Consider the following 56,731-nt stretch of genomic DNA (forward strand, 5'->3'; position numbering starts at 1 on the left):
GGCGTGGGAATGAACGGGCATATCGGCTTAAACGAGCCGGGCGTGCCGTTTGATGAGGATTATCTACAAACTCAACTGGATGACGTAACAATTAACGTCGCCAGCCATAAATACTTCTCCGGAGATGTCACCCTCACCGAGGGTATTACCGTCGGGCTGAATAAAATCATCAAGGCTGGAAAGGTGATTGTTATCATCAACCACGATGCGAAAAAAGATATTTATCAGGAGATTGTTAACGGCGATGCGCACCACACTCAGGTTCCTGCCATCTATATCAAGCAGTTCCCGCAGGTTAATTATTACGTGACAAAAAACCTTATAGGGTAAGCGGGCATGAGCATAACCTCTCTACTCGAACAAAAGATGTTGCCACTGGCCGAGAAAATCTCGTCAAACATCTACCTGACCGCACTAAAAAATGCGTTTATTGCCCTGATTCCCTTTTTGATTGTCGGTTCATTTTTCGTATTGTTAACCAACTTTCCTGTTAACGGCTATCACGAGTTTATGAGTTCGCTGTTAGGGGACGGCGTGCTGGATAAGCTCAATTACGGGATTAACGCCAGCTACGGATTAATGACGCTGCTGGTGATTATCACCTTCTCAAAGGAGTTAGTTGAAAAGCTTAATCTCAGCCAAAGTTCCGCTATTTTACCGGTGGCGATCTTCTTCTTAATGTCGCCTGGTCATATTACGACAGGATCGGGAGAAATCGTCGCCGATGCTTACGCGTTGCTCGACTTTAGCTCTGAATCGATGTTCTTAGGGATTATCGTCACTGTGGTCACCATCAAGGTGGTTCAGTTTCTGGAAAACAGGGCTTTTACCATCAAGATGCCTGCGAGTGTCCCGCCAGAGATTGCCAGGTCGTTTAAATCGCTGGTACCTATCTTCTTAGTGCTACTGTTCTGGATTATCGTCAAGGTGCTGTTTGAGAACACGCCTTTTGGTACGCCGGGGAAATTTATCAGCGTCATGCTGCAACAGCCGTTGCTGTATCTGGGGAATTCCCTCTTATCGCAACTGATTGCTGAGATGATGATCAGTTTCTTCTGGTTCTTTGGGATCCATGGCGACTCTATCATGACATCCGTAATGGGGCCTATCTGGCAAACGCTCAGTGCGCAGAACCTGGCGCAAACTCAGGCCGGGCTGGTAGCGACCAACATCATTACTCAGCAGTTCAGGGATGTCTATTTGATTGCCGGCGGTACGGGTTTTACCGGGGCACTGTTGATTAGCATCTTTATGGTTGCCAAAAGTACGCGATTAAAGCAGCTCTCACGGCTGGCGGCACCGGCGGCAATTTTTAACATTAATGAGCCGGTTATTTTTGGTTTGCCAATCGTGCTTAATCCGCTGATGCTTATCCCGTTTATCATTACCCCAATGGTGCTGTGTACGGTTACTTATGTGGTTATCGCATTCGGCTGGGTTCCCCCCACCTCTGGTATCTCCATTCCCTGGACAACGCCGATCTTTATTTCTGGTTTCCTCACCACCGGGATTTCAGGCATTGTTTTACAGGCCGTGAATCTGGTTATCGCCACCGCGATTTATACACCGTTCGTGAAGATTTTAGATAAGCAGTATCTGCATGAAGAGAGTCAGTCAGAGAACGCTATGGGCGAAATGCAGCCCCAGCAGTAAGAGCACAGAATCCAGGCCGGATGAAGTATTTACATCATCCGGCACTTTCTGCAGACGAAGAGATTAGATTTCGTTTTCCGCCAGTTCACGCAGATACTGGAAAATCTGACGTGCTGATTTCGGCGGCTTGTTGCCTTCTTGCTCTTTCTTCGCATTGCGAACCAGAGAACGAAGCTGCTGGCGATCGGCATTTGGCCACAGGTTCAGCACTTCCGCTACCGCATCATCACCTTCGGCGATCAGGCGATCGCGCAGTTGCTCAAGCTTGTGAAACAGTACAACCTGTTGGTTGTGACGGTTTTTCAGCTTGTCCAGCGCCTGACGGATAGGATCAACATCGCGCTGGCGCAACATTTTGCCAATCAGCTGCAGCTGGCGGCGGCGACCTTCCATCTTAATACGCTGGGCCAACTCAATCGCGGCACGTAAATCCGCGTCGAGCGGGATCTTATCCAGCGCGTTTTTCCCCAGTTTTACCAGTTCCACACCCAGGTGTTTTAACTCCTCGGCGTCACGTTTTATTTCACTTTTACTGACCCAGATAATTTCATCGTCTTCGTCTTCGATGTCATCACCGGGAACGTCGTCGAGCCAGTCTTCGGGCTGCTTAGTCATGTCAGGCTCCTTAAAAAAAGAGGCTAATGTTACCAGTTAAGATGCGCACTGAAAAACGGTTCTCTGTTAGACTTCAGAGAAACTCTCTCTACATTATGGCATTTGCGATGAAAGTAATCTCACAAGTTGAAGCGCAGCGTAAGATTCTGGAAGAAGCGGTCTCGACGGCACTGGAATTAGCGTCAGGTAAGTCGGATGGCGCGGAAGTCGCTGTGAGCAAGACCACGGGTATTAGCGTCAGCACCCGTTATGGTGAAGTGGAGAACGTAGAATTCAATAGCGATGGCGCGCTGGGGATTACGGTTTATCACCAAAACCGTAAGGGCAGCGCATCGTCCACTGATTTAAGCCCACAGGCGATTGCACGTACCGTGCAGGCCGCGCTGGATATTGCACGTTACACCTCACCGGACCCGTGCGCGGGCGTGGCAGATAAAGAACTGCTGGCCTTTGATGCGCCCGATTTGGATCTGTTCCACCCGGCGGAAGTGTCCCCTGACGAAGCTATTGAACTGGCAGCCCGCGCGGAACAGGCGGCGCTACAGGCCGATAAGCGTATCACCAATACCGAGGGTGGCAGTTTTAACAGCCACTATGGCATCAAAGTGTTTGGTAACAGTCACGGGATGCTGCAGGGCTACTGCTCTACGCGTCACTCTCTTTCCAGCTGCGTCATCGCGGAAGAAAATGGCGATATGGAGCGTGATTACGCCTACACCATTGGCCGGGCGATGGGCGATCTGCAAACGCCGGAATGGGTGGGGGCAGACTGTGCTCGCCGCACCTTATCTCGCCTCTCTCCGCGTAAACTTTCCACCATGAAAGCGCCGGTGATTTTTGCCAACGAAGTGGCGACTGGGCTGTTCGGACATCTGGTCGGCGCGATTGCCGGTGGTTCGGTGTACCGTAAATCCACCTTCCTGCTCGACTCGCTGGGCAAACAAATTCTGCCGGAATGGCTGACTATTGAAGAACATCCGCACCTGCTGAAAGGGCTGGCGTCGTCGCCGTTCGACAGCGAAGGCGTACGGACCGAACGCCGTGACATTATTAAAGACGGTGTGCTGACCCAATGGCTGCTGACCAACTATTCCGCACGTAAGCTGGGACTGAAGAGCACCGGTCATGCGGGCGGGATCCACAACTGGCGAATTCCAGGACAGGGTCTAAGCTTCGAGCAGTTGCTCAAAGAGATGGGCACAGGTCTTGTGGTTACCGAGCTGATGGGGCAGGGCGTAAGCGGCATTACCGGCGATTACTCGCGCGGCGCGGCGGGTTTTTGGGTCGAAAACGGCGAAATTCAGTATCCGGTGAGTGAAATTACCATCGCCGGGAACTTAAAAGAGATGTGGCGCAATATTGTGACCGTAGGCAACGATATTGAAACGCGCAGTAATATTCAGTGTGGTTCGGTATTGTTACCGGAGATGAAAATCGCCGGGCAATGATACTCGTTAAGGCGTTAATTTTTTAATAATAAAAAAGGAAGTGAGCAATGCGTAAACACCTGTTAGCGATCGTCGCGGCTTCAACGCTGGTTCTTGGTTCTTCTGCGTTTGCAGCCGATCTCGAAGATGACATGGGGATCCTCAACGACAACCTGAAGATCGTCGAAAAAACGGACAATGCGACTGAACTGAAAGACGCGTTGACCAAAATGCGTGCAGCCGCGCTGGATGCTCAAAAGGGAACGCCGCCGAAGCTGGAGAGCAAATCCCCGGACAGTGCGGAGATGAAAGATTTCCGCCACGGCTTTGACACGCTGATCGGTCAGATTGACGGCGCGCTTAAACTGGCGAACGAAGGTAAAGTCAAAGAGGCGAAAGCCGTTGCGGAAGACCTGAAAAAAACGCGCAACGAAAACCACAAGAAGTTCCGCTAATCTACTCTATCCGGCCTGCATAACCGTAGGCCGGATAAGACGCTGCGCCCCTGCATCCCATAAGTAAACGCTATCCCCATCACATTTTTTCATTTTTATCGTCCATTCATTGTTCGCATTTCCTTCCATTTTGCTGCTCACTCTTGCGATCTCAATCACATTCTTCCAGTGATTAATCGTGGTCCCGGCCCTTTTTGCGGCACAGATCACTATCACTGCGCCCCTTTCCACTTCGAAGTGGAAAACAACTCGCTACAAACTTTTAACCCCCACCGCTAAGTTAACCTCAGAGCCACTAGTGGGGTAAGACGAGTGAATAACGGAGCTGTAATGAATGACATGGGGGAATCGGTGGAACTGGCCGACCGCATGCTGGCGCAGGTGTATGCCTTGCTGCGTGAACGCCACATTATTCCCAACGCTGTACAGGAACAGATGCTGACGTCGCATGTTCGCGCCATGGCGCACCGCTCGGTAACGGGTGAACCCTTACCAGAAGTCGATGCCAGCTTGTTTGATGAAATTTCTGCCGAATCAATGGCGCTTGCCCGTGACGTGGTCGCTGAGTTTGGCAATCTTCCTGAGGAAGAGGCCTGGCTGCTGTCGGTGCACTTCGAAGTCGCGAAAGACAACCTTTAAGGAGCAAAAGATGGAACAGATTACCGTAGTGATTGGCGATCGTCTGGGTAAAGGCCAGAAAGTGGCGGCAGGCGTTGAGAAAGCGGGCGGCCGTGCGGTTGTGGTGCCGGGCGTTGCGGCAGATATGAAGCTGGGTGACGTGATGAAAGCGGAAAACGCCACCTTTGGTATCTCGTTTTGCGGCAGTGGCGGCGCGGGTGCGATTACCGCGCAGACCAAATACGGCTACAAGGCGAAATACGGCATGCGCTCGGTTGATGAAGGGGTCACTGCCATCAACGAAGGTTGCAACGTGCTGGGGTTCGGTTTTATGGACAAAGAAGAACTCGGTGAGCGCCTGGTACAGGCGTGGCAAAAGAAACACGGCGCTTAAGCATGAAAGAACAATTCACCACCACGGTGAGAGTCACTGGCAAGGGCGAGGCCAAAGCGCGCGCCTTTGCCGATGCCCTGAACCACGTTCAGGCTGCGGTGATGAAAGCGTCGCCGCATATCTTACTGCGTATTGAGCCACAGGATGTGCAGGTTGTTCAAGCGCGTGAATCGGTGCGCAAAGAGGCATTTTTATTCCTCTTTTTGCGCCGGGAAAGACGCACCTTCAGCGTGGAGCTGGACGTGACCGTCAACGTGACTGCCATCAATCTCGACAAGGTGGATTTCGTTACGCAACGCTGATTCTTTATTAAAAGGCATAATTATGTTCCTGATAATATTAATAAAATCGCTCATCATCGGCGGCCTGGTTGGCGTCGGTGTCGGCGCTGGGGCTGCACGCATGTTTCATGCGCCTACCACTCAAGGGATGGGCGCGTTTCGTACTCTGGGAGAACTGAATTCCTGCGAAGGGGATCCGGCTTCTCACTTCTCGTTCGGCCTGGGCTTCTTCTTTAACGCCTGGGCTTCCTCCGTTGCGGCGGGGGCGTTCACTCAGGACGTCGACCATCGCATCATCCCCAACTGGGGCGCTGCTGCGCTGATGGTTAAAAACCGCAACGTCGGTGAAACGCTGCACGATCCCAAGCGCATGGCGATTGCCTGCGGCGTTATCGGGATGATCGTCGTGACCTTCCTGAACCTCACGGCGTCATCCGTACCGGAAGCGTTGCAGGTGACTGCCGTCAAGGTGCTGGTGCCTGCGGCTAACCTGCTGGTTAACACCGTGATGCCGGTGATCTTCTGGCTGGCGGCGATCGATGCCGGTAAAAAATCAGGCTTCTGGGCCACCGTCTTTGGCGGCGCGGCGCAGCTGATTATGGGCAACGCCGTCCCGGGTCTGGTCCTTGGCATTCTGATCGGTAAAGGCGTGGAAGAGAGCGGCTGGAACCACGTCACTAAAGTGATGATGGTGGCTATCGTCGCGCTGTTTGTCCTGAGCGGCTTCTTCCGCGGCTTCGACATGAAGATGATCGAATCCTTCCATCTGACCGTGCCTAACTGGCTCGAACTGATCCACAACTCGCTCAGCGGCAAATAACGGAGGCCATCATGGAACAGAATAAAGGTTTTTGGTTCGCTGACTGGTCGTTCCCGATCTTCGTTGGCCTGCTCTCCTCTGGCGTATTTGCCGGAACGCACATGTACTACCTGTACGGTATTGGCGCATTTAACGAAGTCGCTTTTGTGGCGATGCTGAAGGCGGGAATGGACACCGGCTCCTACGGGGCGGTGGCGGCATTTGGTGCAAGCTTCCTGTTTGCCCGCATCATTGAAGGTTCGCTGGTGGGGATTCTGGATATTGGCGGGGCGATTCAGACCGGGGTCGGGTTAGGTGTTCCGGCGCTGCTGTTGGGCGCAGGTATTATCTTCCCGGTTGCCAACTTCGCAGCGTCGCTGGTCACCGGTCTGGTGATTGGTCTGGCGATTGGCTACATCATTATTCTGGCGCGTAAGTTCACCATCAATCAGAGCGACTCGACCTACGGTGCGGATGTCATGATGGGGGCCGGTAACGCCTCCGGCCGCTTCCTCGGACCATTGATTATCCTCAGCGCGATGACGGCTTCTATCCCTATCGGCATCGGTTCACTGGCGGGCGCGCTGCTGTTTTACCTGTGGCAGAAACCGATCACCGGCGGGGCGATCCTTGGGGCGATGATCCTCGGGTCCATCTTCCCGATTGCCATTAGCTAACTGTTGATTTGTAGGCCGGATGAGGCGGTTGCGCCGCCATCCGGCAAAGGAGAGAGCGATGTTTGATTTACTCCTGCACCGTGCGCGCCTCGTTGACGATACGGTGAGCGATATTGCGCTCAAAGACGGCAAAATTGCGGCGTTGGGCGACGTTGCTGGCCCGGCGCTGAAAACCATCGAACTGGGCGGCGAGTACTACGTCAGCGCAGGTTGGATTGATTCCCACGTTCACTGCTATCCGAAATCCCCGATTTATCACGACCAACCGGACAGCGTCGGTATAGCTACCGGCGTTACCACGGTGGTGGATGCGGGCAGTACCGGGGCGGATGATATCGATGATTTTTATACCCTGACCCGGGAAGCGACCACCGAAGTGTATGCGCTGCTGAATATCTCCCGCGTTGGGCTTATCGCCCAGAACGAGCTGGCTAATATGGTCAACATTGACGCCGATGCGGTGCGACAGGCGGTGAAGCGCCATCCTGATTTTATCGTCGGCCTGAAGGCGCGCATGAGCAGCAGCGTGGTCGGTGAAAACGGCATTACGCCGCTGGAGCGCGCCAAAACGATGCAAGCGCAGAACGGTGACCTGCCGCTGATGGTGCACATCGGCAACAATCCGCCAGATCTGGATGAGATCGCCGAACGCCTGACCGCGGGCGACATCATTACCCACTGCTACAACGGTAAGCCGAATCGCATTCTGACGCCGCAAGGCGAGCTGCGGGCGTCAGTGACGCGGGCGATTTCACGCGGTGTGCGTCTGGACGTTGGGCATGGCACCGCCAGCCTGAGCTTTGCGGTGGCAAAACGCGCTATCGGTCTGGGCATTTTGCCGCACACCATCAGCTCCGATATTTATTGTCGCAACCGTATCAGCGGCCCGGTGTATTCCCTGGCGAATGTGATGTCGAAATTTCTCGCCATTGGGATGTCGCTACCGCAGGTCATTGAGTGCGTTACTGCCAATGCCGCCGATGGTCTGCGCCTGAAACAGAAAGGGCGACTGCAGGTTGGTCTGGATGCCGATTTAACCCTCTTTACGCTTAAGCGCCAGCCAACCGTGCTGGTAGATGCAGAAAACGACAGCCTGCAGGCTGAACAACTGCTGGTGCCGCTTGCCGCAATACGTGCGGGCAAGGGCTATATGACCGAACAAGGGAGCGCGGAACATGCCTTCGATTTTTGAGAAATACAATTTAAAACAGGTGATTAACACCTCAGGCCGCATGACGGCGCTCGGCGTTTCTACGCCACGACCAGAAGTGGTTCAGGCCGCAATGGCGGGGATGAATCAATATTTTGAGATGAAAGACCTGGTCAATAAAACCGGTGACTACATCGCGAAATTGCTGGAGGTGGAAGGGGCAACCGTCGTCTCCTGCGCTTCGGCCGGAATCGCCCTGTCAGTGGCTGGAGTGCTGGTTAAGGACAGCGACTGGCTGCTGGAGAACCTGCACGTCGCGCCGATCGAGAACAACGAAATCGTGCTGCCCAGAGGCCACAACGTCAACTTTGGCGCTCCGGTTGGCACCATGGTGGCGCTCGGCGGCGGCAAGCTCGTGGAAGCGGGTTATGCCAACGAATGTTCCGCCACTCAGCTGGCGGCGGCCATTACGCCACGCACGGCGGCCATTCTGTATATCAAATCTCACCACTGCGTCCAGAAAAGTATGCTCAGCGTGGAACAGGCTGCGGTGGTGGCGCGTACGCATAATCTGCCGCTAATCGTGGATGCGGCAGCGGAAGAGGATTTGCAGTGCTACTACCGGGTTGGTGCGGATCTGGTGATTTATAGCGGTGCGAAAGCGATTGAAGGGCCAACCAGCGGCCTGGTGATTGGCAAAACCCAATACGTTGAGTGGGTGAAGCGCCAGACCGCGGGGATTGGCCGGGCGATGAAGGTGGGTAAAGAGGGGATTCTTGGCCTGACCTGCGCCATCGAACTGTATCTGAACGCGCAGAAAGAGAGCGGCGCGGAGATGGTCGAGAAAATGACGCCGTTCATTAATGCGTTAAACCAGCTTCACGGCGTAAGCGCCCGCGTGGTGTGGGACAGCGCAGGGCGCGACATCGCGCGCACGGAAATTAAGTTTGACGAAGCGGCAACCGGCATCGCCACAGGTGAACTGGTCGACGCGCTCAAGCAGGGAGAGTACGCGATTTACTTCCGTGGTTACAAAGCTAACGAAGGCATTATCGAAGCCGATGTGCGCAGCGTGGATCGCGCGCAACTGGAGATTGTGGCCCGTCGAATTGGTGAAGTGATTTCGCAGGAGAAAAAAGCATGAAACTGACCCCTAACTTTTATCGCGACCGCGTCTGCCTGAACGTGCTGGCGGGCTCCAAAGAAAATGCCCGGGATATTTACGCGGCGGCGGAAGGACACGTGCTGGTCGGTGTGTTGTCAAAAAATTACCCGGATGTCGCAAGTGCGGTTGCGGATATGCGTGAATACGCAGCGCTTATCGACAATGCCCTCTCCGTGGGGCTAGGGGCGGGCGATCCAAACCAGTCGGCGATGGTCAGTGAAATCTCCCGTCAGGTGCAGCCACAGCATGTTAATCAGGTCTTTACCGGCGTGGCGACCAGTCGCGCGCTGCTGGGTCAGCAGGAGACGGTGGTCAACGGTCTGGTCTCGCCAACCGGCACTCCGGGCAGGGTGAAAATCTCCACCGGTCCGCTGAGCAGCCAGACGCCGGACGGCATTGTGCCGGTAGAAACCGCGATTGCGTTGCTCAAAGACATGGGGGGGAGCTCGATTAAATACTTCCCAATGGGCGGCCTGAAGTGCCGTGAGGAGTACGTTGCAGTCGCCCAGGCCTGCGCCCGTCATGACTTCTGGCTGGAGCCAACTGGCGGTATCGATCTGGATAATTTCACTGAAATTTTGCAGATCGCCCTGGATGCCGGAGTGAGCAAAATCATTCCTCACATCTATAGTTCGATTATTGATAAGGTGAGTGGTAACACCCGACCGGACGACGTGCGCCAACTGATGGCGATGACCCGGGCCTGCGTAGGCTAACTGACTGATGAGGAAACTGACGTGCGATTCCCCAACCAACGTTTAGCGCAGCTGTTTGGCATGCTGCAAAACGAAGCGCTTCCACAGGACGAGCTGGCGCAGCGGTTGTCGGTTTCCACACGCACCGTACGGGCGGATATCACTGCGCTAAACGCGCTGCTCACCCAGTACGGCGCGCAGTTTGTCCTCAGCCGGGGTAACGGTTATCAACTCAAAATTGACGACCCGGCACGTTTTCATGCCCTGCAAACGCAGCGACCAGACGCGTTGCTGCGCATCCCGCGCACCAGCCAGGAGCGGGTGCACTGGCTGGTGGTTCGTTTTCTGACGTCGGCCTTTTCGCTGAAGCTGGAGGATTTGGCTGATGAATGGTTTATCAGCCGCGCGACGCTGCAAAACGATATGGCTGAGGTGCGCGAGCATCTGCAACGTTATCATCTGACGCTGGAAACGCGCCCCCGTCACGGTATGAAGCTGTTTGGCAGCGAGATGGCGATCCGCGCCTGTTTGACCGATCTGCTATGGACGCTGGCACAGCAGGATCCACAGCACCCGCTAGTGACGCAAGAGGCACTAAATGCCGGGATCCCTGAACAGCTACAACCTGTTTTGCAGGATATTTTTGCCCGTTTTCACATTCGCCTGACCGATGAGGGTGAGCTGTTTTTGCGGTTGTACTGCGCGGTGGCGGTACGGCGGATTAGCGAAGGGTATCCCCTCCCGGAGTTTGCCGCAGAAGAAGCCGAGCAATCGGTGTGCCTGGCCACGCGGGAAATCGCAGCGGTATTGCACCGACTGGCGGATAAACCGCTAACCGTTTCCGAAGAGAACTGGCTGCAGGTGCATATCGCCGCCCGCCAGGTACAAGAGATCGCCCCCAGCGCCATCAATGCGGATGATGACGAAGCGCTGGTCAATTACATCCTGCGGTTTATCAACAGCCAGTACAACTATAACTTGTTGAATGACAAACAGTTACATGCTGATCTGCTGACGCATATTAAGACGATGATCACCCGGGTGCGTTACCAGATAATGATCCCCAATCCGCTACTGGAAAATATTAAACAGCACTACCCGATGGCGTGGGACATGACGCTGGCCGCCGTCTCGGGATGGGGAAAATATACGCCGTACACCATCAGTGAAAATGAGATTGGCTTCCTTGTGCTGCATATTGGCGTCGGGCTGGAGCGTAGTTACAACATCGGTTACCAGAGGCAGCCGAAAGTTCTGCTGGTATGCGATGCTGGAAATGCGATGGCGCGGATGATTGAAGCGGTGCTGGCGCGTAAGTATCCGCAGATAGAAATCGTCGATACCGTGACGCTACGCGACTACGAACAGCGGGAAAGTATCAGCGAAGATTTCGTCATCTCTACCGCGCGGGTTGGTGAAAAAGATAAGCCTGTGGTGATGATTGCACCGTTCCCTACCGATTATCAACTGGAGCAAATTGGTAAACTGGTGCTGGTCGACAGAACCCGTCCGTGGATGTTGAACAAATTCTTCGATGCCGCCCATTTTCGTGTGATCGACGAGCCAATGGATCAACAAACGTTGTTCAACGTTTTATGTCGCCAGTTGCAGGATGAAGGCTTTGTCGATGCGGAGTTTCTTGATTCGGTGGTTGAACGTGAGGCCATCGTCAGCACCATGCTGGGTGACAGCATTGCCTTGCCGCACGCCCTCGGTCTGCTGGCAAAGAAAACGGTGGTCTACACCATCCTCGCCCCGCAGGGTATCGCCTGGGGGGATGAAACGGCGCATGTGATCTTCCTGCTCGCCATCAGCAAAAGCGAATACGAAGAAGCGATGGCGATCTACGATATTTTCGTCACCTTCCTGCGCGAGCGGGCGATGACGCGACTCTGCGCATGCCGCAATTTCAGCGAGTTCAAAACGGTTGCAATGGAGTGTGTGAGCCGTTTTTGACGACGCTGCAACTATCTTGCTGCGTCGTCTCCTGCAACTGTTACCCTTATTTTCAAGGGCATAACATCACGTGACGACGGTCGTTACCTGCCCGGGGAAGCTAATCTGGATAACGCCGCCCCACATGCAGAGCAACTGTGACTGGGCGGTGAGAGCGGGAATATTGCCCACTAATACCGTGGGTGAGCCTGGTGCCCAAGGGGCCGGTGTGGTGGGGATGCACGGCATTGGTGTTAGCACGCCGAGCGCCGCGGCGGTTGCAGCAGCAACGATCGGGTTGGCGATGCTGTTGCACATGCCGAACGGCAGAATGTTTACAAAAGGTTTGTTATCCATAATATTCGCCATTGGCAGGCTGTTGACGATGGTTCGGCTGGTGGGCAACACGTTCAGTGTGCCAGGTGCTATGCCAAACGAGCATTGCAGCATCGCACCTGTACATACGGCAGGACAACTCATGGCAGTACCCCCAATTGTCTCCACAGTCGGCGAGCGGATTCGTCGCTGGTGATCAGTTCATTGAGCAGTTCCGGCAGTGGTGTATGTCCCCAGGTATAGGCCCGGTACAGTAGATACGGTACCGGACTGTGGGGCTCGGTACGCGCCAGATAGTCTGCCACCTGTTTAATCATCTGATACGCCTCTTCGCGGTGAAGAAACGTGGCGCCGTTGCTGACCGTTGATGCGGCTTCTTGCCCGACAGGTTGCGACTGTTCCGGCAAGGTGTTGCCCAACGCCTGCAGGCAGGTTTTGATTTTTTGCTCCAGTACATTAAATGAAGGTGCCGATTCGGTAGGCCAACTCTGACAGACGTTGTTGAGCCGTTGGAGCCACTCCATGCTGGATGTCAGGGATAATATGGTGGCCTCGTCCGCGCCAGGCAGCGGAACGTCAGCTAATTTTCCCTGCTGCCACAGGATCAGGGAGATGTTTTCCCCATGAGCTATAAACAGCGGGGATTCAGCGACCAGCGTGGCGTAATGTTGCGCTATCCAGCACAGTGGCGCGGCGCGATAGTCATAGTCACCTTCTTTAATTTTAGGATGTAATTGCTCCGGGTATTGCTCCAGCGCCAGGGTCACTAATTCCAGTGCATTGGGCAGGGCTGCTAAGCCGTGAACTCTAATCCATGCCTCACCCAACCAGCTCATAATGACCAGATCCTTACTGAGCGTTTTCGTCAGCACAGTAGCGATTTTGGTGACTTCATCCCAGTCGGCGCGGCGCGGCGTACTTTGCCAGACGCCGGTGGGCAGCGTTTCGTCATCCTGCTGGCGGGCGGTGACCAACTGGTCGAACTCTGGTGAATAACGGATAGAGTCTCCGCACGGATTATCCGCCTGAATGGGGGCCAGTAATGCCTCAATATGTTCCATCATTTTCCTCCTGATAATCCCTGCTCGGTAAGCGGTATCCATGGTAGCGGCGCTTTGCTTTGGGCATCTAACAACGTGACCTGCCAAAATACGGTTGACTGCAATTGCTTCTGACCATCGCCCACGGGGAGCGAAAAACGCAGCGGCAGCGGTTGCGTCAGTGCGCCACCGACGCGCTGTTGTTCAATCATCCTGAGCAGTGCCCACGCTCCCTGCCAGCGCCAACGACCAGTATCACCGCTTACCGTTACGCCTGTCTGTGACAGACCTGGCATTGGACGCCATGCGGAATTGGCTGCCCAGCGCAGACTAAAGTTCAGGCTATCACCGCTGCGCCAGTGCAGGTCAGTCGTCCCGCCGGGGTAGCTAATCGATTGTTGATTACCAACAAGCCGCCAGTCGGCAATCTGATCCGCGCCAGCCTCATGGTTGCGTGAGGTCCGCCAGATAACCCGTAACGTCACGCCTTCAGGGCTGACCAACGCCGACAGTAACGGCTGTGCCGCTGCCAGTTGTTGAATGAGTGGCGGCTGTTCGGATAGCGTTTCGGCGGGGAGTTGCACCAGCAAAAGAGTCAGTTCACGTACCCGATCGACATCAGCATCCGGTGCGTGTGCCGCGGCGGTAAACGGGAAGCGCCCTGCAAGCCAGGTGTTGTACAGATTGAAGATCTTCTGTACCGCGCCAATGCTGGCCTGTTGGCGTAACTGCTGACATTTTTGCAATGATGCGTCTGCCAGCGCGTTCAGCGACTGACCGTAAAAATCGTTACTGCTGGCGGTGCGAAACTGCGTCAGTTCACTCTGGCAGTTCTGCGCAGAGAGCGTCGGCAGCGCGGCAGCAAGGGCCGCCATCTGCATCGGCGAACTGGCAGGATCCTGTTGTTGCAGCCGCTTCATGGTCGCCAGTGAATTGCTCCAGCGAGCGATAAGCTGGTTATCCGCTGCCGTTAACCATGGACGCTGGTTGTCGAGCCAGTCAATATCCTGCTGATAGCGGACCAGGGCACCAGAGATTTGCTCTGCTTGTGCGCTAGCCCACCCGACAATTTTCTGTCCGCTGGCCTGCGCCTGTTCAGTCGTGGCGTAATTGACCGCCGGAGGGTTAATCGGCGGAAGTAACGCGCCGCCGTTCTGACGAACTCGGGTAATCACCTGGGCCGCTGTTTGTTGTCGCAATGCGATGGCAAGCTGAGGGCGGTTGAGCTGGTTGAAGGCTTCAATGATGTGATCCGCGCTGGCGGTGCTGACATTGCTGTTATCCGGGGTTCCGGCGGCCCCTGTGTATAGCGCCTGACGTATGGCGTTTTCCACCGCCTGTCGCGCCAGCATGGTGATTTTAGGTCGCCAGATGCTGTCTGGAAGCTGCTGCATAAATCGTTCAAATCCGCCATACAGCGCCAGCGCCTGCTGAAGTTGCAGGTTGCCAGGATAACCGACGGAGAGCTCGGTAGGCTGGCTTGCCCCCTGCTGCCAGAAGGGTTGGTTAAGTAAATCACGCAAGCTTTTTTGTAATGCCAGAAGATCCGGCGATACGCTGAATTGTCCTTCCGGGGATTGCTCGGTTAATGAGGAGAAGTGCAGCCTGGAGCCATCAACCTGCGCCAGAAAGCGTTGGCGCAGTAGGGTTTCGTGGCGGAGCAGTTCCTGAACCACGCTGTTGTCGATAAGCCTAAGGGTTCGTGCCTGCGTGAGCAGCTCATCCAGTGGCAGTCTGATTGGCGAATTTGTTGCGTCACGACTCAGGTTATTAATGGTCGTCAGTGTTGCTTGTAAGCGGCTGACCTGGCGGACCAGCGAGCGGACGAACAAGGGGGTAACCCCGGTGCCATTGCCAAACAGCGCCAACAGTTGTTCGAGCTGCTCTTCGTTGTTATCCAGGCTGGTATTGCCATAGTTTTGCTCCAGCCAGCGCATGGTTTCGTGAGAAAAAAGTACGCTGTTGCGCTGAGTCAGCTCGCTAGCGTCGGGTAATTTCAGACGCGAGAGATTGAGAGTGGCAAACATCTCGTTGAGCTTTTCCTGGGGGGGTAAAGAGTCGGTGTCAACGGTCACGCCCCAAACGCTGGCGCTGACGTTTGCCAACGTCTGCACAGTCGGTTGCTTCATCTGCATTAATTGTAGCAACGGCAAATAGCGCGACTCCATTTGTTTTGCCTGAGTGAGCAAGTTCTGAATTTGCCGGTAACGCTCTTCGGGTAGCAAATCGTCCTGCTCAAAGCCCCTTTCATTGTGATTTTGCAGGCAGATACTGTTGGTGGCTGGTACCAGCAGGCTAGCCAGGGTGACGTTGTTAAACGTCTCGCGCAATTTTGTATCGGTGCGGCTGAACAGCGAGCCGGGCCAGACGATGGAACGAAACTGCCACTGTGGAATGCCATTGAGAACGCGCCAGTACAGCGCGGTGGAACGCTCACCAGTGATATCGGCCCGGACGGCTGTGGCGAGGACCTGCAGACGATCATGCAATAGTACGGCATGGGTGTGCTGGTATTGCCAACTCCAGGTCATCGCGACAAGCCAAAGAACGCAAAGGCAGCTATAGCACGCGAGAGTGATGAAATGGCGGCGTAAATTCACGCGCAGCAAACGGCGCACCGGAAGCGCGAGACCGCGCTCAGCGGTAATTTTGCTGCTCAGTAGCGACTGACAAAACTGCATCTGTGGTTTGTCATGGTCCAGCGTACGGGCAACAAACCAGATCCCGCGCAGCTGCGGTGGCTCATCGCGGGCATGACTGTTAAACAGGGCGTCAAAAGCGTCATGCAACGGTGCGGCAAGCGGCGGGAAGCTTTCTGGCAAGCGGAATAATTCCTCCGGCGTGTTGCCTCGCAGCGCGCCAAGCTCGGTGATGAACAGCCGCAGCGAAGTCCGGGTATTGTCCAGCGCATTGTCGATCCACTGCGGTTTCCAAATGGCTTCTCTGGCGACCGGAATCGTGCTGCCAATCGGACTGCGGCGAGCATCTTCCGGCAATAGCTCCAGCAGATCGGCTGTACCTTCCAGTGATTCCATGCCGCTGATGATCAGGTAAATTGGCAGACTCAGTCCGCACACCTGCTGCAACTGCTGACAGTTATGCAATAAGCTGGCGCGGACGGTATCATCGTCATGCAGCGTCTCTAATGAAAGGGTGATAATCAGTGCATCCAGTGGTCGCTGGGGGCGGCTTTTCACCAACGCAGACAGCGTCTTCTGCCAGTCATTCTGACGGATTAGCCGCTTCTTCCCAACGGTTTGTAGCGTTTGCGGCAGGCACAGAAGGCTGCACTGAGGATTAAACCACCATTGCCCGAACCAGTATTCCTGGCCGTCGGTAAGTGACCAACTGCGGCACAGCAGACGGTTATCCTCTTCATCGCCAAGCATCAGGATTCGCATACTGTCGTAAGGATCCTGACTGGTACAGGCTCGCTGGATCTCCTTTTGCGCACGGTTGAACGTATCGTTTCGGTATTCCCATTGCCACCAGACGCACCAGAGAGTCATCGCCAACAGCACCAGGAGAATAATCAGTAGCGTAAGCCAGGGTTGCGTCACTTATCATCTCCCTGGCAGGACTGGGTTACCGGGAAATCTGGCAGCGAATTTACGCCGATGGCATCTTCAATACTTAGCCACAGTCGCTGACTCAACAGCAATAACGCCAAAAGTATAACGAGGGCGATGAGATGCAGGCGCGAATTGTCTGGCAGGCGGCGATGCGCCGGAAGGTGTAAAGGCGTCCCCAGCGCGGCCGATTCCATGCGTTCGGCAATATCACTGAGCTGAGCGTCATGCTGAAAGGCAAAATGCCACAGCAGGCGGCAGGTTTCCTGATGATTCTGCAGGTTAAAATCGCCACGTCGGGAACCAAACCCCAGCGTCAGGCAGCGCAAATACAGCGCGGCTAAATCCCGCTTTCCTGGGTTACGTTCATTGAGCAGAGCGGTGATCAGGCGGGGGATCTGGTCCCCAGCGCTATGGGTTTGCCACAAATGATACTCCAGCGGGCAGGACTGCCACAGGGAGAGCGCGGGCCAGTCACCATAGAGTACGGACTCATCAATCAGCGCGACCAGGGCATAAACGGACGCGTCAATCTGCTGCTGAAACGGCGAACCCAGTTCGCGGGTCAGGCGTCGGTTATACTCTTCTACCACCTGACTGGCGTATACAAGGGCCTGATTATGCAACTCATCTGGCGGTAGCGGAGTGCGTTTCCAGCGTTCGAACTGCGCCAGCCAGCGGGTGTAAATCTCATCAAACAGACGGCTGGCAGGCATATCAGGATTGGCGATTGTCATGGCGATCCTCCTGACGGTAGAGCATGATCTGCTGCGGCATATCCTCTGTTTCATGCAATGGGGCAATAACCAACGGCGTCCCTTTTTCAAACCACTGGATGGTAAGGGTCAGGGTAAACAGGGCCACCTTACCGTCGATTTCCCAGTCACTGCGCTGCTCTGCAGCCAGCGGCGTGAAAGTCATCCCGTGCATCCGCTGACGACGCAGAACAGGTACAAAGGGTTGGCTGGTGATAAGACTCATTTGTAACCACTTTTCAGCTTTGGAGGCGTTGTCTCCGGGCATCAGCAGGCCTATCACCACCTGCTCTCCCGCGTGGATATCTGTAGGGAGTTGCAGTGAAAAAGAGTTATCCAGCTTGCTGAAATTCAGCCGCTGATAGCGGCGATGAATATGCGCCAACTGGTTTTTCAGTACGGTGAAAAGAGAGGCAAATGCGGGCAGCATGTTCTGATAATCAAAGGTTGGCAGCAGGGGCAGCGTTTTATCCTGAGTCAGTATTGCCGTTTGTCCGATAAAGAGACACAGCGCGCGGTAAAGATCCTGTGGATGTGGCCGCCCGCTGCTGAGCAAGCTTTCCACCAGCGGCAACGCTCCCTGGATACTATGCAGTGACAGCGTAAGCCATAGCCAGTCGTTGGTGCGTTGTCCGTGTTGCGCCAACTGCATTTCACGGCTCAGAAACAGAATTTTTTCTCTTGCCTGCAGGCAGAGTTGTCGGGTTTGGCGTGCCAGATAACTCTCTTCGTTGAAGGCGGGAGAGGGGGGGAACCACTCGCTCTGACGAAATCCACCTTCGCTATACACAACCTGCAGCAGCGGCAGACAGACGAAATCAGCGCGATCGTGCTGGCAAACCAGACGCGGTACGGGCTGCCATTGCGAAATGCTCTCGGGGAATTCACCGCTACTCAGGTCAGGTAGCGGGGCGCTGTTGACTGAGCGATAGCGGCTATTCATCAACTGCCACTGTCCGGCACGGTTTAGCGGCGGCAGCGCCAGCCAAAGGATATGTTCACTGTCTGGCGCGGCAGGCAGCAAGCGGGCGCAGTCAAACTCCAGCGATAAATCGTCGCTAATGTCATAATTGACCGGCGTGCCATCGGGCATCATCGCCTCCAGGCGCAAAATACGCAGCGTTCCTGCACACAGCGCAGCCTCGTCAATCTGGAGCCGGTTGACGCCCCAGAACCACGGATTAGCGCACCCGGTGAGCGCGGCACAAAGTGTTTCATTACGCAATGCCTGCAACTGGAAATGTTGAGGTAGCATTGCCATCCCTTCATACCAGCAAACCATTGCCGGAATTGTGCTCATAGTCCCTTCCTTGTTCATGGTGCCAGGACGGCTTCATCCGTCATTAGTAACAGATGCAGTGAATCTGCTTTTTCCAGTGTTAATCGGTGTTCTCCTGCGCTGCTGTAGCGGGCAAACAGGAGAATTGCCTCTGCCTTAACGCCGTGCAGAGGGGAGCTTTTGGTCACAAAACGCGAATCCGGCACCAGCTCCAGCGACCAGACATGCAACCCGTCAGGGCTATCGCGCAGGAGTTGTGATTTGGCGTTAAACCACTGTGTCGCACTCAGCGATTGTACGGTTGGCAGCAACGCATTATCGGCAATCGCGACAATATCCACGGCGACTGGCGTGTTATCGTTTGCATCTGCTGCGGTTTCAATGACCACATCATTAAATGCCACACGGTTTTGCCATAATGAACAACCGCTACTCAGTAAAATTAAAATACTGAATAGTATTATATTGGCTGAATGGAATAGGCCGTTTGTCATATAAAATCCTTTTATATTGTCATTAATAAGGTAATTAATGGCGGGGGTTGTTTTTTTGACTTAAATCATCATTGGATGAATCTTAAGTAATAAAATTTGTTAACATTTAAATATTCATTAAATTTATATTTTCAGTGCAAAGCATTATTTTATAATCAATTTTAATTGTAACATGTTGATTTTTATTGGTTAATTTTTTGTTAATTGATTTTTATCAAACAATTTATTTTTTTGTGTGAAAAGTAAAAAATTAAGTTGATATTTATTGGGTGTTGTGTTTTTTATATTGCGGGTAGTTATTCATGAATATGACTTTTCGAATAATGGTGCGGTAAATGTCGTGCCAGGGATACTATTGCAATAAAAAGGATTAAATATGGCCGAGAGCATTCAGCATAAACTCAACCGTATTAGGCCGCCGCGCGTGCAAATAACGTATGATGTGGAAACAGGTGGCGCGATTGAGAAGAAAGAGCTTCCCTTAGTTGTTGGTATTTTAGCTGATTTATCCGGACATCCCGCATGCCCACCCGCTAAATTACGTGAGCGGCGATTTGTCGAAATTGACCGTGATAATTTTGACGATGTGCTTTCCTCCCTCTCACCTCGTCTGGCGATACAGGTTGAAAATCGTCTGGCTAATGATGGCAGCAAATTGAACGTTGAGCTGTGCTTTAACGAGTTCGATGATTTTTCTCCACTCAATATTATCAATCAGGTTAAACCCCTTCAGCGACTGTTTCTTGCCCGGCAGCGTCTGCGCGATCTGCTCACCAAACTTGATGGTAACGACGATTTGGATGCGCTGCTACAGCAGGTGGTAAACGATAACGCCGAGCTTCAGGCTTTGAGACCCATCGTTGAAGAAAAACCGGCTGAAAACGCGTAACTGAATCAGGAGAAGAACAATGGAAAATGTTCAGGAACAAGCTGAAAACGGCGGACAGACGGTCACGCTGAGCGTGCTGGATCGCATTATCCAGGAAGGGCGGATGGCGCGCGATGAGCTACAACAGACCTACGCGCGTGACATGCTGGAAGAACTGGCGACGCAAATTCTTGATGAAGGGATGGCGATAGGAAGCGATACGGTGGCGATGATCAACCATCGCATCGCGCAGATCGACGAGCTTATCAGCGGCCAGTTGAATGAGGTATTGCATCACCCGGATATGCAGAAACTGGAAGCCTCCTGGCGCGGTCTGCATCAGTTTGTGATGAATACGGAGACCAGCACCCGACTGAAATTACGTCTGCTAAACGTTTCGCGCAAAGAACTGCAGGACGATCTGGAAAAAGCGGTTGAGTTCGATCAGAGCACGTTGTTTAAGAAATTGTATGAGGATGAATACGGTACTTTTGGGGGGAATCCCTATAGCGTGCTGGTCGGTGATTTCGAGTTTGGCCGTCATCCGCAGGATGTGGCGCTACTGGAAAAACTTTCCCAGGTCGCGGCGGCCGCGCATGCGCCGTTTATCGCCGCTGCCAGTCCTCGTTTGTTTGATATGGGATCGTTTCTCGAGTTAGGTGTCCCGCGCGATCTGGCGAAGATCTTCGAAAGCACCGAGCTGATTAAATGGCGGGCATTCCGCGAAAGCGACGACTCCCGCTATGTCTCATTAGTGCTGCCGCACGTGTTGCAGCGCCTGCCTTACGGCCCGGATACGGTGCCGGTGGAAGGCGTGAACTTTATCGAGGACGTCGACGGCCTTGATGCCAGCAAATATCTGTGGGGCAATGCCGCCTGGATGCTGGCCAGTCGTATTACCGAAGCTTTTGCCTTATACGGCTGGTGTGCGGCGATCCGCGGTGCGGAAGGCGGCGGCCTGGTATCCGATCTCCCGGCGCATACGTTCTCCACGCCATCCGGCGATATCAGCCTGCGCTGCCCGACGGAAATAGCCATTACCGACAGGCGTGAGAAGGAGCTTAACGATCTGGGATTCATCGTGCTGTGTCATAAGAAGAATACCAACACCGCCGCGTTCTTTGGCGGACAGACCACCAATCAGGCAAGGATCTACAACACCCCGGAGGCCAATGCCAACGCGCGGATCTCCGCAATGCTGCCTTACATCCTCGCCGCTTCCCGTTTTGCGCATTACCTGAAGGTGATTATGCGCGACAAGGTCGGCAGCTTTATGAGCCGCGATGATGTTGAGAGCTACCTCAATAACTGGATTGCTGACTATGTGTTGCTGCGCGACAGCGCGCCACAGGAGATTAAAGCGCGTTATCCGCTGCGTGAAGCACGGGTGGACGTGAGTGATGTTCCCGGCAAACCGGGCGTTTATCGCGCCGTTGTATTCCTGCGTCCGCACTTCCAGTTAGAAGAGTTGACCACCTCAATTCGTCTGGTGGCTGAACTGCCGCCGCCAGCTGCCGCTTGATTACTAAGGAGATAGACCATGGATGCGATTTTTTTAAAGCTTGACGATATCAAAGGCGAAAGCCAGGCCGATGGCTTCAAAGATCAGATAGAGATCATGTCCTACAGCCATAACGTGGCGATGCAGGTCACTAACGACGTCAGTAATACCGAACGTACTTCCGGGCGGGCGCACGTGGGTGAAATGTCGCTGACCAAGTTTGTCGATCTCGCCACGCCGGTGCTCAATGAGTATTGCTGTAGCGGGAAGGTGATCAAAGAAGCGAAGTTGACGCTCTGTCGTAACGACAATAGCGCGATGCTGCCGTTTATTGTCTATACCCTGAGTAACGTGGTGATCTCGCACCTGAGCGTCAGCGGCGGGTCCGGCGGTAAGCCGGTAGAGACGATGTCGCTGAACTTCACCAAAATCAAATGGGAAATCACCGCCCAGAAATCGGAAGGCACCCAGCAGGGCACCAGTTCATCCGTCTGGGATATGGCGCTGAATAAGAAAGGCAGCTAATGGTGGAGCCTTTCATCCCGGTTGCGCTATTCGACAGGCTGCTGGATGAGGAGATAAGCCCACGAGAGTCGGTGTGCCGGGAGTTGAATCGATTATTCAACTCCCGAGCCCCTGCGGATGATGACGCACTACCGCTGTTGCTTAGCTGGGGCGTCCCGGAATGGCACGGATGTAACGCGGGCGATGAGCGGGTGCTTAACTGGTATTGTCGCCAGCTACGCGCAGCCATTTTACGCAACGAGCCGCGGATTCAGGCGCTAACTGTCAGCGTGAAAGATGCGCATCATCAGACGCTGGCGCTGCATCTCGAGGTGATGTTGTGGCACGACGACGATCCGCTGACGCTGGATCTAACGTATCTGCACGGCAGCTGGCGATGACTATCGCAGGAGAAGATCAATGGACGATCGATTGCTGGAAGACTATTTGCAGGAGTTGAGATGGTTGCGTACCGCCAGCGGCGAGTTCGCCCGGCGGCACCCGCACGTTGCCTCTCGTCTGCGGCTGAGCGAATTTGATTGCCCGGATCCCCACGTTGAAAGGCTTTTAGAAGGTTTCGCCCTGCAAAGCGCCAAATTGCATCAGCGCCTTGATGATGGTTTTGGTGAACTGTGTGAATCGCTGCTGGAGCAGCTCTCACCTCATTCGATACGCCCTTTCCCTTCCACAGCTACCGCCAGTTTTACTGCGGATCCGCTGGCAGGTGATTTGAGTCAGGGTTACGCCCTTCCTGCCGGAACGCCGCTTTACGCGTTAACGCAAAGCGGTGAAACGATCTGGTGGCGTACCGCGCTGGCGCAAACGCTGTGGCCTATTGAGATTGACGATGTTACCTGGTGCGATGCGGCGCAGGCCCGGCAATTAACCGGGCTGACGCGGGCGCGCGGCGCATTGCGTATTCAGCTACGTTGTCTGCCGCCACATCAGTTTTCGACGTTGGCGGTTACACAGTTACGCATTCATCTCAGCGGTTCGCCGCAAATCAACGCCACGCTGTTTGATTTGTTGTACGCCCATGTCATTGGGCCGCTGCGCCCACATCCCATTGGCCTGCTGAATGCCGAAAAGATTTTGCCCTGCGAACCGGGCGTAGAGTCCAGCGTGCTGGCGCTCAGTGCCTGGATGAACAGCCCGCAGGCGCTGATGTATTTCGATTTGCCGCTGCCGCCTACGGGGGAGGGCGACGGCATGATCTTGTGCATTCCTTTCGATCGCGCTCCGCCGGGGGCGCAGCATATTCACTCGGGTGATATTCGTTTGGGGTGTGTGCCAATCGTTAACCTGTTCACCCGGACCTCTGAGCCGCTGATCGCCGGGCATATTCGCAGCGAGCATCGGCTGGTGGCCGATCATCATGATCAACATGTACAGATCTACCGTGTACAGACGCTGTGGATGAGCCGCCGTGAAGAAGCCTGGCGCGTGCCCGCATATTATTCCGCTCACGGGCATAGCGAGTCCCACTGGTTCTGGCATGCACGACGCAACCGCCAGCAGGGCAATGCGTTGTGGTTAACGCTGGTGGACAGCCGTTTCGACCCGTTTGCCCCGATTGAGGAAACGAGCCTGACGGCGACGCTCTGGTGCAGCAACGGTGAGCAGGCCGCACTGCTTTGTGCGGGAACGCCACTAACCTTTGAAGTACCTGGTCCGGTTGCGCAGGTGCATTTACTGGGAACGCCGACCATGCCTTCAGCGCCTGCGTTGCAGCGAGATGCACGTTGGAAACTGCTCTCAACGCTTGCGCTCAACCATCTCTTATTGAACGAAGGTCAGAGCGCGCTGGACTCGCTGAAAGAACTGCTGGCCCTGTATGCCCCTTCCTCTGCGTCACCCGCTGTCTGGCAGCAGATCAATGGCATCCGCGAGATGTGTTGCCAACGGGTGAGTGAGCATCGGGGGCGGGATGCCTGGCGCGGCTGGCATAACGGTATCAAGGTGACGCTGGAACTCGATCCACAAGCCTTTACTGGAAGCAGCCGACTGCTGTTTGCGGGCGTTATTGCCCGTTTCCTGGCGCGTAATGCCACCGCAAACTGCTTTATCCACACGATATTGCAAGACGAAGGAGAGGAGCTGTCGCTATGGACAGACGTCGAACAGACCACGCTGATAGCGTAATCGCCCAACTTAAGGCCGAGCCGTGGCGCTTCTCGCTGGAGCAGTGTGTCCGCATCCTGGAAGCGGCGGGTGAGACGCCCGAACTGCGGGGCGATCTGGGGCTGGCATTTAGCCCAGCGGAAGTCAGTTCGCTGAACGAAGACGTTGTGCAGGTGCGTAGCCTCGGGCCAGGGGGGGCGGATGGCGTATTGCCCTACGGCTGGCTGGAATGGCTACAGCAGGCGACGCAGGATAAAAACAGCGCACTGCAGGATTTTATATTTATGTTTCAACAGCGTTTTCTTCAACATCACTACCGTAGCCTGAGCCTGCATCGGCTGGCTATGCCTTACGCCAGGCGAGAAGATGCGCCAGGGCTTTCTGTAATGCGTGCGCTGTGTGGTTTCAGGCTCGACGCCATGGAAAAGTATGAATCTGCGCAGGTACAGAGTCTGCTGATGCAATGCGGCAACCTGCCTAATCGCAGGCGTTCTACGGCTGGATTTGTGGCGCTGGTCGAGGCCGTACTGAACGTCACCGTGCATGTCGAAGAGTTTGTCGGCCGCTGGCAGCCTTTGCCACAGGCATCAATAAGCCGGACGGGATGTCGGCTGGGGCGCAATAGCGTCGCCGGTCGGCGAATATGGAACCAGCATGCGGCGCTACGGGTGCATCTGCGTGCTAAAAACGCTACGCAGTGGCGCGAATTTTTACCCGGCAGTCAGGGTTTTCTCCAGCTCAGTAAGTTAGCGGAAATCTGGTTTGGCGCGGGAATAACGCTGGAATTGATGATGCGCGCAACCCTGACGCTGGATCATCGCTTAACCCGCACAGCGCCGCCGCGTCTGGGGTATACCGCGCAACTGGCAGGGCGCAAGCCCGCCATATTCCATTGCCAACAGCATCTTGAGGAGAACAGTAAATGGATTTGAAAGCGCTGGTACAACGACTGAACCCAATTTGTTTTCGTGCGCTGGAACAGGCCGCCGAACGCAGCCGGGCGCAGGGACACTGGTTCGTCGAGCCGGAGCATATGCTGCTGGCTTTACTGGATGATGAACACTGTGATTTAGCGTATTGCCTGAGCAACGCGGCTATCTCCACCGATACGTTACGTGAAGAGATCCAGCGTGCTCAGGCGCAGTTCAAAACGGGCTGTACGCGGATGCCGGTGTTTTCCGTACAACTGATAGAGCTATTGGAAGGGGCGATTTTGCAGGCGACGTTCCAGCGTATTCCTCTGGTTCGTTCGGCCTTATTGCTCCTGACCTTACTCACCCGAGAACGGCTGCGTACCCAGTTGGCGCAGGGAATGCCACTGTTGTTACAGCTTCCGGCTACGGAGCTGGAAAGCCAGTGGCAGAGTTGGTGCTGTAACTCCGTTGAGGAGGCCGCAGACCCTGGTAAGGGCGAATTACCGAAGCGTGAAGGCGGGGTATTGGATCAATACACGCACGATCTGACCCGTGACGCGCGGGAAGGGCGGATCGATCCGATCATCGGGCGCGACGCGGAGATCCGCCAGTGCATCGACATCCTGCTGCGTCGCAGGCAAAACAACCCGATCCTGGTGGGTGCGCCGGGGGTGGGGAAAACTGCCGTTGCCGAAGGGCTGGCGCGACGCATTGCCGAAGGCAGCGTGCCGCCGCCGCTGCGTGATGTCGCTCTGCTGTCGCTGGATCTTGGCTTGTTGCAGGCGGGAGCGGGCGTGAAAGGGGAATTTGAGCAGCGGCTAAAAGGCGTCATTGACGCCGTTAAAAAATCCCCGCAGCCGATCATTTTATTTATCGACGAAGCCCACACGCTGATAGGCGCGGGCGGTGCCGAGGGGGGCAGTGATGCCGCCAACCTGCTGAAACCGGCGCTGGCGCGCGGTGAACTGCGCACCATCGCCGCCACCACATGGCAGGAGTACAAAAAATATTTCGAGAAGGATCCGGCGCTGGACCGGCGTTTTCAGCGTATCCAGATCGAAGAGCCGGACGAGAACAGCGCGGTGATCATGCTGCGGGCGGTGGCCGATAAGCTGGAGGCGCACCACGGCGTGCAAATTCTGGATACCGCCATCCGCGAGGCGGTGCGCCTTTCGCAGCGCTATATCTCCGGTCGCCAACTGCCGGACAAAGCCATCAGCGTGCTTGATACCGCCTGTGCAAGAGTGGCGCTGGCGCAGCATGATGTGCCGCCCCAACTTGAGGAGATCCGTCAGCATCTGGCGGCCATTGAGGAAGAGAGCGAGCGCCTGAACCGCGAACTGCTGGTGGGCGTCGATCATCACGACCGGCTTTGCGAACTGGAAGCGCTGGCGGAGAAACTGCACATTCAGGCGCGGGAAGTGGAAGGACGTTGGCAGGATGAGCGTCAGCGGGTCGGTGAACTGCTGGCCGCTCGTCAACGGATGTTGGATCTCAGTGCGCGTCTGGACGATGATGAGGAACTGGAGCAAGAGCTGGTGGAGTGCGCGGCGCTGATCGGCAAACTGGAAACCGCCGCTGCCCAACTGCGAGATGAGGTGCCGCTGGTGCCGGACTGCGTGGATACCGCCACGGTAGCGGCGGTGATCGGCGGCTGGACCGGTATCCCTATCGGCCAGATGCTCACCGACGAAGCCCACGCCCTGCGCACGCTGGTCGAACGCATGAGTGAGCGGGTGATGGGGCAGCAGATGGCGCTGGAGACCATCGCCCAGCGGCTGCGCGCCTATCGCAGCGGCCTGACCGACCCGCAAAAGCCGGTCGGCGTGTTCCTGCTGGTGGGGCCAACCGGTGTGGGCAAAACCGAAACCGCGTATGCGCTGGCCGACGCCCTGTACGGCGGTGAACGCAATCTGATCACTATTAATCTTTCTGAGTACCAGGAGGCGCACACCGTCAGCCAGTTGAAAGGCGCGCCGCCGGGCTACGTGGGCTACGGCAGCGGTGGGGCGTTAACCGAAGCGGTGCGCCGTCGGCCCTATTCGGTGGTGTTGCTCGATGAAATTGAAAAGGCGCACCCGGACGTGCTGGAGGCGTTTTATAACGTCTTTGATAAAGGGGTAATGGAAGATGGCACCGGGCTGATTGTCGATTTCAAAAACACGGTGATGCTGGCGACCAGCAACGTCGGCGCGGAGTTAATTCTCGACACGCCTGCGGCTGAATTAAACGGCGAGCGCTTTAACGAAGAATTGGGTGAGGAGTTATTAAAACATTTCCGCCCGGCGTTTTTAGCAAGGATGACCACGGTGGCTTACCGGGCGCTGGATGAAGAAATATTAAAAGGGATTGTGTTGGCTAAACTGGAGAAATTATCACAGCGATATTTAGTGGCGACGGGGGAAAAATTAAATATGGAGGATGGGCTGGTGGAAAGGGTAATGGAGAAATGTAAGGGAGTAGGGGCCAGAGATGTTGATAATCTGGTGGTTGGGGAAGTGATGGGTTGATTTTTTTGTAAAGCTTAGTGGAGATTATTATGGTTGATTTTTCAGAAATTAGTACAGACAAAAAAAAGGAAAAATATTTTAAAGATTTCCAATTTCTGCCTTATGATAAAAATTGTGTTGCGTTAGCTATTACTGATGCTCTTGGGTACACTGAACATTATGGTGATAATGGGGTTTTTTATTTTTATTATAGGGTGCGTGAGTTATTGAGTGGTAATTTTAAATCATTAGAGTACCCTAATACGGTGACCAGAGTATTAAAATTCCTCAATGTTGATAGTATCTATCATAATAGAGAGTGGTCTTTTGTAAAAACAAATATTTTAACTAAGGCAAATGGTCGTTTTTTTGCAGTTAATACACTAGGTCATAATTTTGATGATAAAGGGGGGGCTTTTCATGCTTTTTGTATCCTTAAGGCGGATGGTAAAATAAATATATTAGGAAATAATTCCGAGAACTATGCTGAACAGATAAGCGATGGTCATAAAGTATCTGTGTGGGGGCCGATTCAGATAACCCCACATTAATATCTCCGTTCTCAATGTGAGATGCTAAGGTTTGGTACAAGTGAGTATTAGTAGGTATTTCACAAATATAAAAGGACTTCCCCATGCCCGATACCACCATAATAAAACTTACCACCCCGCCGTTAACCGGGCCAGACCATCTACATATCGTGATTTTAATGTAATAAAGCACCCTTAATGATGCTTATAAAGGTGCTTTTAATGGTCTATACTAAAAGCTCATCAACGAGGAAAAGACCATGCCATTTCATATCCTGACCAAAACCGCAGCCAGCATCACCGACCTGAAACGTAACCCAATGGGGACGGTTAACGCCGGGGAAGGCGAAGCGGTGGCGATTCTGAACCGCAATGAGCCTGCGTTTTACTGTGTGCCTCCTGCGGTCTATGCCTACCTGCTGGAGCTGGCTGAGGATGCCGAGCTGAACCGTATCGCCGACGAGCGAGAAGGTGGAAAGCGAATAAAGGTATCTTTAAATGACCTATAACCTGGAGTTTTTAGATGTTGCGCTCAAGGAGTGGCACAAGCTTTCCCCAACATTACGCGAGCAGTTCAAAAAGAAACTGGCGGAGCGGCTGGAAAATCCTCATGTTCCTGCCGCCCGTCTTTCCGGCAAATTACACCGTTACAAAATCAAGCTTCGCAGTGCCGGATATCGTCTGGTCTATCAGGTTGAGGACAAGCAGGTTGTCGTTCTTGTGATCGCCATAGGCAGACGTGATGGTGATGAGGTTTATCATCAGGCTAACCGGCGCTAGCGCTATCGTTGAAAAAGGATTTTCCCATGCCAGACACCACTATCATTAAACTTACCGCCCCGGCCCTAACCGGCCTTACCGCCGCGACCGCTTATACCGAATCGCAACTTAACGGCCTGACCACCGCCACCGTCGCCGTAACCACCTCCGCGCCGCTAACTCTCGACGCTGCGCTGGCGACCCATCTGACCGCCACGATAAACAGCACCGACTACGACGGGCTGATTGCCGAAGCGCACCAGCTTCCGGCGACCGGCAACGCCGATCGCTATCAGTTTGTCCTGCGTCCGTGGCTATGGTGGCTGACGCTTGCCAGCAACAACCGCGTGTTTCAGAACCTCAGCGCGCAGGAAATTGTCGAGAAGGTGTTTAAGGACGCCGGATTTACCGACTACACATTCAAACTCAAAACCAAACCGGCGAAGCGCGAATACTGTCTGCAATACAACGAAAGCGACTTCAATTTTGTCTCGCGACTGCTGGAGCAGGAGGGGATTTTCTGGTTCTTTACCCACGAGCAGGGCAAGCACACGCTGGTGCTGGCGGATGATAACAGCGCTTTCCCGCCGATAACGGGTGAGAAAAAGGTCAAGTATCAGGCCGCAGCAAGCGGCGCACGGGAAACCGGAATGATTCGTTCGGCAGAGCTGCGTTTGCAGGCCACCGCGCAGGGCTTCCAGAGCAGCGACTATAACTACGAGCAGCCGAAAGCGGCGCTGTTTGCCCAGACCGGTGAGAAGAAGGGTGGTATGCAGTATCAGCATCCGGGGCGTTTTAGCGTTAAAGCCGAAGGCGACGCGCTGGCGGCGTGGAAAGTGAACGCCCTGAAAGCGCAGGCGAAACAGCTGGTCGGCGAAAGCGACTGCGCGGCGCTGACCGCCGGGCACTGGTTTACTTTGACCGATCACGATGACAAAGCATTGAACATCGACTGGCTGGTCATCGCCGTCAGCCACGAATACGACGGCGAGCGCTATCGCAACCGCTTTACCGCCATCCCGAAGGCCACGCCGTACCGTCCGCTCGCCGTGACGCCGCAGCCTTTTATGCATACGCAAACAGCGGTGGTGGTGGGTAAAAGCGGAGAAGAAATCTGGACTGATAAGCTTGGTCGGGTGAAGGTGCAGTTCCCGTGGGACAGAGAGGGCAAAAACGACGAAACCAGCTCCTGCTGGCTGCGGGTCGCCACCGCCTGGAGCGGCAACGGCTTCGGCGCGCAGTTTATCCCGCGCATCGGCCAGGAAGTGGTGGTGAGCTTTATCGATGGCGACCCGGATAAGCCGCTGATTACCGGCTGTGTGTACAACGGCGCGAATGCCCTGCCGTATGCGCTGCCGACGAATCAGACCCAGTCAGGCATTAAAACCAAAAGTGAAAAAGGCTTCAACGAACTGCGCTTTGACGACAAAAAAGATGCCGAACTGCTGGCGATGCAGGCGCAGAAAGACTTCCAGCTCACCGTGCTCAACGACAGTAACACCACTATCAGCCACGATGAAATCCACAGCGTCAAAAACGATCGCACCCGCACCGTTGAAGAAGGCAACGAAACCGTCACCCTGAAAAAGGGTAATCGCACGGTCAAAATTGAGAAGGGCAGCGACACGCTGGAAGTAAAAGATAAACGCAGCGTGACGGTGAAAGGCGATCAGGAACACGCCATCGATGGCAATGAGACACATAAGGTAAAAGGTAACTACACGCTGAACGTCGACGGCAATCTGACGATTAAGGTCAGCGGTTCGCTTACCCCGGAGAGCGGCAAAACCCTGAAAGTGAAAAGCGGAGCGGATCTCAGCGCCAGCGCCGCATCGGGTCTGAAACTGGACGCCACCAACATCGCCAGCGAAGCCAAAGCCTCGCTGACGCAAAAAGCCGCGACGATAACCCACGAAGCAAAAGCCACGCTCACCAGCAAGGCCAGCGCCACCCAGACAGTGGACGGCGGTGGCATGTTGACCATCAAAGGCGGGATGGTGAAAATTAACTAATGCGTGAAGTGTTGGAACATCAGCAGGAGAGTACCTGCTTTCAGGCCGAGCTGACCGACGGTCTGCTGAACGGCGAAATGCGGATCGAAGAGCATGGTCGGCTGCTGTCGGTGCTGCGCTATCGGCAGGGCGCGTTGCATGGCGAGATTGAAAGCTGGCATGCCAACGGCCAGCTTGCCATGCAGCAGAGCTATCGCGATGGTCTGGCACAGGGCGTGGCGCGTTATTTTTCAGAAGAGGGGGCGCTGATACGTGAAGAGCAGTGGCTTGATGGTCAACTGCACGGTGAATGCTGCAGCTTTTATCCTTCCGGCCAGTTGCAGATACGCGAACAGTGGCGGCACGGGTTGCGTCACTCGCTCAGCGAGCAGTTTTACCCGGACGGCGCGCCAGCCCAGCGGCAATCTTATGAACAGGGAAAACAGAAGGGAGAAGTGGAGCGCTGGCTACCGGATGGGCGTGCCATTGATGCCCGTGGTAAAGCGCAATCGCGAATGAGTAAATGGACGGAGAGGCTGTGAAAAGCCTCTCCAGAGCGCGTGTTAACGCAAATGATGTACAACCTGGTTGCTGCTTCCGCGCCAGATTAGTGCCGGGTCTTTGAGATCCTGCACGTATTTGCCATCGACCAGCACGTTGATGAGATCGACAACCTGCATTTGCGCGGCGTTGAGTTCATCGAGCTTGTAGCCGGTCCACACCCAGATGTCTTTTCCCGGACACTCAGCGCGAATGCGCTGCACCAGTTGCAGAATATCCGGCACGTTTTGTGGATGCAGCGGATCGCCGCCGGAGAGCGAGATCCCCTGACGGTGAATACGCGTGTCGTTCAGATCGGCAATGATCTTGTCTTCCATCTCTTTGCTAAACGGCTGGCCGGAATTGAGCCGCCAGGTGCTTTTGTTATAGCAACCGGGGCATTCATGCACGCATCCTGAAACAAACAGGGTACAGCGAGTGCCGGGACCATTAACGATGTCGACAGGGTAATACTGATGGTAATTCATTTGCGCTTCTCATCCGTTTATCAATTCGCGCCATAGCTGCTTCGTGCGCCCGAGTCACTTACTTATGTAAGCTCCCCGGGACTTACTCATTTGCTGTCTTGCTATGACGTGAATTGCGTTGCGGAAATAATGGCCCGAAAAGCGTCGCATCGCCGGGCAATAAAATCGTCTAAATTAACCGATCTGCCCGTTCCCTAAATGCTTAACGCGGCGCTTCACTTCTTCCTGTTTGCCGGCGTTAAACGGACGTGCGTCCGGGCTGCCTAAATAACCGCAGACGCGGCGGGTGACCGATACGCGGGCGGCGTCGTGGTTACCACATTTCGGGCAGGTAAAGCCTTTGCTGGTGCACTCAAACTCACCAGTAAAGCCGCACTCGTAGCATTCATCGATTGGCGTGTTGGTCCCGTAATACGGCACGTGCTGATAGCTGTAATCCCAGACGTCTTCCAGCGCTTTCAGGTTGTGCTGAATATTCGGGTATTCGCCGTAGCAAATGAAGCCCCCGCTTGCCAGCGGCGGGTACGGCGCTTCGAAATCGATCTTGTCGTACGGGTTAACCTTCTTTTCCACGTCGAGGTGGAAGCTGTTGGTGTAGTAGCCTTTGTCGGTCACGCCCGGGACCACGCCAAATTCGGCGGTATCCAGACGGCAGAAACGGTCGCACAGGTTTTCACTTGGCGTGCTGTACAGGCTAAAGCCGTAGCCAGTCTCGTCTTTCCACTGATCGACCGCTTGGCGCAGGCGTTCCACAATGGCGATACCTTTGGCGCGCAGCTGCTCGCTGTCATACACATGCTTGTCGCCAAACAGCGCATTGATGGTTTCGTGAATACCGATGTAGCCCAGAGAGATGGATGCGCGACCATTTTTAAAGATTTCTGACACGTCATCGTCCGCTTTCAGACGCACGCCGCAGGCCCCTTCCATATACAGAATGGGCGCCACGCGGGCCTTCACGCCTTCCAGGCGCGCAATGCGGGTCATCAGCGCTTTACGCGCCAGCACCAGACGATCGTCGAGCAGTTTCCAGAAGGTGGCTTCATCGCCATGCGCTTCCAGCGCGATACGCGGCAGGTTAAGGCTGATAACGCCGAGGTTGTTACGCCCGTCGTGAATCTGTTCGCCGTTCTCGTTTTCCCACACGCCGAGGAAGCTGCGACAGCCCATTGGCGTTTTGAACGAGCCGGTCACTTTGACCACCTGATCGTAGTTCAGGATGTCCGGATACATACGCTTGCTCGCGCACTCCAGTGCCAGCTGTTTGATGTCGTAGTTCGGATCGCCAAACTTGTGGTTCAGACCGTCACGAATCGCGAACACCAGTTTCGGGAACACCGCGGTTTTACGATTTTTACCCAAGCCGGCAATACGGTTACGCAGAATGGACTGCTGGATCAAACGCGATTCCCAGCTGGTTCCCAGGCCAAAACCAAAGGTCACGAACGGCGTCTGACCGTTGGCGGTATGCAGGGTGTTCACTTCATACTCGAGAGACTGGAATGCGTCGTAGCACTCTTTCTCGGTACGGGAATGGGCATAACCGTCGGCGTCCGGGATTTGCCACTCTTCAGCGGTTTTACGATGTTTATTAAAGCTCTCGGTGACGAACGGCGCGAGAACTTCATCAATACGGTTAATGGTGGTGCCGCCATAAATATGGCTGGCGACCTGCGCGATAATTTGCGCGGTGACGGCGGTCGCGGTAGAGATGGATTTTGGCGGTTCAATCTCCGCGTTACCCATCTTAAAGCCCTGCGTCAGCATGCCTTTCAGGTCGATCAGCATGCAGTTAAACATTGGGAAGAACGGAGAGTAGTCGAGATCGTGATAGTGAATATCACCACGCTCGTGCGCCTGGACGACATCACGCGGCAGCAGGTGCTGACGCGCATAGTGTTTGGCAACGATACCGGCCAGCAGGTCGCGCTGGGTCGGGATTACTTTGCTGTCTTTGTTGGCATTTTCATTCAGCAGAGCAGAGTTGGTTTGCTCAACCAGACCACGAATTTCCTGGTTCAGACGGCCACGTTTTTCACGCTGGATATCACGGTCGTGGCGATATTCGATGTACGCACGGGCGAGTTGTTTGTACGGGCCAGACATTAACTGGTTTTCTACCGCTGTCTGGATCTCGTTGATATCGACCTTGCTGCGCTCATTCATCTGGCTACTAACGACTTCTGCGACGGTGGCACAGTAATCTGCGTCATCGACTCCCGCTGCTTTAGCTGCACGCAGAATGGCTTCTTTGATGCGCTCTGATTTAAACGGCACTTTACAGCCATCTCGTTTCATCACATGCGGTGTCATGATCACTCCATATTTATAAGAACAGGTTATCCACAGAGGTTGGGGAGGCCATCAGGGCTTTATTCATCTCTATTGCCAATGACTTCCCGCAATCCTGACCCACTTTATCCACAATTCCACCGTGAAGCGGTGCACTGTAGTTGTAGCAATTGTAGTCGATTAATACAACATATTGGGTCGGCGTGCATTTTAAGTTCTATATGTAGTGATTTGCATCAAGGATGTTTACGATTTATTTGATGTAGCGCAAAGTAAAAATCGGAGCGTACAGATGACGGGCACTACAGCCGATTGTAAATTGTGGGCAGAAAATTCTGATTAATTATTCAACAAAAACAGAAAGGTAAGCTGAGCGTAGGCATCAAAGCCCGGCAGCGTTATGCGTACCGGGCCTGAACATAATTGCAAGCTATTTTTGCAACCACCAGACGGCTTCAAAAGGACGCAGCGTCATGTCTGCGGGTTGGCTGGCGACCTCGGCATAGTTGTGCATCAGCACCTGCCAGTTGCCGTCGGTCTGGGTCGGCTGCCAGCTCTGGAAGGTATCGCTCAGATTAGCAATGACCAGCAGCCGCTGTCCTTGCCATTCACGTTGATAGCACCACAGATGCGGGCTGTCCGGTAGCAGATCCTGATAGTCGCCCCAGGTGATAACCGGCTCTGCTTTACGCAATGCGATCAGCTTCTGATAGGTATAGAACACCGAGTCGGTATCGCGCAGCGCTGCCGCCACGTTGATATCCGCTGCGTTGTCGCACAGATTGATCCACGGTTCACCCGCGGTGAAGCCCGCGTGTTTGCTGGCATCCCACTGCATCGGCGTGCGGCTGTTATCGCGCGATTTACAGGCGAGGATCGCCAGCAGCTCTTGCGCATCGCGCCCCTGGCCGTTCAGGGCGGCAAACATGTTATGGCTTTCCACATCGCGATAATCGGTAATCTGGCGGAAGTGCGGATTGGTCATGCCGATCTCTTCACCCTGGTAGATGTAGGGCGTGCCCTGCATACCGTGCAGCACCATCGCCAGCATTTTTGCGGCCGGAACGCGGTATTTACCTTCATCGCCAAAACGCGACACGATGCGTGGCTGGTCGTGGTTACACCAGAACAGCGCGTTCCAGGCCTGATTGTGCATGCCTTGCTGCCAGTGGCGAAACAGGGTTTTGAGCGCCACATAGTCGGGTTTGGCTAACGTCCACTTCTCACCGTTGGGGTAATCCACTTTCAGGTGGTGGAAGTTGAAGGTCATCGACAGTTCGCTGCCATCGAGTGCGGCGTACTGCTGGCAGTTTTCCAGCGTGGTGGAGGACATTTCTCCGACCGTCATCAGGCCGCGGGGCGTGAAGACGTCGCGATTCATTTCACGTAAAAACGCATGCGCGCGCGGGCCGTCGGTATAAAAACGCCGCCCATCGCCGTCGGGATCGCTCGGGAAGTCCTGATCTTTAGAGATAAGATTCACCACGTCGAGACGCAGCCCGTCCACGCCGCGATCGGCCCAGAACTCGCACACTTTTTTTAGCTCGGCGCGGACCGCCGGATTCTCCCAGTTCAGGTCTGCCTGCTCCGGAGCAAAGAGGTGCAGATAGTACTGCTCGCTTTCGGCGTGCCAGCCCCAGGCGCTGCCGCCAAATTTGGAGCGCCAGTTATTCGGGAGACTGTCTGGCGTGCCGTCGCGCCAGAGGTAAAACTGACGATACGGGCTGTCTTTATCCAGCGCCTCGCGAAACCAGGGGTGCTGGGTTGAAGTGTGGTTAAACACCATATCGAGAATAATACGGATGCCGCGCGCTTTCGCCTGCGCCACCAGTTCGTCAAAGTCTGCAAGCGTTCCGTAGGCCGGATCGACAGACATGTAATCCGCGACGTCGTAGCCGTTATCAACCTGCGGCGAAATATAGAACGGCGTTAGCCAGATGGCATCAACCCCCAGCGTTTGCAGATAGTCGAGGCGCTGCGTCACGCCGCGTAAATCGCCGGTGCCGCTGCCGGTGGTGTCCTGAAAACTCTTGGGGTAAACCTGATAGATGACGCCGTTTTGCCACCAGTGGGGAATATTCATGGTTGTTTCCTGGAAATACGATGGGGCGCAACTGCGCCCCGAAGAAAAGTTAGACAATTTGTAGTGTGCCCATACGGTGTTTACGCTGATAAACGAATGAGGTCAGTACCATGGGGATAACAATCGCAATGACCATTGCCATGCCAAATACCTGCCAGTAAGTCGGCTGGATGGAGAGGATGCCTGGCAAACCGCCGACGCCAATTCCGTTCGCCAGCACACCGTTCAGGCCGCACAGCAGTCCGGCGAGACCGGAACCGATCATCGCGCACAGCATTGGGAAGCGGTATTTCAGGTTGATCCCGTACATGGCCGGTTCAGTGACCCCGAGATAGGCGGAAATCGCGGCAGGAACGGAGATTTCACGTTCATTGTGTTTGCGACTGGAGATGATGATCCCGACTACCGCAGAAGCCTGAGCGATATTCGACAGTGCGATCAGCGGCCATACCGGCGTACCGCCCATGCTCTGAATCATCTGCATGTCGATAGCCAGCGTGGTCTGATGCACGCCGGTTATCACCAGCGGGGCATACAGGAAGCCGAACAGCGCCGCGCCAATCGGGGCAAAGCTGCCGGTCAGCAGGTGACGGACCGCAAACGCGACACCGTCGCCGATCATGCGGCCAAACGGACCAATAAAGGCGTGCGCGAGGAACACCGCGAGGATCAACGAGCACACCGGGACGATCACCAGATACAGATAATCCGGGACGATGCGTTTCATGCGTGTTTCAATAAAACCGAGCGCCAGACCGGCCAGCAGTGCCGGAATAACCTGCGCCTGATAGCCCACTTTTTCAATGCTGAACAGGCCGAAGTTCCACACTTCCGGTACCTGTTGACCGAGTAGATAGGCGTTCATTAGCTGCGGTGAAACCAGGGTCACGCCCAGCACAATACCGAGGATCGGCGTACCGCCCATTTTCTTCACTGCTGACCAGCAGATCCCGACCGGCAGATAGAAGAAGATCGCTTCGCCAATTAGCCACAGGAAGTCGTAAAGGGTTTTCAGCGAAGGGTGCATCTGCGCCAGCGTCTGCCCGTTGCTCATGGGCAGATCGCCAATCACATTACGGAACCCCAAGATCAAGCCGCCGCTAATCAGCGCTGGCAGCAGCGGGAAGAAGATCTCCGCAAAATGAGAAATCAGCTGTTCGTGCCATTTCATATTCTGCCGCGCGGCTTTTTTCGCCTGCTCTTTATCGGCGCTGGCCTGGCCGGTTGTCGCCAGCAGCGCTTTGTAGTAATCGCCTACTTCGGTACCAATCACCACCTGAAACTGCCCGGCGTTGGTGAAGCAGCCTTTGACCATCGGCAACTGTTCGATCTCTTTTGGCCTGGCATTCGCAGGCTGATTCAGCACAAAACGCAGGCGAGTAATGCAGTGACTTACCGTGGCGATATTGTCGCGCCCGCCTACCAGCTCAATCAGCCGGTCGATGTCTGCTTGTTTTATTTTGCTCATGATGATGTGTGTTCCCCGTAGGCCGGATAAGACGTTTTAGCATCGCCATCTGGCAACTCTCTCGTTGCTGTGGCCAGAGTATATCGTCGATGATTTTTTAAAAATGGGAACGTTCCCGAAACGCAGCGAAGATCACAAATTAACGCTCAGAAAGCGATCAGGAGAGGGTGGAAGGAATAACGATTTGTCGTAGTTCGCTACGGCCATTGATCTGCTCGATCAGCTGCGAGGCCGCTTGTCGTCCGGCTTCGGCATATCCTGGATCGACGGTGATAATTTCCGGATGGAGGAATTTCATCAGCGGCGTACTGCCCACGCTCGCCAGCTGTAGATTCTCAATTCGCTGCTCTTGCAGATATTTGCTGACACCAAGGGCGAGGGTATCCGTCGCGCAGACTAAGGCAGTGGTTTCCGGGGTGATGACGTTGGCGGCCTGCTCATAACCCTGCTTCATGGCAAGACCCGGTAGCGCGGCAACAGGATGCAGTTTGTGTTTCTTACAGAACGCCAGGTAGGCTTCATGGCGGCGCTTACCGGTGGTCACGTCGCTATGGGGAACGCCAAGAAAGCTGATATGGCGATGCTCGCGATCGTATAAACGCTGCATTAGGGTGCGAATGGCGCCTTCATCGTCATAGCAGACGGAGGCAAAGCCTTTGGCATCTCTTGCCAGCAGCACCAGCGAATCCTGCCAGGAGGCGAGCATGGATTCACTTATGCCGGTAAAACCAAACAGCACCACGCCGTCAATATTGCGGCGTCTGAGCATGCCGAGATGCTCTTCAACCAGCTCGGGCGAGAACTGGCTTTCCATCATGATCGGGTCGTAACCCTGCTCATAAAAGGCGGGCAGCATGGTTTGCACGGCGAGATTTTCCGAAAGCGAGTCCAGACGCGTGACGATGATCGCCACCACCTTGTCACTTTGTCCGCGCATGGCGCGTGCGGAGCGGGAAGGGGAAAAACCGTGCTGATTCATCACCGCTTCAACGCGTTCGCGGGTGCGTTCGCTCACGCCGCTTTCATTGTTAAGCACACGGGAAACGGTTGATTTTCCCACACCGCTTAAGCGGGCGATGTCTTTAATTGTCAGCCGGTTTTGCATCCTGTTTTCCCGTGTTGCGTGTGAAGTTATGCCAAATAGAGAATAACTTTACTCAAGCGCAGCGCAATGGGCAAAGTCTGGTATACGTTTGGTTTAGTTTCCATGGTTTATCATACTGCCATAATTGCCACAAACCTTATGGTTTTCTGCGTATAATCCGCAGCGCAAATCATTCACTTACCGGAGGCTATATGGATCCCGATCCCACCCCTCTCCCGAGATGGAGAAACTCCCCTTTCCGGTAAGCCTGTCTTTCACTGTCTTACCGGAGCAGTAAGACAGTGACGTTCTGACGTCCCTGTTGTGAATTTAATATTGCCATCAGGTAAGGCTTTGCCACGCCTGAAGGATTTACTGCGCCTGTTGAGACTGGCGCAGAGGGACTGCCTATGTTCAAAAATATTACTCGCCAGCTATTTGCCCGGCTAAACCGCCATTTACCACACCGTCTGGTGCATCGCGATCCGTTGCCTAATGCCCAGACCGTTGCCAGCACGCCGATCCCGCCATCGCTGAGCGAACATTGTCTGAAAATGGCGCTGATGGACGAAGCCGCGCTGTGGAAAACGTTTGGCGCGCACCCGGAAGGATTAAACGCCGCAGAAGTGGAAAACGCTCGCGAATTACATGGCGAGAACCAACTGCCGGCGCAGAAGCCGTCGCCGTGGTGGGTGCATCTGTGGGTCTGCTACCGCAACCCGTTTAATATTTTGTTGACCATCCTCGGTGCGATTTCCTATGCCACCGAAGATCTGTTTGCCGCTGGCGTCATTGCTCTGATGGTCGTCATCTCTACGTTACTGAATTTTGTGCAGGAGGCGCGTTCCACCAAAGCGGCAGATGCGCTGAAAGCGATGGTCAGTAACACCGCTACGGTGCTGCGCGTTATCAACGAGAAAGGAGAGAACGGCTGGGTTGAACTGCCGATCGACCAGTTAGTTCCCGGCGATATCATTAAGCTGGCGGCAGGGGATATGATCCCGGCCGATCTGCGTGTGGTGCAGGCTCGTGACCTGTTCGTGGCCCAGGCTTCGCTGACCGGTGAATCGCTGCCGGTGGAGAAAGTCGCAACCAGCCGCGACCCACAGCAAAGCAACCCGCTCGAATGCGATACCCTGTGCTTTATGGGCACCAACGTGGTGAGCGGCACGGCGCAGGCCATCGTGATTGCGACCGGAGCCAATACCTGGTTCGGGCAACTGGCGGGCCGCGTCAGCGAGCAGGAAAGCGAGCAGAATGCTTTCCAGAAAGGGATCAGCCGCGTCAGCATGCTGCTGATCCGTTTTATGCTGGTGATGGCGCCGATTGTGCTCATCATCAACGGCTATACCAAAGGCGACTGGTGGGAAGCGGCGCTGTTTGCCCTGTCTGTCGCGGTGGGGCTGACCCCGGAAATGCTGCCGATGATCGTCACCTCGACGCTGGCGCGTGGGGCGGTGAAGCTGTCAAAACAAAAGGTCATCGTCAAACACCTCGACGCTATTCAGAACTTTGGCGCGATGGATATCCTGTGTACTGATAAAACGGGTACCCTGACACAAGACAAAATTGTACTTGAGAATCATACAGATATATCTGGTAAGCCCAGCGAGCACGTCCTGCATTCTGCGTGGCTGAACAGCCATTACCAGACCGGGTTGAAGAATCTGCTGGATACGGCAGTGCTGGAAGGCGTGGACGAAGAATCAGCCCGCCAGCTCTCTACCCGCTGGCAGAAAATTGATGAGATCCCGTTTGACTTCGAACGCCGCCGCATGTCGGTGGTGGTCGCTGAAGAAACCGATGTGCATCAACTGGTGTGCAAAGGCGCGCTGCAGGAGATCCTCAGCGTCTGCACCCAGGTGCGCTACAGCGGTGAGGTTGTCCCGTTAGATGACAACATGCTGCGTCGGGTGAAGCGCGTCACGGATACGCTGAATCGCCAGGGGCTGCGCGTGGTGGCAGTGGCGACGAAATACCTGCCAGCGCGTGAGGGCGATTACCAGCGTATTGATGAATCAGATCTGATCCTCGAAGGCTATATTGCGTTCCTCGATCCGCCGAAAGAGACCACCGCGCCAGCGCTCAAAGCGCTGAAAGCCAGCGGTATTACGGTGAAAATCCTGACTGGCGATAGCGAGCTGGTGGCGGCGAAAGTGTGTCACGAAGTGGGGCTGGATGCGGGCGATGTGGTTATCGGTAGCAACATTGAAGGGTTAAGCGACGATGAGCTGGCAACGCTGGCCCAGCGCACCACGCTGTTTGCTCGTCTGACACCGATGCACAAAGAGCGCATTGTCACGCTGCTCAAGCGCGAAGGTCATGTGGTTGGCTTTATGGGGGATGGCATTAACGATGCCCCGGCGCTGCGCGCGGCGGACATTGGTATCTCCGTTGACGGCGCGGTTGATATTGCGCGTGAAGCGGCTGATATCATCCTGCTGGAAAAGAGCCTGATGGTGCTGGAAGAAGGGGTGATCGAAGGACGCCGTACTTTTTCTAACATGCTGAAGTATATCAAAATGACGGCCAGTTCTAACTTCGGTAACGTGTTTAGCGTGCTGGTGGCGAGCGCCTTCTTACCGTTCCTGCCGATGTTGCCGCTGCACTTACTGATTCAGAACCTGCTGTACGATGTATCCCAGGTGGCGATTCCGTTTGATAATGTCGACGAAGAGCAGATCAAAAAGCCGCAGCGCTGGAATCCCAGCGAGTTGGGGCGCTTTATGATCTTCTTTGGACCGATCAGCTCGATCTTCGACATTCTGACATTTTGCCTGATGTGGTTCGTCTTCCATGCGAATACGCCAGAACATCAGACGTTGTTCCAGTCTGGCTGGTTCGTGGTAGGCCTGTTGTCGCAAACGCTGATTGTGCATATGATCCGTACCCGCCGCGTGCCGTTCATCCAAAGCCGCGCCGCATGGCCGCTGATGCTGATGACGCTGGTGGTCATGGTGGTAGGCATTGCATTACCGTTCTCGCCGCTGGCCAACTATCTGCAATTGCAGGCGCTGCCGCTGAGCTACTTCCCGTGGCTGATTGCGATTCTGGCGGGCTACATGACATTAACCCAGCTCGTGAAAGGTTTTTATAGCCGCCGCTACGGCTGGCAGTAATCCTCAACTTCTTTGCAGGAGGGTGTTAATACTCTCCTGCATTTCTCTTTTTCATTCGAAAGATATTCTCCCGAAATATTGGTGTTTTATTTTTATTGAAATGCTAACGCGGGTAATTAGTATCAAATTGCCTTCTTTGCGTTGTTTTTTTATCAATAAAACGATCTGCGTTGCAAAAATGAAACAGCGTGCTAAAAATTATAAGCATCTGCGATTTTTTGTGAACGCAGTCATCGAAATAAATTGTTACACCAGTTAGTCTGCGCAGGTAACGTCGTTAAGAAAGTTTCTCGCTGCCCGTTTTTAATTCCGGCAGTCATTTGCTCTGCAAGCTATTCCTGTTAATGGATATTATGAACTTCTGGAGAAGGACAAATGAAACTGACAAAAAACCTGTTAAGTCTGTGTATTGGCGCGTCTGTATTACTGGCGAGTCATGCAACGCTGGCACAAACCTTTCGCGCCGCAGATGTGCATCCGGCTGATTACCCGAACGTTGTTGCAGTGAAACATATGGGGGAGAAACTTAGCGCCGCGACCGAAGGTCGTCTGGAGATCAAAACATTTCCAGGTGGTGTGTTAGGCGATGAAAAACAGATGATTGAACAGGCGCAATTAGGCGCCATTGATATTATTCGCGTCTCAATGACGCCAGTTGCCGCAATTCTCCCTGAAATAAACGTGTTTACCCTGCCATATATTTTCCGCGATGAGGACCATATGCATAAGGTTCTCGACGGCATGATTGGTCAGGAGATTGGCGACCGTCTGACAGCCAATACCAAATCACGACTGGTGTTCCTTGGCTGGATGGATGCGGGAACGCGCAACCTGATCACCAAGAATCCGGTAGTGAAACCGGAAGATTTGCACGGCATGAAAATCCGCGTTCAGGCCAGTCCGATAGCGCTGGATACCCTAAAAGCGATGGGCGCTAACTCCATTGTGATGGGCGTCAGTGAAGTATTTAGCGGCATGCAGACCGGCGTTATTGATGGTACGGAAAATAACCCGCCAACGTTTGTTGCGCATAACTATTTGCCGGTCGTGAAAAACTATACCTGGAGTAAACACTTTATTATTCCTGAGCTTTTTCTGTTCTCGAAAGCCAAATGGGATAAGTTAAAAAAAGAAGACCAAGAACTCATTATTAAACTGGCTAAAGAAGCCCAGGTAGAGCAACGTAAACTTTGGCAGGATTATAATGCGAAATCGCTGGAGACCATGAAAGCCAACGGTGTTCAGTTCCACGATATTGATACGGACTATTTCTATAAAGCCACGCAGTCAGTACGGGATAATTACGGTAAAGACCACCAGGATTTGATCAAACGTATTCAGGATGTGAAGTAATTCATCGGGTGGAGGATATCAATCCTCCGCCTGAGTCTTTTGATTAATTCGAGGTGATGATTATGGGTGAATGCTATTCATCGGTAATGGATTTTCTTTATCGAGTGTCAATGTGGATTGCCGGTATCGCATTATTGGTTATGGTCGCCATTATCCCTATTGGCATATTCGCGCGTTATGTCCTGAATAACGCGCTGTCATGGCCTGAGCCAGTCGCCATTCTTTGTATGGTGACATTCACCTTTATTGGCGCGGCGGTGAGCTATCGCGCAGGTTCGCATATCGCGGTAAGCATGGTGACTGACCGTCTGGGGGAATCTTCCCGCCGTTACTGCTCGGTAGTCGCAGACGTTATGTTAATGGCGATAAGCCTGTTCATTCTGTGGTACGGCTCCATGCTATGCCTCGAACTGTGGGAACAGCCCGTGGCGGAATTCCCAATTTTAAGCGCCGGGCAAAACTATCTCCCGTTGCCGATTGGCTCTGCTATTACGCTGCTGTTTATCGTTGAGAAGATCTGCCGTGGCTCGCAGTACCAACGTCCTGTTGTCATGCTGGGATCGACCAGCTAGTTACCGCCCCCATTTCAGAAAGGAAAGCAGATGGATGCATTTATTCTCGTCTTTACGCTCGGCATTATGCTGGCGATTGGGGTACCGGTAGCGTACGCGGTTGGCATTAGCGCCATCATTGGGGCCTGGTACATTGATATTCCGCTGGAAGCGGTGATGATCCAACTGACCAGTGGGGTGAACAAGTTTTCGCTACTGGCGATCCCGTTCTTTATTTTGGCCGGGGCTATTATGGCCGAAGGGGGCATTGCGCGGCGACTGGTAAACTTTGCCTATATTTTTGTTGGCTTTATTCGCGGCGGGCTGTCGCTGGTCAACATTGTGGCATCGACCTTTTTTGGCGCAATTTCTGGATCGTCGGTGGCCGATACCGCGTCTATCGGTTCGGTAATGATCCCGGAGATGGATAAAAAAGGTTATCCGCGCGACTTTGCTGCAGCGGTCACTGCCAGCGGCTCGGTGCAGGCGATCCTCACGCCGCCGAGCCATAACTCGGTTATCTACTCGCTGGCAACGGGCGGGACGGTGTCGATTGCCGCGCTGTTCATCGCCGGGATCCTACCGGGCCTGCTGTTAAGCTTCAGCCTGATGGTGATGTGCGTCGCTTTTGCGCACAAACGCGGTTATCCAAAAGGGGAGCGCGTACCGTTTCGCCAGGCGCTGAAGATATTCGTCGATACGCTGTGGGGCTTAATGACCGTTGTGATCATCATGGGCGGTATCTTGTCAGGTATCTTTACCGCGACGGAATCTGCGGCGATTGCCTGTCTGTGGGCCTTCTTTGTCACCATGTTTATCTATCGTGACTATAAATGGTCTGAACTGCCGAAGCTGATGTTCCGTACGGTGAAAACGGTCACTATCGTCATGATCCTGATAGGTTTTGCCGCCGCGTTCGGTGCCGTCATGACCTATATGCAGTTGCCGATGCGTATCACCGAAGCTTTCACCAGCATCTCGGACAACAAATACGTCATCCTGATGTGCATTAACATCATGCTGTTGCTGATCGGTACGCTGATGGATATGGCGCCGCTGATCCTGATTTTGACGCCGGTTTTGCTACCGGTAACCAACGCGCTCGGCATTGATCCGGTCCATTTTGGGATGATCATGCTGGTGAATTTAGGGATCGGCCTGATAACGCCGCCGGTAGGGTCGGTGCTGTTTGTGGCCAGTGCGGTGAGTAAGCAGAAAATTGAGCAGGTAGTGAAGGCGATGCTGCCGTTCTACTTCGTGCTGTTCCTGGTGCTGATGATCGTCACGTACATTCCGGCGATTTCGCTGTTCCTGCCGAGACTGTTTGGTGTGATGTGATAAATGCCCGGTGGCGCTCGCGCTTACCGGGCCTGCAAACTACGCTTGCGTAGGCCGGACAAGGCGAAGCCGCCATCCGGCACAAAAAGACTTAGCGACGAACGGCGATCGCTTCAATCTCGATTTTCACGTCTTTCGGCAGACGGGCAACTTCCACGCAAGAACGCGCCGGGAAAGTGGCGTTGTGCTCGGTGAAGAACGCTTCGTAGGTCGCGTTTACGGTTGCGAAATCGTTCAGGTCTTTAACGAAGACGGTAGTTTTTACGATGTCGCCCACTTTCAGGCCTGCTGCTTCAACGATAGCTTGTACGTTTTCCAGCGACTGACGCGCCTGAGCGGACACGTCTTCCGATACGGCACCGGTTTTCGGATCGACCGGGATCTGACCGGAAGTGATTACCATGCTACCCAGGTCAACGCCCTGAACGTATGGGCCGATTGCTGCTGGTGCATTTTCCGTCGCGATAGTCTTGCTCATGATTTCTCCTGAATTACAGCGGTAATAGAATGTTCCCGGCCATTATAGGGAGCCGGGAAATCATTACCAACACCAATTAGTTGGCCAGCACCACATAATGCGAAAACTCTTTTTCACAGTATTTGCATTTGAGTGCGATGTCGTCAGCGCGCTTTTTCACTGAAAAACTGGACGATACTGGTTCAGCATGGCTGATGCAGTTGCTGTTCGGGCAAACCAGCACGTTATCGATACGTTCAGGCAGGCTCGGACGTGATTTACCCACCACGTCATAATCGTCAATGCGGTTTACCGTTGCCTGCGGAGCGTACAGGGAGAGCTGGTTTACCTGCTCGTCGGTCAGGAACGTATTTTCGATTTTAATCAGGTCTTTACGGCCCATTTCGCCAGACGGCAGGTTCAGGCCGATGGTGATACGCTGGTCGGTTTCAGTCAGTTTGAACAACGTCAACAGCTTAAAACCAACCTGTGCGGGAATATGGTCAATTACGGTGCCACGTTTGATGGCTTCAACCTGCAGTTTGTTATCGTGTGTCATCTCTTTTTCTCCCTTACAGTGCCAGTTCGCTATTCAGTACCAGTGCCAGTAACGCCTGGCGGGCGAAGATGCCGTTGCCAGCCTGCTGGAAATACCAGGCGTGCGGCGTCTTGTCGACGTCGGTGGTGATTTCATCGATGCGCGGCAGCGGATGCAGCACCTTCATGTTCGCTCTGGCACCGTTCAGATCGCTGGCACGCAGAACAAACTGTGCTTTCACATTGGCGTATTCGGACGGGTCCAGACGCTCTTTTTGTACGCGGGTCATGTAGAGGATATCGACCTCCGCCATTACCTCTTCGATAGTGCCATGCAGGCTCCAGGCGATACCTTTTTCATTCAGCATATCCAGAATGTATTGCGGCATGGCCAGCGCATCCGGGGCGATGAAGTAGAAGCGGTTACCTTCGAACTTTGCCAGCGCCTGGGTCAGGGAGTGGACGGTACGGCCATATTTCAGGTCACCCACCATGGCGATTTGCAGATTGTCCAGGCGACCCTGCGTTTCCTGAATGGTAAACAGATCCAGCAGCGTTTGGGTGGGATGCTGGTTGGAACCGTCGCCGGCGTTCAGTACCGGCACGTTACCGGAGAACTCGGTTGCCAAACGCGCGGCACCTTCCTGCGGATGACGCATCACGATGGCGTCGACATAGGTGCTGATGACGGAAATGGTGTCGGCCAGAGTTTCGCCTTTTTTGCCAAGCGACGTGTTGCTGCTGTCAGAGAAACCCACCACGCTGGCGCCCAGACGGTGCATGGAGGTTTCAAAAGATAAACGGGTGCGGGTTGACGCTTCAAAGAAGCAACTGGCGATGACCTTATGTTTTAACAGCTCGGGCTGCGGGTTAGCTTTTAATTTCGCCGCCGTCGCGAGGACCAGATTAAGGTCATCGCGGCTGAGGTCGTTTATGGAAATGATGTGTTTTTGATAGAGCGGGTTAGCCATGTTTATCTCCTGACGCCTGGGCAAAAAAAAAGCCCCTCAATTGAGGGGCTCGGAATGGGTGATCAACGGAAAGAAAAACGGCAGGCCAGCGTCCTTTTTCAGACGCGGTAAGACAAAATGTCGTACACACTGAACCATACATCCTCCCGGCAAATTGTCCGCGATTATACTCAGCTCCGTTATGGGATCAAGCGAAAAATGCACTATTTATTCATCGCAAACGGTTCTTATGAATTTTAATTCATTTTGAATAGATAATTAATCTGCTTATGGATCAGGCCCGTTCGCTGTACCACCCGCGGCGCGACCCAGACAATACTGCTACCGGCAATGACGCCGAGAATTTCTGGCAACGCGTGATAATCGAGGATTCTGGCTACGGCGCGACCATAGCCAGCCGCCGTGTGGATGAGGATAAACTCGCTATTGTGTTCCACGCTGACCACCATTTCAGCAATCGATCGGGCAGCATCAGGCGCGGGTCGTGATTGCGGATTTACAGAATAAATTTTTTGCCCTTTTGTATTTCTTATTTTTATAGCACCGAGCAGTTTCAGCAGACGAGATACCGTTGACTGGCTAATCCCGGTGAAACCATGGTGTTGTAGATCGCGGCGAAGCGCTTCCTGAGACAGGTAGCTTTTTTCGCTAATCAGGCGCTGACAAATCGCCAACTGTTTCTGCTCTTTGGTCGAGTAATCATCGAATTCCTTCATAAAAACACCCTAAATTTATCATTTGTATCAATGCGATGGCGAAATTCACCACATTTGCAGTATCAATAACGGCTCAAACGGGCGGTTGTGCAGAAAAACGAGAGCGCGCTCAAAAAAGCCGTCGTGATCCGACGGCCAGCAGGACTACAGCATCGCGCCGATACTCAGAACAACCATGTTCAGCACCGTCAGAATTAGCAGCAGTGGTGCGACCCATTTCAGGTAGCGCACATAAGGAACACGAGCGATGGCCAACCCACCCATCACAACCGCTGAGGTGGGGGTAATCAGATTCACAATGCCGGAAGCGGATTGATACGCGGTGACGACCAGATCCCTTTGCACATGGGCGAAGTCAGCCAGCGGGGCCATAATGGGCATCGTGAGCACCGCCAGGCCAGACGAGGAAGGGACCAGGAAGGAGAGCAAGACTTCCAGCCAGTAAGTCACATTGATGAAAATGGTGGTGGACAGACCGGAGACTAAATTTTCGGCGCTGTGCAAAATGGTGTGGGTGATCATGCCGTTGTCCATCACCACGACGATACCGCGCGCAATGCCGATAATCAGCGCCACGCCGAGCAGATCCCGTGCCCCGTCAATGAAGGTACTGGTGAATGCTTCTTCACTCATGCGGGCAATCACGCCGACGATAATCGCAGATGCCAGAAAAACCCCAGATATTTCAGCCATCCACCAGCCGAGCACCGCGACGCCATAAATCATCACTGCAAAGGCGGCGGCGAATATCAGCAGGATCCACTTACGCGTAGCCGTGAATTCAAGATTGGTATTGGCGCGACTACCGAGAAAATGGGCACGGTTTTCCTCCATTTTATCGGCCACGATGGAAAGCTCAGGATGGCTGCGAACTTTCCGTGCATAGCGCATGACCCATACCACACAGATTACATAGCCGACGACCAGCAGCAGAATGCGCATCAGCATTCCCTGGGTGAAGGGGATCCCGGCGGCGTTAGCGGCGATAACCGTTGCGAAAGGGTTGATTGTTGAACCGAGGGTGCCGATGCCTGCGCCAAGCAAAACGGTTGCAGCAGCAACCAGTGGATCAAAGCGCGCAGCCATCATGACCGGAACCAATAAGGTGTAGAAAGGGAGTGATTCTTCCGCCATGCCGTAAATCGTGCCTCCGGCGGCGAAAAGTCCCATCAGGATGGGGATCATCCACTCTTCTTTGCCGTTCAGCCTGACCGTCACGCGTTCGATTCCTGCGTCGATGGCGCCCGTTTTGTTTACCACGCCGAGAAACCCGCCAATAATCAGGACAAACAACGCCACATCAATCGCGCCTGCGGTGTAGGTTTCGTGGTTATAAAGCCCGTCAATCGGAGCCAGCAGTACAGCCGTTAAACCTTGTGGATGCGCCTCTGTTGGGGCATAGGTACCGGCAACCGGCACTTCTTTGCCCAGGGTGGCATTCATCGCCATCTGGTATTTCCCGGCAGGGACAATCCAGGTCATAACGGCGACGAGCGCAATGAGAATAAACAGGATGGTATACGCGCTGGGAAATTTGAATTTGCCCATGATGTTCTCCGGATAGCTTGGGCATATGCCGCCATGCGACACATGCCCGCTGGGGTTAGTCGCCGAGTGTCGCTACCATGACCGCTTTGATGGTATGCATCCGGTTTTCTGCTTCGTCGAAGACGATGGAATGCGCTGACTCAAATACCTCCTCCGTGACTTCAAGCCCTTTCAGGCCGTAAGCCGCTTCGATTTCACGGCCCACTTTGGTGTGCTCGTTATGGAAGGCGGGCAGGCAGTGCATGAATTTCACATTGGGATTGCCGGTCGCATCGATGACCTGCTGGTTAATTTGATAAGGCGTCATCAGGCTGACGCGTTCTGCCCACGCCTCTTTGGGTTCTCCCATCGAAACCCAGACATCGGTGTAGAGAAAGTCCACGTCGTAAACGCCTTCCTCAACATCCTCTGTGAGCGTAATGCGCGCGCCCGTCACGCTGGCGATTTCACGGCATTCGGCAACCAGCGCCTCGTCCGGCCAGAAGGATTTCGGTGCGACCAGACGAATATCCATCCCCATTTTCGCCGCGCCGACCATCAGCGAATTGCCCATGTTATTGCGGGCGTCACCAAGGTAAGCGAAGCTCAGTTCGGGTAAGGTTTTACCCGGGGCGTGTTCCAGCATGGTCATCAGATCCGCGAGGATCTGCGTAGGGTGGAATTCATTCGTCAGCCCGTTCCAGACCGGCACACCAGCGAACTGCCCCAGTTCTTCCACGATCTCCTGGCCGTAGCCGCGGTATTCAACACCGTCATACATGCGACCTAACACGCGGGCGGTATCTTTCATCGACTCTTTATGACCAATCTGCGAGCCGCTTGGGCCAAGGTAGGTCACCTGTGCGCCCTGATCGAAAGCGCCGACTTCAAAGGCGCAGCGGGTGCGAGTTGATGTTTTTTCGAAGATTAGCGCGATATTTTTACCGACCAGCGTTTGCCTTTCGCGCCCGGCTTTTTTCGCCGTTTTTAACTCGATAGCCAGATCGATCAGGTACTGGATTTCCGTTGGGGTGTAGTCCAGCAATTTGAGAAAATTGCGATTTTTCAGGTTAACAGTCATGAAAATATCCTTATGTAGGCTGGATAAGGCTTCGCTTTACCCAGCAAAAAAAGCCTTAAGCGTTAACATCAGTGGCTTCGCGCCGAATTAGCGTGCCTTTGTCACCGGCGAGAATGGCCGAACCGTCAGCCAACGAGCCGATGCCAGCAATCCCGTGACAGTGAGAGACAAATTCCGCGCAAGCGGTGACTTTGGGGCCCATTGAACCGGCGTCGAATTGCATTTCGCCGAGCCGTTCCGGCGTAACCTTGGCCAGCGGGCGCTGGGTAGGTTTGCCCCAGTCGAGATACACCGCATCGGCATCGGTCAGGATCAGCAGCGCATCGGCGTGGATTTGTTTGGCGAGCAGGGCGGCGGAGAGATCTTTGTCGATCACCGCTTCAATACCGTGGTAGCCATCGGCTTTTTCCACTACCGGTACGCCGCCACCGCCGTTGCAGATAACCAGATGATCGCGGGCGATCAGTGTGCGAATGGCGTCACTTTCCACGATTCGTTTGGGTTGTGGAGAGGGCACAACACGGCGGAATGCTTTACCATCGGCTTTGAAAACCCAGCCTTTTTCCGCCTGTAACGCGTGGGCCTGGGGTTCGTCATAAATCGGCCCGATATATTTGGTGGGATTGCTGAAGGCCGGATCGTGGGCATCGACTTCAACCTGAGTCAGCAGGACACTAATTTCACGCTGTGGGAGCTGGTTTTTCAGGGCCTGTTGCAGCATATAGCCAATCATTCCCTGACTTTCTGCGCCGAGAATATCGAGCGGATAGGGGGTGACGTTGGCATACGCACTGTTTTGTAACGCCAAAAGTCCAACCTGCGGGCCATTGCCGTGTACCAGAATTACGCGCCACTGCTGCGTGAGTTGAGCGAGAGTTCTTGCCGCCAGCTCAATATTCTTGCGTTGGATGTCGGCTTCCAGCGGTTCGCCGCGTTTGAGTAGCGCATTGCCGCCCAGCGCCACAACCAGGGTAGGTTTGTTTTCCATAACGTCTCCTTAAATACCGTCGCGTTCCAGCGGGCAACTCATGCAGCGCGCACCGCCGCGCCCACGTCCCAGTTCGTCGCCAGGAATGGGTAAAACAGTGATGCCTGCTTTGTCGTATTTTTCGTTGGTCCAGATGTTGCGTTCGTAGCCCACCACAACCCCGGGGCGCAGCGTCAGAACATTGTTCGCGTCATTCCACTGTTCGCGTTCAGCTTCGAAGGCGTCGCCACCGGTGGTGATCAGATTGATCTGGTCGAGGCCAAGTGCTTTTTCGAGGGCATGTACCAGCGTACTTTCCTGGGTGCGTTTCAGGCCGCCACGCCCGTCTGGTGTCAGGGTCCAGCACTGGACATCCGGGCGCACCACTTCCGGGTAGACGGAGAAGGTATTGATATCGATGTGGGTCATGACGGTATCGAGGTGCATACAGGAGCGATGTTTCGGCAGTTCGACTGCGATGACGCGTTCTGCCTGGCGATGCTTAAATAGCGACTGGGCAAGGAACTCAATGCCCTGCGGCGTGGTACGTTCCGACATACCGATTAGAACTGCGCCGCGACCAATGACCAGCACATCTCCACCTTCTAATGTGGCGTGGTCGTAATTAATATTTTCATCGCCGAAATATTTAATAAACTCACCATCGGCAAATTGTGGATGCCAACGGTAAATCGCCCGCAAGTTATTAGTTTCTCGTTGACGTGCAGTTTTTGCCATCGGATTAATGGATACGCCGTTATATATCCAGCATGAGGTGTCGCGGGTAAATAAGTGGTTTGGTAATGGCTTCATAATAAAGTCATTAATATCGTGAGTATCGACCACCATATTTTTGATTGAGGCAGGAATTTCTCCGTATGTCAGCCCACCGCTTAAATGTCGGGCGAGCTCCCGGTGCTGCATATCTGCAAGCCAGGCGCGAATATCGGTGGCGAAAGCGGGGCCAAGGCGATAATCAGAAATTTGTGTATCCAGTAGCCAGCTTTTGGCATCGGGGATATCCAGAGTTTGTGTCAATAAATCAGTGAGTAACAGAACCTCAATTCCCTGTTGACGTAACGTGTTGGCGAAAATGTCATGCTCTTCTCCTGCACGTTCTACCGAAAGAACATCATCAAAAAGCAGTTCCTGGCAATTTGACGGCGTCAGCCTTTTTAGGCTGAGGTTAGGGCGATGTAGCATTACGCTACGTAATTGACCGATTTCAGACCCGACATAATGCTTTTCCATCATTATTCCTTTAATACGATTTTAAAAAATAAAGAGGAGGTGCCTGCAAATAATGTTTATTGCAGTCATGGTTTTTCAGCTGATTTCAGAATCTATATTTAGATCTTATCTGATATAGAAACGTGATTCATTTCACAGTCAGGTCGATGTTTGGCATTTGTTGTTTAATTTATGAGATGGCTCTGAGAATTTAAAAAATAAAAACATGAATAATTGAATTACTACGCAGGAATATGTCTTGTTATTTAGCTGTGTTAATTTTATGTACATATCTAAATATTTAATAAATTAAATAGTGCGTTGATTTTTATATGTTTTTATATATTTAATGAATTTTTATGCGAATCTATTATTTTATTATTTGTGCTGTAAGGTTTATTTCAAAATAAATATGACGATGAAGAAAGATAACGAAGGAGACGTAAACTGTGATCGATTGCTGGTTTTTCTAACAAAGCTTTTTATAACAGTGAGTTAGTGACTGAGTTGAAAAGTATGAGACGAAAGTTATGCAGAGTTTATGCATAACCTGTTGCTGGCTATTAGCAATTATTTAACATCATCAGCGATAAACATGCGTTGACGCAAAATATCGGCAAATAGCAGTGGTATGGCAGACCGTTTTTTCGTATAACAACCAAAATGAAACGATGTTTTAATTAAGGGGTTTGAAATGATTGTCGGCAATATTCACAACCTGGATGCCTGGCTGCCGGAAGAGCTGCGTCAGGCGATTGAGCACATTAAAGCGCACGTGACGGATGCGACGGAAAAGGGTAAGCACGACATCGACGGCGAACGTCTGTTCTATCTGATTGCTGAAGATATGACGGAGCCGTTTGCGCAGCGCCGCGCCGAATATCACGCTCGCTATCTGGATATTCAGATCCTGCTCAAAGGTCAGGAAGGCATGACTTTCAGCACGCAGCCTGCGGGCGCACCGGAAACTGACTGGTTGGCGGATAAAGATATCGCCTTCCTGTCGGAAGGCGAACAGGAGAAAACGGTGGTGCTGAACGAAGGTGACTTCGTCGTCTTTTATCCGGGCGAAGTGCATAAACCGCTGTGCGCGGTCGGCGCTCCGGCGCTGGTACGCAAAGCCGTGGTGAAAATGCGGGTAGCATAAACCGGTTTGCCGGGTGCGACTTATCCGGCCTACGGAAGCATGATGGTAGGCCGGATAGGGTGCGTCAGCATCGCCATCCGGCAATTCAATCGCGCAACGCTATTATTTGGAAAGCGTCGCGACCATCACCGCTTTGATGGTGTGCATCCGGTTTTCCGCCTGATCAAATACGATACTGGCGGGTGACTCAAACACCTCGTCGGTCACTTCCATGCCGCCGTGCAGACCATATTCCTGCGCCATTTGTTTGCCAAGCGTGGTTTGATCGTCATGGAACGCGGGCAGGCAGTGCAGGAATTTCACCTGCGGATTGCCGGTCAACGCCATCATCGCGCTATTAACCTGGTACTTACGCAACTGCGCAATACGTTCGGCCCATTTCTCTTTCGCTTCGCCCATCGATACCCATACGTCGGTATAGATGAAGTCCGCGCCTTTCACGCCCGTGGCGACATCTTCGGTTAGCGTTATATTGCCGCCGTTTTTCTGTGCCAGCGCTTTGCACTCCGCAACGAGGCTTTCCTCCGGCCAGCAGGCCTGCGGCGCGACCAGGCGCAGATCCAGTCCGGTTAACGCAGCGGCTTCCAGCATGGAATTGCCCATATTGTTGCGGGCATCGCCGGTGTAGACCAGCACCATCTCATTAAACGCTTTACCCGGCAGGTGTTCCTGCATCGTGAGTAAATCCGCCAGCAACTGGGTGGGGTGAAATTCGTTGGTTAATCCGTTCCAAACCGGAACTCCGGCATATTCCGCCAGCGTCTCGACAATTTCCTGACCGTGGCCCCGATACTGAATACCGTCGTACATACGACCGAGTACGCGGGCGGTGTCTTTGATCGACTCTTTATGACCAATCTGGCTGCCGCTCGGCCCGAGATACGTCACGCGTGCGCCCTGATCGTATGCGGCAACTTCGAAAGAGCAACGGGTGCGGGTTGAGTCTTTTTCGAAGATGAGCGCGATGTTTTTACCGGTGAGTTTAGCGACCTCGGTACCGTTTTTCTTATCCGTCTTGAGCTGCGCGGCGAGCTGGAGCAGTGACGTGAGTTCAGCAGAGGTGAAATCAAGCAGTTTCAAAAAATGTTTCTGATAAAACGCAGACATAGTTCCCTCACATGGCTTAGGCCATTTATTGAATTAAAATTCAATTTATATGGATGTTTATTCATTTGCAACCTTGTTTAACAAATCTTTCCTGGAAAGGTGGAGGCAATGACAGCGGTATGTGACAATAAGAGTATCGGCAGGACATTATGAGGAATGAGCCATGGCAAACCCGGAACTACTGGAAGAACAGCGTGAAGAAACGCGCTTGATTATTGAAGAGTTACTCGAAGATGGCAGCGATCCAGACGCGCTGTACACCATCGAGCATCACCTTTCCGCGGACGACTTTGAGACCCTGGAAAAAGCGGCAGTAGAAGCCTTCAAGCTGGGTTATGAAGTGACCGAGCCGGAAGAGCTGGAAGTGGAAGAGGGCGACACGGTTATTTGCTGTGACATCCTGAGCGAATGTGCTCTGAATGCCGAGTTGATCGACGCTCAGGTTGAGCAACTGATGAACCTGGCTGAAAAATTTGATGTGGAATACGACGGTTGGGGCACCTATTTTGAAGACCCGAACGGCGAAGAAGGTGAAGACGGCGACGATGAAGACCTCGTCGACGAAGATGATGACGGCGTGCGTCACTAAGTCATCTGCTGACCTACGGTAGCGTCTGCTGCCGTAGGCCAAGGATAACGTATGGATTACCTGCAAATACTCTCCCCGATCCACAACTTCCTGCACTGTAAAACGCCCCAGGCCTGGCTTGATAAAGCGCGAGCCCCGGCGAATCTCCCTCTGTTACTGACGGATCATCTCGTCTGCGAGCTGAAAGCGGCGCAAACGGCCATGCTGCTGGTGCGTAAGTATGTTGCAGATAAACAGGGATCGCAGGCGCTACTGGACTGGCTGAAACCCTATGAAGCGTATGCTTTCAGAGAAGGGGATGAACCGGATTTTATCGCGCTGAATAAACAGATTAGCAAAAGCGTAATGCCGCAAACTGACGACCCGTGGGGGCGTATGCTGATCGACAGTATGGTTTTGCTGATCAAAGAAGAGCTGCACCACTTCTGGCAGGTGCGTGAAGCGATGATGAGCCGCAACATTCCCTATGTCAAAATTACCGCCAGCCGTTATGCCAAAGGCATGCTCAAAGAGGTGCGAACCCACGAGCCATTAACGCTAATCGATAAACTGATTTGCGGGGCTTACATTGAGGCGCGTTCTTGTGAACGGTTCGCCGCGCTGGCGCCGTATTTGGATGACGATTTACAGGCATTTTATCTTTCGCTGCTGCGATCCGAGGCGCGGCACTATCAAGACTATCTGGCGCTGGCACAGCAGGTTTCTGCCGACGATATCAGTAGTCGGGTGCGGTTCTTTGGCGAAGTAGAAGCCGCATTGATTACTTCTCCCGACGATGAATTCCGCTTCCACAGCGGCGTGCCAGCCTGACTCTCTTCTCTGACGCGCGGCGCTAATCGTCGCGCGGTTTTACCTTTCCTGTTTCCATTAGCAAAATCTGGTGGCTGGAAATCGCTCGCTGCTGCCGTAATAATCAAAACACACGAAGGGGAAATATATCCCCGCAACAGAGACTGTTTTGCATAAGGATGGTTAATGAACTGGGCACACGTATTGTTGGCGGGTTATATCGGGGCGGTGATTGCTATCGTCGTTGGCATGTTTCGCAAAAAAGGCTGGCTGGGCAAGATCT

The 56,731-nt window shown here is 53.8% G+C and carries 59 protein-coding genes (2 of these 59 cut by a window edge); 35 read left to right on the forward strand and 24 right to left on the reverse strand.

The genetic code is table 11. The features are described 5' to 3' along the window. Both ABIE10_RS13495 and ABIE10_RS13500 read left to right on the forward strand, forming a co-directional pair. Window positions 1-330 carry the final stretch of a 6-phosphogluconolactonase gene (locus ABIE10_RS13495; protein WP_019078227.1) on the forward strand. It extends 360 nt beyond the left edge of the window, so the window shows 330 of its 690 coding nt (coding positions 361-690); the start codon falls outside the window, past its left edge; it ends in the stop codon at window positions 328-330. Window positions 331-336: 6 nt separating this feature from the next. Continuing rightward, the gene (locus ABIE10_RS13500) at window positions 337-1,653 is read left to right on the forward strand and encodes a PTS sugar transporter subunit IIC (RefSeq protein ID WP_049283028.1); all 1,317 of its coding nucleotides are present in this window, start codon (window positions 337-339) and stop codon (window positions 1,651-1,653) included. Between the two features lie 63 nt (window positions 1,654-1,716). Here the strand turns inward: ABIE10_RS13500 and yjgA are convergent, their stop codons facing one another. Then, a complete protein-coding gene (gene yjgA / locus ABIE10_RS13505) occupies window positions 1,717-2,268 on the reverse strand; it encodes a ribosome biogenesis factor YjgA (protein ID WP_016151465.1) in 552 nt (183 codons plus the stop codon). Window positions 2,269-2,363: 95 nt separating this feature from the next. Here yjgA and pmbA point away from each other — a divergent pair, with 95 nt between their 5' ends. The 11 genes from pmbA (at window position 2,364) to ABIE10_RS13560 (ending at window position 11,885) form a co-directional block, all read left to right on the forward strand. Further along, a complete protein-coding gene (pmbA, locus tag ABIE10_RS13510) occupies window positions 2,364-3,716 on the forward strand; it encodes a metalloprotease PmbA (protein ID WP_003830385.1) in 1,353 nt (450 codons plus the stop codon). Between the two features lie 47 nt (window positions 3,717-3,763). Continuing rightward, complete coding sequence (cybC, locus tag ABIE10_RS13515; protein ID WP_016155540.1) at window positions 3,764-4,150, forward strand: cytochrome b562; 387 nt, start codon at window positions 3,764-3,766, stop codon at window positions 4,148-4,150. A 330-nt stretch (window positions 4,151-4,480) separates the two neighbouring features. Continuing rightward, on the forward strand, window positions 4,481-4,789 hold the full coding sequence (locus tag ABIE10_RS13520) for a PRD domain-containing protein (RefSeq protein ID WP_016151467.1): 309 nt from the start codon (window positions 4,481-4,483) through the stop codon (window positions 4,787-4,789). A gap of 10 nt (window positions 4,790-4,799) precedes the next feature. After that, window positions 4,800-5,162: an SFCGS family glycine-rich protein gene (locus ABIE10_RS13525; protein WP_003830384.1), complete on the forward strand. Its 363-nt coding sequence runs from the start codon at window positions 4,800-4,802 to the stop codon at window positions 5,160-5,162. Between the two features lie 2 nt (window positions 5,163-5,164). Beyond that, entirely contained in the window at window positions 5,165-5,464 is a 300-nt protein-coding gene (locus ABIE10_RS13530) for a DUF4312 family protein (protein WP_016151468.1), read from the forward strand. Window positions 5,465-5,486: 22 nt separating this feature from the next. After that, window positions 5,487-6,263 carry a DUF4311 domain-containing protein gene (locus tag ABIE10_RS13535; RefSeq protein ID WP_005134210.1) on the forward strand — a complete coding sequence of 259 codons (777 nt, stop codon included), beginning with the start codon at window positions 5,487-5,489 and terminating at the stop codon, window positions 6,261-6,263. An 11-nt stretch (window positions 6,264-6,274) separates the two neighbouring features. Next, complete coding sequence (locus ABIE10_RS13540; protein ID WP_003830379.1) at window positions 6,275-6,919, forward strand: DUF4310 family protein; 645 nt, start codon at window positions 6,275-6,277, stop codon at window positions 6,917-6,919. A 58-nt stretch (window positions 6,920-6,977) separates the two neighbouring features. Continuing rightward, on the forward strand, window positions 6,978-8,111 hold the full coding sequence (locus ABIE10_RS13545; RefSeq protein ID WP_429156029.1) for an amidohydrolase/deacetylase family metallohydrolase: 1,134 nt from the start codon (window positions 6,978-6,980) through the stop codon (window positions 8,109-8,111). Continuing rightward, complete coding sequence (locus ABIE10_RS13550) at window positions 8,095-9,213, forward strand: DgaE family pyridoxal phosphate-dependent ammonia lyase (protein WP_141875832.1); 1,119 nt, start codon at window positions 8,095-8,097, stop codon at window positions 9,211-9,213. Before ABIE10_RS13545 ends, ABIE10_RS13550 begins: the two co-directional genes overlap by 17 nt. Further along, window positions 9,210-9,950, forward strand: a complete 741-nt coding sequence (dagF, locus tag ABIE10_RS13555; protein ID WP_049283022.1) for a 2-dehydro-3-deoxy-phosphogluconate aldolase — start codon at window positions 9,210-9,212, stop codon at window positions 9,948-9,950. The genes ABIE10_RS13550 and dagF overlap by 4 nt, the downstream gene beginning before the upstream one ends. Window positions 9,951-9,971: 21 nt before the next feature. Further along, window positions 9,972-11,885 carry a BglG family transcription antiterminator gene (locus tag ABIE10_RS13560; RefSeq protein WP_200051832.1) on the forward strand — a complete coding sequence of 638 codons (1,914 nt, stop codon included), beginning with the start codon at window positions 9,972-9,974 and terminating at the stop codon, window positions 11,883-11,885. A gap of 66 nt (window positions 11,886-11,951) precedes the next feature. Here the strand turns inward: ABIE10_RS13560 and ABIE10_RS13565 are convergent, their stop codons facing one another. From ABIE10_RS13565 to ABIE10_RS13590, 6 genes are read right to left on the reverse strand one after another with little or no spacing between them, the layout of a single operon-like run. Beyond that, complete coding sequence (locus ABIE10_RS13565) at window positions 11,952-12,344, reverse strand: DUF4280 domain-containing protein (RefSeq protein WP_103766898.1); 393 nt, start codon at window positions 12,342-12,344, stop codon at window positions 11,952-11,954. Further along, window positions 12,341-13,264, reverse strand: a complete 924-nt coding sequence (locus ABIE10_RS13570; RefSeq protein ID WP_253296393.1) for an ImpA family type VI secretion system protein — start codon at window positions 13,262-13,264, stop codon at window positions 12,341-12,343. The genes ABIE10_RS13565 and ABIE10_RS13570 overlap by 4 nt, the downstream gene beginning before the upstream one ends. Beyond that, entirely contained in the window at window positions 13,261-16,800 is a 3,540-nt protein-coding gene (locus tag ABIE10_RS13575; RefSeq protein ID WP_429156033.1) for a type VI secretion system protein, read from the reverse strand. Before ABIE10_RS13575 ends, ABIE10_RS13570 begins: the two co-directional genes overlap by 4 nt. Beyond that, complete coding sequence (locus tag ABIE10_RS13580; RefSeq protein WP_103766895.1) at window positions 16,797-17,546, reverse strand: DotU family type IV/VI secretion system protein; 750 nt, start codon at window positions 17,544-17,546, stop codon at window positions 16,797-16,799. Before ABIE10_RS13580 ends, ABIE10_RS13575 begins: the two co-directional genes overlap by 4 nt. Beyond that, window positions 17,527-18,864: a type VI secretion system baseplate subunit TssK gene (tssK, locus tag ABIE10_RS13585; protein WP_247799409.1), complete on the reverse strand. Its 1,338-nt coding sequence runs from the start codon at window positions 18,862-18,864 to the stop codon at window positions 17,527-17,529. Before tssK ends, ABIE10_RS13580 begins: the two co-directional genes overlap by 20 nt. Window positions 18,865-18,878: 14 nt before the next feature. Next, window positions 18,879-19,247, reverse strand: coding sequence for a T6SS protein Cts2N (locus ABIE10_RS13590; RefSeq protein ID WP_225836825.1), 369 nt, complete (start codon window positions 19,245-19,247; stop codon window positions 18,879-18,881). 466 nt (window positions 19,248-19,713) lie between these two features. On the opposite strand from ABIE10_RS13590, the gene tssB reads away from it, so the two are divergent. The 12 genes from tssB (at window position 19,714) to ABIE10_RS13650 (ending at window position 31,556) form a co-directional block, all read left to right on the forward strand. Then, entirely contained in the window at window positions 19,714-20,226 is a 513-nt protein-coding gene (tssB, locus tag ABIE10_RS13595; protein ID WP_016155549.1) for a type VI secretion system contractile sheath small subunit, read from the forward strand. Between the two features lie 19 nt (window positions 20,227-20,245). After that, window positions 20,246-21,727: a type VI secretion system contractile sheath large subunit gene (tssC, locus tag ABIE10_RS13600; RefSeq protein ID WP_016155550.1), complete on the forward strand. Its 1,482-nt coding sequence runs from the start codon at window positions 20,246-20,248 to the stop codon at window positions 21,725-21,727. An 18-nt stretch (window positions 21,728-21,745) separates the two neighbouring features. Beyond that, entirely contained in the window at window positions 21,746-22,231 is a 486-nt protein-coding gene (locus tag ABIE10_RS13605; protein WP_016155551.1) for an Hcp family type VI secretion system effector, read from the forward strand. After that, window positions 22,231-22,611: a GPW/gp25 family protein gene (locus ABIE10_RS13610; protein ID WP_016155552.1), complete on the forward strand. Its 381-nt coding sequence runs from the start codon at window positions 22,231-22,233 to the stop codon at window positions 22,609-22,611. The genes ABIE10_RS13605 and ABIE10_RS13610 overlap by 1 nt, the downstream gene beginning before the upstream one ends. A gap of 19 nt (window positions 22,612-22,630) precedes the next feature. Further along, window positions 22,631-24,352 (forward strand): type VI secretion system baseplate subunit TssF, encoded by a 1,722-nt coding sequence (gene tssF, locus ABIE10_RS13615; protein ID WP_429156037.1) that lies wholly within the window; start codon window positions 22,631-22,633, stop codon window positions 24,350-24,352. Continuing rightward, on the forward strand, window positions 24,316-25,263 hold the full coding sequence (gene tssG / locus ABIE10_RS13620) for a type VI secretion system baseplate subunit TssG (RefSeq protein WP_429156039.1): 948 nt from the start codon (window positions 24,316-24,318) through the stop codon (window positions 25,261-25,263). The genes tssF and tssG overlap by 37 nt, the downstream gene beginning before the upstream one ends. Continuing rightward, entirely contained in the window at window positions 25,254-27,755 is a 2,502-nt protein-coding gene (gene tssH / locus ABIE10_RS13625; RefSeq protein ID WP_429156041.1) for a type VI secretion system ATPase TssH, read from the forward strand. The genes tssG and tssH overlap by 10 nt, the downstream gene beginning before the upstream one ends. Window positions 27,756-27,784: 29 nt before the next feature. Beyond that, window positions 27,785-28,285, forward strand: coding sequence for a hypothetical protein (locus tag ABIE10_RS13630; protein WP_199144572.1), 501 nt, complete (start codon window positions 27,785-27,787; stop codon window positions 28,283-28,285). A gap of 239 nt (window positions 28,286-28,524) precedes the next feature. Further along, on the forward strand, window positions 28,525-28,773 hold the full coding sequence (locus ABIE10_RS13635) for a type II toxin-antitoxin system Phd/YefM family antitoxin (protein ID WP_016155558.1): 249 nt from the start codon (window positions 28,525-28,527) through the stop codon (window positions 28,771-28,773). Continuing rightward, entirely contained in the window at window positions 28,763-29,044 is a 282-nt protein-coding gene (locus ABIE10_RS13640; RefSeq protein WP_429156044.1) for a type II toxin-antitoxin system RelE family toxin, read from the forward strand. Before ABIE10_RS13635 ends, ABIE10_RS13640 begins: the two co-directional genes overlap by 11 nt. A gap of 26 nt (window positions 29,045-29,070) precedes the next feature. Beyond that, the gene (locus ABIE10_RS13645) at window positions 29,071-31,035 is read left to right on the forward strand and encodes a type VI secretion system Vgr family protein (protein ID WP_429156046.1); all 1,965 of its coding nucleotides are present in this window, start codon (window positions 29,071-29,073) and stop codon (window positions 31,033-31,035) included. Further along, on the forward strand, window positions 31,035-31,556 hold the full coding sequence (locus tag ABIE10_RS13650; RefSeq protein ID WP_019078246.1) for a toxin-antitoxin system YwqK family antitoxin: 522 nt from the start codon (window positions 31,035-31,037) through the stop codon (window positions 31,554-31,556). Before ABIE10_RS13645 ends, ABIE10_RS13650 begins: the two co-directional genes overlap by 1 nt. A 21-nt stretch (window positions 31,557-31,577) precedes the next feature. On the opposite strand, the gene nrdG is transcribed toward ABIE10_RS13650, so the two are convergent. The 5 genes from nrdG to treR all read right to left on the reverse strand — a co-directional run bounded on the left by nrdG (window position 31,578) and on the right by treR (window position 38,990). Further along, the gene (gene nrdG / locus ABIE10_RS13655; protein WP_016155562.1) at window positions 31,578-32,042 is read right to left on the reverse strand and encodes an anaerobic ribonucleoside-triphosphate reductase-activating protein; all 465 of its coding nucleotides are present in this window, start codon (window positions 32,040-32,042) and stop codon (window positions 31,578-31,580) included. 174 nt (window positions 32,043-32,216) lie between these two features. Then, complete coding sequence (nrdD, locus tag ABIE10_RS13660; RefSeq protein WP_016151477.1) at window positions 32,217-34,355, reverse strand: anaerobic ribonucleoside-triphosphate reductase; 2,139 nt, start codon at window positions 34,353-34,355, stop codon at window positions 32,217-32,219. Between the two features lie 409 nt (window positions 34,356-34,764). Beyond that, window positions 34,765-36,417, reverse strand: a complete 1,653-nt coding sequence (treC, locus tag ABIE10_RS13665) for an alpha,alpha-phosphotrehalase (RefSeq protein ID WP_429156048.1) — start codon at window positions 36,415-36,417, stop codon at window positions 34,765-34,767. Window positions 36,418-36,466: 49 nt separating this feature from the next. After that, window positions 36,467-37,885, reverse strand: coding sequence for a PTS trehalose transporter subunit IIBC (gene treB, locus ABIE10_RS13670; protein ID WP_016155564.1), 1,419 nt, complete (start codon window positions 37,883-37,885; stop codon window positions 36,467-36,469). A 157-nt stretch (window positions 37,886-38,042) separates the two neighbouring features. Continuing rightward, window positions 38,043-38,990, reverse strand: coding sequence for a trehalose operon repressor TreR (gene treR, locus ABIE10_RS13675; RefSeq protein WP_016155565.1), 948 nt, complete (start codon window positions 38,988-38,990; stop codon window positions 38,043-38,045). A 191-nt stretch (window positions 38,991-39,181) separates the two neighbouring features. Between treR and mgtL the strand changes: the two genes are divergently transcribed. The 5 genes from mgtL (at window position 39,182) to ABIE10_RS13700 (ending at window position 45,330) form a co-directional block, all read left to right on the forward strand. Continuing rightward, entirely contained in the window at window positions 39,182-39,235 is a 54-nt protein-coding gene (gene mgtL, locus ABIE10_RS13680) for a mgtA regulatory leader peptide MgtL (RefSeq protein ID WP_223870169.1), read from the forward strand. 144 nt (window positions 39,236-39,379) lie between these two features. Next, window positions 39,380-42,088, forward strand: coding sequence for a magnesium-translocating P-type ATPase (mgtA, locus tag ABIE10_RS13685; RefSeq protein ID WP_019078248.1), 2,709 nt, complete (start codon window positions 39,380-39,382; stop codon window positions 42,086-42,088). 375 nt (window positions 42,089-42,463) lie between these two features. Then, window positions 42,464-43,441 carry a TRAP transporter substrate-binding protein gene (locus ABIE10_RS13690; RefSeq protein WP_016151488.1) on the forward strand — a complete coding sequence of 326 codons (978 nt, stop codon included), beginning with the start codon at window positions 42,464-42,466 and terminating at the stop codon, window positions 43,439-43,441. Between the two features lie 62 nt (window positions 43,442-43,503). After that, window positions 43,504-44,013, forward strand: coding sequence for a TRAP transporter small permease (locus ABIE10_RS13695; protein ID WP_047499903.1), 510 nt, complete (start codon window positions 43,504-43,506; stop codon window positions 44,011-44,013). A gap of 30 nt (window positions 44,014-44,043) precedes the next feature. Continuing rightward, the gene (locus ABIE10_RS13700) at window positions 44,044-45,330 is read left to right on the forward strand and encodes a TRAP transporter large permease (protein WP_016151490.1); all 1,287 of its coding nucleotides are present in this window, start codon (window positions 44,044-44,046) and stop codon (window positions 45,328-45,330) included. Between the two features lie 91 nt (window positions 45,331-45,421). On the opposite strand, the gene ridA is transcribed toward ABIE10_RS13700, so the two are convergent. From ridA to pyrL, 5 genes are all read right to left on the reverse strand, one after another. Continuing rightward, the gene (gene ridA, locus ABIE10_RS13705; RefSeq protein WP_016151491.1) at window positions 45,422-45,808 is read right to left on the reverse strand and encodes a 2-iminobutanoate/2-iminopropanoate deaminase; all 387 of its coding nucleotides are present in this window, start codon (window positions 45,806-45,808) and stop codon (window positions 45,422-45,424) included. 76 nt (window positions 45,809-45,884) lie between these two features. Then, a complete protein-coding gene (gene pyrI, locus ABIE10_RS13710) occupies window positions 45,885-46,346 on the reverse strand; it encodes an aspartate carbamoyltransferase regulatory subunit (protein WP_016151492.1) in 462 nt (153 codons plus the stop codon). 13 nt (window positions 46,347-46,359) lie between these two features. Further along, a complete protein-coding gene (gene pyrB / locus ABIE10_RS13715; protein WP_016151493.1) occupies window positions 46,360-47,295 on the reverse strand; it encodes an aspartate carbamoyltransferase in 936 nt (311 codons plus the stop codon). A 2-nt stretch (window positions 47,296-47,297) separates the two neighbouring features. Continuing rightward, a complete protein-coding gene (locus ABIE10_RS13720) occupies window positions 47,298-47,351 on the reverse strand; it encodes a pyrBI operon leader peptide (protein WP_106875647.1) in 54 nt (17 codons plus the stop codon). Beyond that, window positions 47,332-47,433 carry a pyr operon leader peptide gene (pyrL, locus tag ABIE10_RS13725; RefSeq protein WP_003025819.1) on the reverse strand — a complete coding sequence of 34 codons (102 nt, stop codon included), beginning with the start codon at window positions 47,431-47,433 and terminating at the stop codon, window positions 47,332-47,334. Before pyrL ends, ABIE10_RS13720 begins: the two co-directional genes overlap by 20 nt. Here pyrL and ABIE10_RS13730 point away from each other — a divergent pair. Then, window positions 47,413-47,535, forward strand: a complete 123-nt coding sequence (locus tag ABIE10_RS13730; protein WP_085951096.1) for a hypothetical protein — start codon at window positions 47,413-47,415, stop codon at window positions 47,533-47,535. The genes pyrL and ABIE10_RS13730 overlap by 21 nt on opposite strands. Here the strand turns inward: ABIE10_RS13730 and ABIE10_RS13735 are convergent. From ABIE10_RS13735 to arcA, 5 genes are all read right to left on the reverse strand, one after another. Beyond that, window positions 47,532-48,011: an arginine repressor gene (locus ABIE10_RS13735; RefSeq protein WP_047499901.1), complete on the reverse strand. Its 480-nt coding sequence runs from the start codon at window positions 48,009-48,011 to the stop codon at window positions 47,532-47,534. The genes ABIE10_RS13730 and ABIE10_RS13735 overlap by 4 nt on opposite strands. A gap of 144 nt (window positions 48,012-48,155) precedes the next feature. Continuing rightward, a complete protein-coding gene (locus tag ABIE10_RS13740; protein ID WP_047499900.1) occupies window positions 48,156-49,559 on the reverse strand; it encodes a YfcC family protein in 1,404 nt (467 codons plus the stop codon). A gap of 55 nt (window positions 49,560-49,614) precedes the next feature. Beyond that, window positions 49,615-50,619, reverse strand: a complete 1,005-nt coding sequence (gene argF / locus ABIE10_RS13745) for an ornithine carbamoyltransferase (RefSeq protein WP_429156055.1) — start codon at window positions 50,617-50,619, stop codon at window positions 49,615-49,617. A 55-nt stretch (window positions 50,620-50,674) separates the two neighbouring features. After that, the gene (arcC, locus tag ABIE10_RS13750; protein ID WP_153689786.1) at window positions 50,675-51,607 is read right to left on the reverse strand and encodes a carbamate kinase; all 933 of its coding nucleotides are present in this window, start codon (window positions 51,605-51,607) and stop codon (window positions 50,675-50,677) included. A gap of 9 nt (window positions 51,608-51,616) precedes the next feature. Further along, window positions 51,617-52,837, reverse strand: a complete 1,221-nt coding sequence (gene arcA, locus ABIE10_RS13755) for an arginine deiminase (RefSeq protein ID WP_429156247.1) — start codon at window positions 52,835-52,837, stop codon at window positions 51,617-51,619. Between the two features lie 673 nt (window positions 52,838-53,510). Between arcA and ABIE10_RS13760 the strand changes: the two genes are divergently transcribed. Then, on the forward strand, window positions 53,511-53,963 hold the full coding sequence (locus ABIE10_RS13760; RefSeq protein ID WP_181221158.1) for a YhcH/YjgK/YiaL family protein: 453 nt from the start codon (window positions 53,511-53,513) through the stop codon (window positions 53,961-53,963). Window positions 53,964-54,065: 102 nt separating this feature from the next. Here the strand turns inward: ABIE10_RS13760 and argF (ABIE10_RS13765) are convergent, their stop codons facing one another. Together argF (ABIE10_RS13765) and argL are read right to left on the reverse strand one after the other, a co-directional pair. Further along, window positions 54,066-55,070 carry an ornithine carbamoyltransferase gene (gene argF / locus ABIE10_RS13765; protein WP_287108927.1) on the reverse strand — a complete coding sequence of 335 codons (1,005 nt, stop codon included), beginning with the start codon at window positions 55,068-55,070 and terminating at the stop codon, window positions 54,066-54,068. Continuing rightward, window positions 55,040-55,135, reverse strand: a complete 96-nt coding sequence (gene argL / locus ABIE10_RS13770; protein ID WP_370916541.1) for a putative translational regulatory protein ArgL — start codon at window positions 55,133-55,135, stop codon at window positions 55,040-55,042. Before argL ends, argF (ABIE10_RS13765) begins: the two co-directional genes overlap by 31 nt. Window positions 55,136-55,233: 98 nt before the next feature. On the opposite strand from argL, the gene rraB reads away from it, so the two are divergent. The 3 genes from rraB to ABIE10_RS13785 all read left to right on the forward strand — a co-directional run. Beyond that, on the forward strand, window positions 55,234-55,659 hold the full coding sequence (gene rraB, locus ABIE10_RS13775) for a ribonuclease E inhibitor RraB (protein WP_016151501.1): 426 nt from the start codon (window positions 55,234-55,236) through the stop codon (window positions 55,657-55,659). A gap of 51 nt (window positions 55,660-55,710) precedes the next feature. Further along, on the forward strand, window positions 55,711-56,469 hold the full coding sequence (gene miaE / locus ABIE10_RS13780; protein WP_047499895.1) for a tRNA isopentenyl-2-thiomethyl-A-37 hydroxylase MiaE: 759 nt from the start codon (window positions 55,711-55,713) through the stop codon (window positions 56,467-56,469). A gap of 165 nt (window positions 56,470-56,634) precedes the next feature. Next, window positions 56,635-56,731 carry the beginning of a hypothetical protein gene (locus tag ABIE10_RS13785; protein ID WP_047358550.1) on the forward strand. The gene runs 734 nt beyond the window's last position, so the window shows 97 of its 831 coding nt (coding positions 1-97); its start codon is at window positions 56,635-56,637; its stop codon lies off the right edge, out of view.

The organism is Citrobacter sp. 506, from assembly GCF_050434985.1.
In the GTDB taxonomy this organism is placed as follows: domain Bacteria; phylum Pseudomonadota; class Gammaproteobacteria; order Enterobacterales; family Enterobacteriaceae; genus Citrobacter; species Citrobacter braakii.

Bases quoted from the DNA above. Each gene is read 5' to 3' on its own strand.
- ABIE10_RS13500 (WP_049283028.1), top strand. From the start codon at position 337: ATGAGCATAACCTCTCTACTCGAACAAAAGATGTTGCCACTGGCCGAG.
- yjgA (WP_016151465.1), bottom strand. From the start codon at position 2,268: ATGACTAAGCAGCCCGAAGACTGGCTCGACGACGTTCCCGGTGATGAC.
- pmbA (WP_003830385.1), top strand. From the start codon at position 2,364: ATGGCATTTGCGATGAAAGTAATCTCACAAGTTGAAGCGCAGCGTAAG.
- cybC (WP_016155540.1), top strand. From the start codon at position 3,764: ATGCGTAAACACCTGTTAGCGATCGTCGCGGCTTCAACGCTGGTTCTT.
- ABIE10_RS13520 (WP_016151467.1), top strand. From the start codon at position 4,481: ATGAATGACATGGGGGAATCGGTGGAACTGGCCGACCGCATGCTGGCG.
- ABIE10_RS13525 (WP_003830384.1), top strand. From the start codon at position 4,800: ATGGAACAGATTACCGTAGTGATTGGCGATCGTCTGGGTAAAGGCCAG.
- ABIE10_RS13530 (WP_016151468.1), top strand. From the start codon at position 5,165: ATGAAAGAACAATTCACCACCACGGTGAGAGTCACTGGCAAGGGCGAG.
- ABIE10_RS13535 (WP_005134210.1), top strand. From the start codon at position 5,487: ATGTTCCTGATAATATTAATAAAATCGCTCATCATCGGCGGCCTGGTT.
- ABIE10_RS13540 (WP_003830379.1), top strand. From the start codon at position 6,275: ATGGAACAGAATAAAGGTTTTTGGTTCGCTGACTGGTCGTTCCCGATC.
- ABIE10_RS13545 (WP_429156029.1), top strand. From the start codon at position 6,978: ATGTTTGATTTACTCCTGCACCGTGCGCGCCTCGTTGACGATACGGTG.
- ABIE10_RS13550 (WP_141875832.1), top strand. From the start codon at position 8,095: ATGCCTTCGATTTTTGAGAAATACAATTTAAAACAGGTGATTAACACC.
- dagF (WP_049283022.1), top strand. From the start codon at position 9,210: ATGAAACTGACCCCTAACTTTTATCGCGACCGCGTCTGCCTGAACGTG.
- ABIE10_RS13565 (WP_103766898.1), bottom strand. From the start codon at position 12,344: ATGAGTTGTCCTGCCGTATGTACAGGTGCGATGCTGCAATGCTCGTTT.
- ABIE10_RS13570 (WP_253296393.1), bottom strand. From the start codon at position 13,264: ATGATGGAACATATTGAGGCATTACTGGCCCCCATTCAGGCGGATAAT.
- ABIE10_RS13580 (WP_103766895.1), bottom strand. From the start codon at position 17,546: ATGACAATCGCCAATCCTGATATGCCTGCCAGCCGTCTGTTTGATGAG.
- tssK (WP_247799409.1), bottom strand. From the start codon at position 18,864: ATGAGCACAATTCCGGCAATGGTTTGCTGGTATGAAGGGATGGCAATG.
- tssB (WP_016155549.1), top strand. From the start codon at position 19,714: ATGGCCGAGAGCATTCAGCATAAACTCAACCGTATTAGGCCGCCGCGC.
- tssC (WP_016155550.1), top strand. From the start codon at position 20,246: ATGGAAAATGTTCAGGAACAAGCTGAAAACGGCGGACAGACGGTCACG.
- ABIE10_RS13605 (WP_016155551.1), top strand. From the start codon at position 21,746: ATGGATGCGATTTTTTTAAAGCTTGACGATATCAAAGGCGAAAGCCAG.
- ABIE10_RS13610 (WP_016155552.1), top strand. From the start codon at position 22,231: ATGGTGGAGCCTTTCATCCCGGTTGCGCTATTCGACAGGCTGCTGGAT.
- tssF (WP_429156037.1), top strand. From the start codon at position 22,631: ATGGACGATCGATTGCTGGAAGACTATTTGCAGGAGTTGAGATGGTTG.
- tssG (WP_429156039.1), top strand. From the start codon at position 24,316: ATGGACAGACGTCGAACAGACCACGCTGATAGCGTAATCGCCCAACTT.
- tssH (WP_429156041.1), top strand. From the start codon at position 25,254: ATGGATTTGAAAGCGCTGGTACAACGACTGAACCCAATTTGTTTTCGT.
- ABIE10_RS13630 (WP_199144572.1), top strand. From the start codon at position 27,785: ATGGTTGATTTTTCAGAAATTAGTACAGACAAAAAAAAGGAAAAATAT.
- ABIE10_RS13635 (WP_016155558.1), top strand. From the start codon at position 28,525: ATGCCATTTCATATCCTGACCAAAACCGCAGCCAGCATCACCGACCTG.
- ABIE10_RS13640 (WP_429156044.1), top strand. From the start codon at position 28,763: ATGACCTATAACCTGGAGTTTTTAGATGTTGCGCTCAAGGAGTGGCAC.
- ABIE10_RS13645 (WP_429156046.1), top strand. From the start codon at position 29,071: ATGCCAGACACCACTATCATTAAACTTACCGCCCCGGCCCTAACCGGC.
- ABIE10_RS13650 (WP_019078246.1), top strand. From the start codon at position 31,035: ATGCGTGAAGTGTTGGAACATCAGCAGGAGAGTACCTGCTTTCAGGCC.
- nrdG (WP_016155562.1), bottom strand. From the start codon at position 32,042: ATGAATTACCATCAGTATTACCCTGTCGACATCGTTAATGGTCCCGGC.
- nrdD (WP_016151477.1), bottom strand. From the start codon at position 34,355: ATGACACCGCATGTGATGAAACGAGATGGCTGTAAAGTGCCGTTTAAA.
- treC (WP_429156048.1), bottom strand. From the start codon at position 36,417: ATGAATATTCCCCACTGGTGGCAAAACGGCGTCATCTATCAGGTTTAC.
- treB (WP_016155564.1), bottom strand. From the start codon at position 37,885: ATGAGCAAAATAAAACAAGCAGACATCGACCGGCTGATTGAGCTGGTA.
- treR (WP_016155565.1), bottom strand. From the start codon at position 38,990: ATGCAAAACCGGCTGACAATTAAAGACATCGCCCGCTTAAGCGGTGTG.
- mgtA (WP_019078248.1), top strand. From the start codon at position 39,380: ATGTTCAAAAATATTACTCGCCAGCTATTTGCCCGGCTAAACCGCCAT.
- ABIE10_RS13690 (WP_016151488.1), top strand. From the start codon at position 42,464: ATGAAACTGACAAAAAACCTGTTAAGTCTGTGTATTGGCGCGTCTGTA.
- ABIE10_RS13695 (WP_047499903.1), top strand. From the start codon at position 43,504: ATGGGTGAATGCTATTCATCGGTAATGGATTTTCTTTATCGAGTGTCA.
- ABIE10_RS13700 (WP_016151490.1), top strand. From the start codon at position 44,044: ATGGATGCATTTATTCTCGTCTTTACGCTCGGCATTATGCTGGCGATT.
- ridA (WP_016151491.1), bottom strand. From the start codon at position 45,808: ATGAGCAAGACTATCGCGACGGAAAATGCACCAGCAGCAATCGGCCCA.
- pyrI (WP_016151492.1), bottom strand. From the start codon at position 46,346: ATGACACACGATAACAAACTGCAGGTTGAAGCCATCAAACGTGGCACC.
- pyrB (WP_016151493.1), bottom strand. From the start codon at position 47,295: ATGGCTAACCCGCTCTATCAAAAACACATCATTTCCATAAACGACCTC.
- ABIE10_RS13730 (WP_085951096.1), top strand. From the start codon at position 47,413: ATGTCGTACACACTGAACCATACATCCTCCCGGCAAATTGTCCGCGAT.
- pyrL (WP_003025819.1), bottom strand. From the start codon at position 47,433: ATGGTTCAGTGTGTACGACATTTTGTCTTACCGCGTCTGAAAAAGGAC.
- ABIE10_RS13735 (WP_047499901.1), bottom strand. From the start codon at position 48,011: ATGAAGGAATTCGATGATTACTCGACCAAAGAGCAGAAACAGTTGGCG.
- ABIE10_RS13740 (WP_047499900.1), bottom strand. From the start codon at position 49,559: ATGGGCAAATTCAAATTTCCCAGCGCGTATACCATCCTGTTTATTCTC.
- argF (WP_429156055.1), bottom strand. From the start codon at position 50,619: ATGACTGTTAACCTGAAAAATCGCAATTTTCTCAAATTGCTGGACTAC.
- arcC (WP_153689786.1), bottom strand. From the start codon at position 51,607: ATGGAAAACAAACCTACCCTGGTTGTGGCGCTGGGCGGCAATGCGCTA.
- arcA (WP_429156247.1), bottom strand. From the start codon at position 52,837: ATGGAAAAGCATTATGTCGGGTCTGAAATCGGTCAATTACGTAGCGTA.
- ABIE10_RS13760 (WP_181221158.1), top strand. From the start codon at position 53,511: ATGATTGTCGGCAATATTCACAACCTGGATGCCTGGCTGCCGGAAGAG.
- argF (WP_287108927.1), bottom strand. From the start codon at position 55,070: ATGTCTGCGTTTTATCAGAAACATTTTTTGAAACTGCTTGATTTCACC.
- argL (WP_370916541.1), bottom strand. From the start codon at position 55,135: ATGAATAAACATCCATATAAATTGAATTTTAATTCAATAAATGGCCTA.
- rraB (WP_016151501.1), top strand. From the start codon at position 55,234: ATGGCAAACCCGGAACTACTGGAAGAACAGCGTGAAGAAACGCGCTTG.
- miaE (WP_047499895.1), top strand. From the start codon at position 55,711: ATGGATTACCTGCAAATACTCTCCCCGATCCACAACTTCCTGCACTGT.